A 51,354-nucleotide genomic window follows, 5' to 3' on the forward strand; every position below is an offset into this window, starting at 1 on the left:
ACTTCCTCCGGAGTACTCATCCGCAAGCTTAATCAGCATGTCCATTGTTTCATCCTGAATCTTTGCTCCTGAGTGAGTATTTGTCACCTGAAATGTGACAGGTGAATCTCCCGAAGCGTCCGGCAGATCTCCCTTGTCTGCTGTCGCAGCAGCGGTGCTGCTCTCTGACACGGCCGATGCCGTCGTCTCGGGGGCGCTGCTACCGGCAGAGCTTCCTCCACAAGCTGTCATAGCTGCTGTTGTTACCACTGCCGTTGCTACTGCCAACAAACGTCTCGCAAAACTTTTTTTCATATTCTTTCTCTCCTGTCATTAATATTCCCCAGCGTTTCATCAGCAGCTCTGCAGCGGGGATCCGCGGGCTGCTTAAAAACTCAGATTTGAAATGAATATCTTTTTCAGCAGATGCAACTATGTAAACTCCTATCTACATGTAAATTGGCTCCACTGTAATTCCCTTCGATTTCTACATATTCCTTTTTGGCCAACGTAACAATTTTATCAAAATCAATTCCCGTGTCATATCCCATTTCATTTAACATCAGGACCAGATCTTCTGTCGCCGTATTTCCCGAGGCGCCCGGTGCAAATGGGCACCCCCCCAGTCCGCCCAGCGTGGACTGCACTCCGTCTGCTCCCGCTTCTATACCTGCCAGCGTATTGACTACCCCCATTCCACGGGTATCATGAATGTGGATCTCAAAACGTACATCCGGGAAAGTTTCTTTGGAGGCTGTAACAAATTCTCTCACCTGTCTGGGGTCTGCCATACCAACGGTATCGCAGAGAGTCATAGTCCGGATGCCAAGATCATAAGCTCTCTTTTCAAAGGCAAGCAGCGGTTTGACATCATAATATTTTCCTTCAAAGGGACAGCCAAACGCAGTTGCAACATCTAGGCAGACCTCCAGCATGGGAAACTCTTTTTTTATTTTCTCCAGCTCGTCGAAACTCTCATCATGTGTGCGGTTGATGTTTGCCTTATTGTGACTCGTACTCAAAGAAATCACATTGGTCACCTTCTTCATTCCAACCTCCACCGCTGTCTGCGCACCGCGATAGTTTGGAATCAATGCAAACAGATCCAGATCCGGATATTTTTTTAAAATAACAGATGCAATCTCTTTTGCATCCTTCATCTGTGGAATTGCCTTCGGACTGACAAAGCTGGTGATTTGCATATGACGCACACCAGCGTCGATTAATCCCTCAATCACTTCTATTTTTTTCTCTGCCGGAAGATATTCTTTCAAATTTTGAAATCCGTCGCGTGGTCCCACTTCAATCAGTTCAATTTTTTTATCCATTTATATCACCTTCTTTTCCATAAGTTCTGCTAATCTCTCCGGACTATAACCCAAAAACTCACAGTAGACTTTTTTATTGTCCTGCCCCAAGGTCGGAGCCGGAGTGCGTGGATCGGCCGGATGATTTGTAAATCTCAGCTGATTGTTTGTAAGCTTCATTCTGCCGGCAATCGGATGATCCATCTCCACAAACATATTTCTTGCGCCCGCGATCTGCGGGTCTGCAACGACTCTGTCCAGAGTATTAATCGGTGTTGAGGGGCAGCCGCAGCTATTAAGTTTGTCCACCACTTCATCAAGTGTCAACTTCTTCGTCCACTTTTCAACCTCTGCCTTCATTGCCTCGTGATTGGCCACTCTGTCTTTGACATGAAGGAATCTCTCATCCTCTATCAGATCCGGCCGCCCCATCTCTCTGCAAAGCAATCCATAGAGCTTATCATTTCCGGCGGCAATAATGACATCGCCATCCTTGCAGGTAAAGGAATCGTAGGGATATGTAGATTCATATCTATTTCCGATTCTCTGTGGAACTCTGCCCTCTGCCAGATAGATCATATTAATATTGGTCATCGAAGAGACTACCGAATCCACCAGAGCCACATCCACCTTGTCTCCAAACCCTGTTCTCTGCTTATTGTGCAATGCCGCCAGCACGCCGATCGTAACACTCAAGCCGCCAAGGACATCTCCCATAGGTGTTCCGGTTCTGGTCGGTGCCCCTCCCGGCCAACCTGTAGTGCTCATAAGACCACCGGCAGCCTGCCCCACGATATCATAGCCTGCACGCCTGGAATAAGGTCCTGTATGACCAAAGCCCGAAACCGCTCCATATACTATCCCCGGATTGATTTCGCGCAAGGTATCATAACCCAGACCAAGTTTTTCCATTGTCCCCGGTCGATAATTTTCGATCACAATATCGGCCTTTTTAACCATTTCCCGAAAGATTTCTTTTCCTTCTTCTGCTTTCAGATTCAGAGTGCAGCCGATCTTATCCCTGTTAAAATTCATATAGTAGACCGACTCTCCATTTTTAAATGGTCCAAATGCCCGGCTATCATCTCCTTTTCCGGGAACTTCAATCTTGTACACTGTAGCGCCCATATCAGCCAGCAGCATGCCGCAGTACGGTCCCGCAAGAACTCTTGTGAGATCTAAAACGACGACTCCGTCCAGCAATCCCTTTGCCATGTTGCACTTCCCTCTCTTTCTCATGCAGAGTTCTCTGAGAACTCCTCTCACTTTACTAATAAGCAATTTCCCTCCTTTTTTTTCAGTTTTTTCGTGTTTTTTCTTTATTCCCCTGTTCTGATATGATTTGCCGTTCTTAATTTCAACAAAAAAAGACCCAGGCTTTATATTTGCATGAGTCCATGTTGCCTTAATTTGTTGCTTATTGTGTTATTGTGTTGCATTTATTTGAAACAGTTGCATTTAATTGCAACAACATGCCGCTTCACTCTTTTGTAATTCCATATTTTTTCATTTTTCTCCAAAGCGTACTCCGATTCATCTCAAGTATCTGTGCGGATTTATTCATTGCAAAATTGTTCTCATTCAGAACTCTCAGAAGTTTATTTCTTTCTCTCTCGTGAAAACTGCTCTTTCCTTCGACCTTCAAAACATTTTGCTCTGTTGCAACATCGTCTTCCATCATTTTTTCCGGCAGATTTTGCGTTGTTTCCATGGAAAATATATTCAAGACATTTCGGATAAACTCCCTGTCTTCTCCCTGAGAACATAAAATATACAGGCGTTCAGCCAGATTGCTCAACTGGCGCACATTTCCCGGCCAGGCATAATTTTTTCGCATATCCAGCACGCTTCGAATCAGCTGACGCTCCTCCTCCCCACATGGCATAAGTTTTTCTAACAAATACTCACAGATAGGGGCAATATCTTCTCTGCGCTCCCGGAGCGGAGGGATTTCTATACTTAAGACATTAATCCGAAAGAACAGATCCTGACGAAAATTCCCTTCTCTTATTTCTTTTAATAAGTCACGATTTGTTGCAGCTATTACGCGAATATTGACCGGAGTCACTCGGTCACTTCCCAGTCGTCGGATTTCTCTCTCCTGCAGCACACGCAGAAGCTGAACCTGTGTCCCCAGAGGCATCTCTCCTATTTCATCAAGAAAAATAGTTCCACCATGCGCCATTTCAAACAGACCCATTTTCCCGCCCTTGCTGGCTCCGGTGAAGGCCCCCTCCTCATATCCAAAAAGTTCTGCTTCCAAAATATCTTTTGGCAGAGATCCACAGTTTACCGCTACAAAGGGCCCCTCCGCTCTCTCACTTGCACTGTGTATACTCTGCGCAAACAGCTCTTTTCCGGTTCCTGTCTCACCATGCAGGAGAATCGTCGCATCTGAGCACGCAAATTTTTCTGCCATGCGCACCGCGCTGCGCATCCTGGTGGAATCTCCGATAATATCGCTGAAATGGTACTTGGCTACCAGGCCCTTCTCTGACAGCTGTATGCGCAATTTTTGCTCGTGCTTTTGCAGCACATGCACATCCTGATATGCCGCTAATGCTCCATGTATCTGGCCATCTACAATAATAGGAACCAGATTTGACAGGAGCGTTGTGTTTCCATGCTTCATAATACTGTTCAGCTGTCTCTTGCCATCCTGTAATACCGTCTTAACGCGTGTATCTGAGATGATCTCCCACAGAGTCTTTCCAACAGCGTTTTCCCGCTTGCACTCCGCTATTTTTTCTGCGGCACCATTCATCACTTCTATCTTACCAGCCTGATCCACCGCAAATATGGCATCGTGCGTGAAGTTTAAGGCAAGATCATATCTCTGCAGCAATATCTTTAACTCTTCCTGTTTTTTTGCCTCCTCCTTCTGTAAATGCAGCATCTGCTCCGCAGACTCAATTGCAGCCAGCAGGGATTGCGGTGAATTCTCTACAATTAAATGCTCCAATCCATACTTTTCTGAGGGAGGTGCTGTATTGGCGCCTCCAATCCCCAGTACAGCACCCTCATGGATCGCTTTTCTGACTATACTATCGCACTGCGAGATCTTGTAAAAAGAATAGAAGAGTGCATCAATCTCCATCAGATAGCACATGCTTCGGACGTCTTCCGGCACCAGTCCATAAGAAAAAAAAGCCACCTTTCCTTTCACTCTCGCAGCCTGTTCCATCAGTGGAACATAGTCGGAAAGATTTAAACCCACATCAATCACAGGAACATGACATTTTTCTTCTATCTTTTTTTTGGTTCCTTTTCGACTGATAAAAATTTTTGCTCCCCGCTGCTGAAGCTTATGCACTACCTGTGCAGCATCCGGCAGAGACGCAATGCAGGCAGTGACCTTCTTCCCATACATCCTACACACCGACTGATTTAATTCAAGCATCTTTTCCGTTGGTGCAATCAGACATATTTCTGAAACCTTTCCTTTGGAATCAACAGATGGCACTTCTTCAATCACTTTCTTCTCTCTCTCCTTCAATCTTTGATTGCTCTCTACAACTGTGGTATTCTCACGGTTGCTGAATAATCCTTTCATAGGGATAATGCCGATCGGAACTTTGATATACTTATCCTTAAGCGCCCGATTGATCGTCGAAGGATGCACGCCCAAGCGCTCTGCTATAGTCTTTTGCTGCAATTTTCGTTTGGCTCCGTTCCCTAAAGCATATTCTTTCTGTTCTTCCAGCGCATAATACAAAAGTGCCTTTATTGTATCTTCTCTCTGCTGCACAGCCGCTGCGAGCTGTCTCGCCCTGTGGATTTTATTCGCGAAATAGTTGATAGTCTCTGTGTCCTCCGCCTCTTTTGCCAGCCGAATATACTCGTGGTTCAGTCGAACCATGACCGCTGCCGGACGCAGAAAACGCAGCACCCACACCTGATTTTCATACTCTGCTATGACATCCGGTACGATATACTGCGTTTCGCTCCCATTAAAATTTTCTGTGGGATGCGGAGACAGACTTTGTATCAATACATAGGCTTCCCGAACTCTGGCTGTACTGATCTTCATGTGACGCGAAATGCCGGAAAACTTTCTTTCTGCCAATTCCTTCAGATAATCATCAATTATTTCATACGGGATCCTGTCCGTAACTCCCCGCCTTTCCAGCTGCAGTTTAAAACAGTCCCGCATATCATAGGCACAGACACCCGCTGGATCTAAAGTGCGAATAAGGCGAATTGCCGATTCCAGCTCTTCAGCGTCCACATTCCATTCGTTTAAGAGCGTTTTTGTCATCTCAGGCAAAAATCCCGTATCTCTGTCCAGATACCGAATAATCTTTTTACAGAGTTTGTACTGCTTTGAGTCCAGTTCATTGACAGGCAGTTGTGCTATGAGATAATCTTCCAGACTTTCCGATTTTTTTTCCGGAATATTTTCCAGCAAAGACGACACGTCTGTTCTTTCTTTATTGTACTGATGTTGCGACAACAGAATAGAAGGAGTATTCTCAGCCATCTCCGCCTCTATGCCATTTTCAGGAAGCTCCAGCATCGGGTTGATCATCTGCTCCTCAGAGATAAACTTTTCCAGATTCTGTGTGCTCATTGCAAGCACTTGAAGACTTTCCACCTGGCGGGAGCTCATATATACCTTCAGCTGTTCCTTCTGTTCCAATCTCGCTCTGTTCATCCGGCATTCCTCTCCTTAACTCAGCTCTCCGTTCACCTTCTCCCCACTTCTTTTAGCCTGGATCTTCCTATTGTCCCTTCCGGCATCCTCACGCCGAAGTTATCGCAGATCGTCGCTCCCAGTACGGCAAAGCTCTCTGCATCCGGAAGTCTCCCACCGCTTCCCTCCGCAAAGGATGGGGAATATGCAATCAGCGGTACCTGCTCTCTCGTGTGATCTGTGCCATGCCAGGTCGGATCATTGCCATGATCCGCGGTGAGAAGCAGGAGATCCGCCTCCCCAAGGAGCGGTATCAGCTGTCCCAGCTTCTCATCAAAGCGCTCTATCTCCCGCGCATAGCCGAGCGGGTCACGTCTGTGTCCCCAGAGGGCATCAAAATCCACGAGATTCACAAAGCACAGCCCCTCAAACTCCCTGCTCCGGCAGAGCTCTGTCGTCTGCTCCATGCCATGGACACTGCTCTCTGAATGCTGCGCCTCTCCAATCCCACTGCCGTCAAAAATATCCCGGATCTTTCCGACAGAGATCGTCGCAAGTCCGGCTTCCTGGAGTGCATTCAGTGCAGTGGGCTTCGGCGGCTTCAACGCATAGTCGTGCCGGTTCGCCGTGCGTCTGAACTCTCCGCGTCTCTTTCCGACATAGGGACGCGCAATCACACGCCCCACCTTCCACTCGTCGCGCATCGTCAGCTCTCGTGCGATCTCGCAGTAGCGATACAGGGTTTCCAGACCCATTGTCTCCTCATTGCCGCAGATCTGCAGTACAGAATCCGCGGAGGTATACACAATGAGCTTTCCCTCCTGAATCTCCTGCTCGCCAAGCTCATCCAGGATCACAGTCCCGCTGGCTGCCTTGTTTCCGATGATCTCTCTGCCGGTGCGTCTGGACAGCTCTGCAATGAGCTCCGGAGGAAAGCCGTGCTCCGTAAAGGTGACAAAGGGCTTCTCCGTGTAAATACCCATCATCTCCCAGTGACCGGTCATCGTATCCTTGCCGCGGCTCTGCTCATTCAGCGCACAGTAACGGCCGAGCGGCCTCTCGCTCGCAGCGATTCCATCAAGCGGCTTCAAGTTCACCATTCCAAGCTTCTGAAGATTCGGAATGTCCAGCACTCCTGCACGCTCCGCAATATGCCCCAGCGTGTCCGCCCCTGCATCTCCAAAATCCGCTGCGTCCTTTGCCCCGCCGATTCCGAGAGAATCCAGTACAATCAGAAATATACGTCTGTATCTCTTCATTTTACCTCCACCTCTGACAGGTGAGCCTGTGCTGCATGCTCCTCCTGTGCTTTTACCATCACAGCCTTTTATCATAATAACAGCGATTTGCCTCTATATCCTGCTCCCTGACGAGCTTCACAATCCGGCTGGTTCCCAGCCGATCCGCCCCCAGTGCCAGAAAAGCCTCCGCATCCCCCAGAGAGCTGATTCCTCCGGCCGCCTTGATCTTCACGTCTTTTCCGACATGATCCCGGAACAGCTTAATGTCCTCTCTCGTCGCACCTCCGGTGGAAAAACCCGTGGAGGTCTTGATATAGTCCGCTCCCGCCGCTGTAACAATGCGGCAGGCTGCAATCTTTTCCTGCTCCGTGAGCAGACAGGTTTCTATGATCACCTTCAGTATCTTACCCATGCAAACCCTGCGGAGCGCCCGGAGCTCCTCCTCAACCTCCGAGAGCTTCCCTGCCTTCAGCGCTCCGATGTGAATCACCATATCAATCTCTTCCGCACCGTTTTGCAGAGCCTCCTCCGCTTCAAACAGCTTCGCCTTTGTTGTCATGGCCCCGCTCGGAAAGCCAACCACAGTGCAGATCCGCATTTGCTCTCCGACATAGGCCCGCGCCTGCTTCACATAACAGGGACTGATACAAACGGACGCCGTTCCATAGCGGATCGCGTCGTCGCAGAGCACCTGTACTTCCTCCCAGCGTGCCTCCGGCTTTAAAAGTGTGTGATCCACATGTGCCAGAATTCTCTGTTCTCTCTCGGTCATTTCTCCCCTCTCTCTACACTCTCTGAATATTTTCTACTTCTCTGGGCGCCGGAATTCCGTCTCCGTTTACTCTCCCTTCAGTGCCGCTCCGAAGCCCAGCGGCAAAAGCTCCTTCAGAAGAAAACTCTTCAGCACACCGTCAGAACGTCCCAGAATAATGCGGAAACGCTCCGGTTCACAAAATTCCTGCATCACCTGGCGGCACACGCCACAGGGCGGGCAGAAATCAAGCCGCTCCTCGCCCGCATGTCCTCCGGCAATCGCAATTGCCAGAAAGCGCCTATCTCCCTCGCTGACTGCCTTAAAAAAAGCGGTGCGCTCAGCACAATTGCTCGGCCCGTAGGCCGCATTTTCCACATTACAGCCAGTATAAAGCTTTCCGCTCTCCGCAAGCAGCGCCGCCCCGACCGCATAAGCGGAATAGGGCGAGTAAGAATGCGCTCTCGCTGCCTCCGCCGCACGATACAGCTCCATATCCGTCATTTACTTCTCCCCTCTGTCTGCCCGGATCAGCCCTCTCAGTGCCTGAACGGCAACTTCAATAGCTCCCTCCGTATCATGCACCTGTGGATTTGGAAGCCCTGCCTTCGCCCGCTCCTGATTTGCGATCACCAGGAAGCAGGAACCGACCCGGACTCTCAGAAAGCTGCCCTCGATAAAGAGCGCTGCGGATTCCATCTCTGAAGCGAGGCAGCCAAGCCTGAGCCATGCCTGCCATTTATTCTCCAGCTCATACGACACCGGCATCTGCTCCGGCTCATGCTGACCAAAGAAAGAATCCTTGCACTGCACAACTCCTACATGGTATCTGCGCTCCAGAGTCTTTGCAGCACAGACCAGTGCTGAGGTGACAGTCCAGTCCGGTACCGCTGGATATTCGATCGGCGCAAATTCCCGGCTCGTTCCCTCCATGCGAACCGCGCCGTTTGCAATCACGATATCGCCTCCGAGCACTTCCTCCTGCATTCCGCCGCAGGTTCCGACGCGGATGAAAGTATCTGCGCCGCTCTTTACGAGCTCATTCAGTGCGATGCTCGCCGAGGGACCTCCGATTCCGGTGGAAGTAACGCTGACCTTTTCTCCCTCCAGCAGCCCTGTCCAGGTGACAAACTCCCGGACATCCGCAATACACTCCGCCTTCTCAAAATGCGCCGCTATTTTCTCGCAACGCTTCGGATCGCCGGGCAATATCACATAGCGTCCCACGTCTCCTCTTCCAATTCCGGTGTGATACTGCTTTCCGGAGCCCTCTGTATAGTCAATCATGCGTTCACCTCCGATTGTTTGATATATGCACAATAGCACTGCTTATCACGTGCTGCTCGCGCTTCGCGCTCTCTCAGCGCTGTTTCAGGCTCGATAACACCAGTTATTACGCGCTGCTCGCGCTTCGCGCTCTCTCAGCGCTGTTTCAGGCTCGATAACATCGGTTATTACGCGCTGCTCGCGCTTCGCGCTCTCTCAGCGCTGCTTCATGCTCGATAACACCAGTTATTACGCGCTGCTCGCGCTTCGCGCTCTCTCAGCGCTGTTTCAGGCTCGATAACATCGGTTATTACGCGCTGCTCGCGCTTCGCGCTCTCTCAGCGCTGCTTCATGCTCGATAACATCGGTTATTACGCGCTGCTCGCGCTTCGCGCTCTCTCAGCGCTGCCACATTCCGCACTCCCGTGTCGCTTCCGCGCCGCTTCGTGCTCCATGTGGGGCGCGTCAAAAGCACTTCCACCCACACGAAAGCAAGCTTTCGTGTGGGTTCAGTGCTCTTGACGCTGTAATAACAGTATACCACCATTCTCTCAGCTGTACTGAAATATATACATTTCAATGGGGCAATCGCCCTTGATTTCAGCATACAAAACAGGCACAATAAAGGAGACCCCATCGTTCTTTTGTGAGAGGAGCCGAGATGACGGACCACAGTTCCTATGAACACTTCATGCAGGAAACGATGCTTCGCGATCAGGTGGCACAGGAAGCCGAGCGCCTTGGCTTTAACCAAACCCTGAACGCGCTTTTTTTTGCAGAGCGCTGTCATGCGGGGCAGCTTAGAAAAGGTCCGGCAAAGCTTCCATACATCATCCACCCCCTCACCATGGCCTGTCACGCACTGGCACTGAATCTCTGCGAGGACGATCTCCTCTCAACCATATTGCTGCACGATACCTGCGAGGACTGCGGTATCCGACCCGAGGATCTTCCGGTGTGTCAGGAGGTGCGCGAGGCCGTCCGTCTTCTCACTTTTTCAAGGCTTCCCGGAGAGAGCCGGATTGCAGCAAAGGATCGCTATTTTTCTCACATTCCCGAAAACCGTCTCGCGGTACTGACCAAACTCCTGGATCGCTGCAACAATCTCTCCTACATGGTTTACGGCTTCTCCCGCGAGAAGCTCCAGGACTACATCGACGAGACACGCCGCTGCGTAATTCCCATTCTTGAACACGCAAAAAGGCACTACCCCGACTGTGGCAGCGCCCTCTTTCTTCTGAACTATCAGATTTTCTCTGTTATGAACTCCATCCAGGTGCTTCTTGAGCGCAAGCTCCCCTGACTGCCCAGCGCAGCTTCGCTGACCGCGCACGCGGATTCCGCACACATTCCTCTGCGGAGGGGCGAGTGAGCTCCTCTGCAATCTCCGCGTATATTCCGGCTCGCCTCAGCTCTTTAAAGCTACGCTTCACCAACCTGTCTTCTCCCGAATGAAAGCTCAGGATTGCCACCCGGCCTCCCGGATTCAAGACTCCGGGCAGCTTTGTGAGCAGCTGCTCCAGAACCTCATACTCATGGTTGATATCAATGCGCAGCGCCTGAAAGCTTCTCTGACAGGATTTCTTTAGCTCTTCCTTCCGCTCTGCTGCGCTCAGAGCCTGCACAGACTTCAGAGCTCCGAGCGTCTGCTCGATCAGCTCTCGCAGTGCCGATGTAGTATCCAGACACTTTCCGGCACGGAAGCAGCGGGTAATCGCCGCCGCCAGCTCGTGCGCATAGGGCTCGTCTGCATTTTCCCGGAGCATCCCCTCGATCTCTTCCCGCGAGAGCTCACGCAGCCGCTCCGCCGCACTCATACCGCGCTCCGGATTCATGCGGAGATCCAGCGGGCCTTCTACCTTATAGGAAAAGCCCCTCGCAGGGTCATCGATCTGCATGGAGGAGACACCGAGATCCGCCAGAACAAAATCAAAACGCCCCTGTTCCTCCGCCACACGGTCTATCTCTGCAAAATTTATCCGCCGCACAGAAAAGATATCCTCTCCATAGCCCAGTGCGCGAAGCCGAGCCTCCGTCTTGACAGATTCGATCGGATCAATGTCGAGAGAGGTAAGATGCCCCTGGCCCGCAAGGCGCTCCAGCAGCCTTCTGCTGTGTCCCCCGTAGCCAAGTGTGCAGTCCAGCCCGCGCTCTCCCGGCTGCACAGCGAGAATCGAGAGTATTTCGTCCACACAGATGGAGATATGCATACCCGCGGGCGTGCTTCCCTTATCAATAATATGTTCCACGGTGTCCGCGTACTTCTCGGGCGCATGCTCCTTGTACTTCTCCTCAAAACGCCGCGGATATCTGCCCGCGTAGTGAACGCGACGTCTGTGTCCGCTCTTTCTCTCCTCTGCCATCCGAACCTCCTCCTCTGTCGCTGATGCTCTCCTCTGAATCGAGGCTTTTCATCCTTCGTCTGCCGGGGCTTATTCCTTCACGAGCTCCGGAGCAATCATTGCAATGCCCTTTCGCAGAGTATCCCGGTCTATGGCTCCCGCTGCCTGTGCCGCAACTTTGCCCTCCGCATCAATAAAATAGGTCGTCGGAATTGAGTATACACTGTAGCTGCGCGCGCCGTCCGAGGCTGTATCAAAATATACCGGCAGCGTGTAGCCCTCCTTCTCTACATAGCGGGAGGCACTGGCCATGCTCTCCCGCTGGCCGTCTGTGAGATTTACCATAAAAAACTGCACGCCGTCACCGAGCTCCTCATGCAGCGCATTGAATTCCGGCATCTCATGCTTACAGGGCCCGCACCAGCTCGCCCAGAAATTCAGCACCACCGGCTTTCCGTAAAAATCAGAGAGTCGGACAGCGTTGCCCTCTGCATCCTGCACTGCAAAATCCGGTGCAATGGCGCGCTCCGCCCCCTCGGAGGAGGCTCCGCTTTCTCCAGCCTCTGACGCAGCATCGCTTTCCGCACTGTCTGCCCCCAGAGCCTGTGCAGCCTCCTGAACGGAGAGATCTCCGCCCGTCTTCACAGCAGAAGCACTCTCTGCCTTCAGCTGCTCCGGTGCTGCTAGGCTGCCGAGGCTCCGATAAAGCACGGACACGGCTCCCAGCAGTACGACAAAAAACAGTGCAATCAGTAGTATCTTCTTATTCTTCATCCTTATCCCATCCTGTCTGTTTGCTTATTTCAGCGTAGAAGCGAGATGCTTCACGCAGCGAACAGCGCCAGCATACGCCCCATGAGCCCGCTCGCCATCAGCACGCCAACCAGTATCAGAAAGCCGCCGCTCACGGCATTCACCGCCGCATAGTGCCGTTTCACCCAGCTGAGCGCCCCCTTCAGGCTGTCTATCAGCACTGCACTTATGAGAAAGGGGATACCCAAGCCGAGCGAGTACAGAAGCAGCATGAGCACCCCCTCCAGCGCATGTCCCTGCTGAGAGGCAAGAACCAGCGCCGAGCCAAGAAAAGCGCCGACGCAGGGCGTCCAGCCGACTGAAAAGATGACGCCGAAGAGCAGGGAGGAGAAAAAGCCCAGCTTTCCGCTGTTCAGCTGAAAACCATTTCCCTGAAACAACCTCAGCTTCAGAAACCCCAGAAAATTCAGTCCGAAGAGAATCACAACTGCTCCTGAGACAAGATTCAGCTCCCGCTGGTGACTTTTCAGAAAGCTCCCCACCGTTCCGGCCAGCGCCCCCATCGTCACAAAGACGACAGTGAATCCCAGCACAAAGCCGAGCGCATTCCGCACTGTCCGCGCACTGTTTTGCTCCTCTCCGCCCGCAAAATAGCTGATATAGATCGGAAGCATGGGAAGCAGGCACGGCGACAAAAAGGTGATGATTCCCTCCAGAAACACTATGACATACTGCATTATAAAAGCTTCCTCCATCTCTCCAGCCTGCGGCAGGAGTTCCCCGCCCGGCTGATCAGGCTTCGCCCTGACATCAGATACATCATTACATCCAATGAACGGGCTCATAGCCCTGACAAAAAAGCATCCATGAGAGAGGTTCTGCGCCATATCCCATGGATGCCCTGTGTTCTTACGTTTCCCTTACTTCAGCATCGCCTCGAGCTGCGCCTTTGGACGAGCTCCCACAGAGGTCTGCACCGGCTGGCCGTCCTTAAAGAGAATCACGGTCGGAATGCTGGCTACGCGGTATTGCATTGCAAGCTCCTGCTGCTCATCGACATTGACCTTGCCGACCTTGACTCTGCCCTCATACTCCTCTGCGAGCTCGGAAATAACCGGGGAGAGCATACGACAGGGGCCGCACCAGGTCGCCCAGAAGTCTACCAGCACCGGCTTGTCCGACTTCAGAACCTCATTTTCAAAATTTACCTCTGTTAATGTAATCTCTGCCATAATTTTTCTCCTTTTCTGAATCCGCTGCCGCGGCTTCGGGTCTTCAACACTTATCTGTATCTCTGCTCCACCTGGCGGAGCTCTGAGGTTTTCCTCTGTAGCTACAGACTACCCGATTTCAGAACAGAAGAATGTAACCAGGTCTCATTCAGCTCTCATTCAGCTCTCATTCAGCGCACGAAGTCCTGCGATATCTGTGAGGCGCAGAACGCCGCGCCTCATTTTGACAAGTCCCTCTCCGGCAAAGCGCTTCAGCATGCGCGCAACCACCTCCCGCGCAGAGCTTGTGTGCTGCGCAATCTGCTCATGCGTGAGGTGAAGCTCTGTCTCCCCGGTTCTGTCGTACTCCTCAATGAGAAAAGCCGCGAGCCGCTGATCAAAGCGCTTGAAGAGTATCTCCTGCAGAGTCCACATCACAGTCGAAAAGCGCTCTGTCGCAAGCTCATAGAGATAGCAGCGCACATGGATATTCTGCTCCGAGAGCTGCGCCGTGAGACTGCTGTTCACAATCATGAGCTCCGTCTCCTCCGCTGCGACCATCTGCGTATCAAAGGTGATCTGCCGCATGACGCAGGAAGCGGACAGCACACAGATATCCCCCGCATGAGAGCGAAACAGCGTGATCTCCCGTCCCTCATCCGACACAAGATAGCTGCGCACGCTTCCCGAGAGCACCAGAACCATGCCAAGGCAGTCACTCTCCGTATCATAGATCAGCTGACCACGCGCATAGTGCCGCTGTACGGCTGCACGCCGCACTCTGTCTTGCTCCTCCGGCCTGAGCTTCGCCCAGTAGGGAAGCTTCTCCAGATAGCGCTCATTTACCGCCATATCAGTCTTCCTTCTTCTCCTTCAGTATGGAAATCACAACCATCACCAGCAGAAGGTAGGGATAGAGGAGCCAGGGCATAATCATGACGCCCGGAATGCCGGAGATGGAGGCCGCAATCAGCACCTGCGCGCCATAGGGAATGATACCCTGCGCAATACAGGAACAGGTATCAAGGAGCGAAGCAGTCTTCTTCGGCGCGATGTGATATTCCTCGCTGATGGTCTTCGCTATAGGACCCGCCACAACAATTGCAACGGTATTATTGGCTGTCGCTATATCCATGAGTATGGTGAGGAGGGAGATGCCGAACAGCCCGCCTCTTCTTCCCCTGAAGCTGCTGCGGATAAAGCTCAGCACCGCCGCAAAGCCGCCGTGCTCCTTCATGAGCGAGCTGATGGAAACAACCAGAATCGTGACCACCATGGTCTCGAACATACCGGAGGTTCCCGCTCCCATCGCAGAAAAAGCAGTTGCCACTGTCAGGCTTCCGCCCGCCAGACCCGCAGCGAAGAAGAGCAACACGCCAATCCCCAGCACCACAAAGACATTGACGCCCATCAGAGCCATGACAAGAACCACAAGATAGGGAAAGGCCAGAATCATGGAATATTCATAGCTTCCGAAAGCTGCGCTCTCTCCCCGGAGAGCGATGACGCAGAGTATCGCCAGAGTCACCAGCGCTGCAGGCAGAGCAATGCCCAGATTTTCGCGAAACTTATCCTTCATATCAACGCCCTGAGTCTTCGTTGCCGCAATGGTCGTATCAGAAATAAAAGAAAGATTATCCCCGAACATGGCGCCGCTGACCACAGTTCCCACGCAGAGCGGCAGAGAAAAACCTGCTGTGCCGGCGATGGAGCTCGCGATCGGGACGAGCACCGTGATGGTCCCCACGCTGGTTCCCATGGACATGGAGATGAGGCAGGCTATGATGAAGAGCCCCGGAATCGCAAGGCGCCCCGGAATAATGCTGAGCAGAAGATTCGAGGTGGACTCCACGCCGCCCGCCTGCTTTGCAATGCCGCCGAAGGCTCCTGCCATCAGAAAGATGAAGAGCATCAGGACGATATTCTCATCGCCGACTCCCTGCGCACACACGTGGATCTTCTGCTCAAAGCTGAGCTCCTTGTTCTGCATGAAAGCCACGATCAGCGCGAGGCCGAAGGCCACCACCACAGACATCACGTAAAACCCCATCTGTCCTTCTGTGGGATGAATATACTCAAAATAAATCCCGCTGCCGAGATAAAACAGCAGAAAGACAAGAATGGGTATCAATGCCAGTGAATTGCCTTTTTCTTTCATAATTCCCCCTGTATGACACAAAAGTCCATGAAACCAAACACCATGCTACAGATATTCTTTTCATTCTAATGCTCTGCGCCCGGTTTTGCAATTGTTATCTGCTGAAACTTAGAAATGACAGTGAGGGCCGAACAGCAAAACCCGCTGCTCATGCCCTCACCTCTCCCGCTGATCCTATGCAATTGTAAGCACAGCTTCAGATATTCTTATACAGCAGACATTCTCACATAAAGAAATTCGTCAGATTCGCAGCCACAATCAGACCGGAGAACACAATGGAGATCGTGGAGCAGAGCTTGATGAGAATATTCAGAGACGGACCGGAGGTATCCTTGAAGGGATCGCCCACGGTGTCGCCCACGACTGCTGCCTTGTGACTCTCGGAGCCCTTGCCCCCGAAATTGCCTTTCTCTATGTATTTCTTCGCGTTGTCCCATGCACCGCCAGCATTGGACATGAATACCGCCATCGCAAAGCCGGTGACAGACACACCGCCCAGAAGTCCGACCACACCCTCGCAGCCGAGCAGCAGCCCGGTGACAATGGGGACGATGACCGCGAGAAGCGCGGGAACTATCATTTCATGCAGCGCTCCTTTGGTGCAGATGGAGACGCAGGTCGCGTAATCCGGATCTGCAGTTCCCTCCATAATACCCTGAATCTCCTTGAACTGACGGCGCACCTCGGCGACGATGTGCTGCGCGGAGGTCTGCACCGCACTCATGGTATAGGAAGCAAAGACAAAGGTCAGCATGGCGCCGATGAAGAGACCGACCAGCACGCCCGGATTCGTGAGAGAGAGATTCATCGCTGCCTTCCCTGCTGCCGCGAGCTTGGCATCTGCGATAGAGACATAGGAAACCAGAAGAGCCAGCGCAGTCAGAGAAGCGGAGCCAATCGCAAAGCCCTTTCCTGTGGCTGCGGTGGTGTTGCCGAGAGAATCCAGCGCATCCGTGCGCTCACGCACCTCCTCCGGGAGTCCGGACATCTCTGCGATGCCGCCGGCATTGTCCGCGACAGGGCCATAGGCGTCTGTAGCGAGGGTGATGCCGAGAGTGGAGAGCATGCCGACAGCGGCGATACCGATGCCGTAGAGGCCCTGATTGTAACTCTGATAGCCGCCCGCGCTGATAAAGGAAATAATAACAGCCGCTGCGACGATCAGGATAGAGGACATCGTAGACTTTAAGCCGAGAGAGATGCCGCCGATGATCAGCGGACCGGTTCCGCTCTGTGAGGACGCGGAGAGCTCCTGCGTGGGCTTATAGGTATCGGAGGTGTAATACTCCGTGAAGTAGCCGATCAGCGTTCCGCCGAGCAGACCGCAGAGGATGGAGACGTAGACTCCCATGTTGCCGAGCAGGAACCAGGTGAGCGGTGCCGCGAGAAGGGCTGCGAGAACCGCAGCGGAGTATGTGCCCTTTCTCAGAGAGGAGAGCAGCGCCTTCTGATCGGTATTTTCCTCCGTCTTCACAAGGAAGGTTCCGAGCACGGAGCAGAGGATGCCGGTCACGGCGAGCGCCACGGGAAGCAGCATGCCCTGATAGCCGTAGCCTGCCAGTGGTCCAAGTGCGAAGGTCGCGAGTATGGAGCCGACATAGGACTCATAGAGGTCCGCGCCCATTCCGGCGACATCGCCCACGTTGTCGCCGACATTATCCGCGATGGTGGCCGGGTTTCTGGGGTCGTCCTCCGGGATACCGACCTCAACCTTGCCGACGAGATCTGCGCCGACGTCTGCGGCCTTGGTATAGATACCGCCGCCGACTCTTGCAAAGAGGGCCATAAAGGAGGCGCCCATTCCGTTCATAACCATGATATTGCCGAGCTCAAGCGGATCCGCAATGCCAAAGACAAAGCGAAGCAGGAAGAACCACACGGAGATATCCAGCATGCCGAGGCCTACCACCGTGAAGCCCATCACAGAGCCGGAGGCAAAGGCGACGCGAAGGCCACGGTTCAGATTCTCAGAGGCCGCATTTGCTGTGCGTGAATTGGCCTGCGTGGAAATCTTCATGCCGATGTAGCCCGCAAGCATGGAGAAGATGCCGCCGCTTAAGAATGCGAAGGGCGTGAAGCGTGACAGCATGCTGCCCCCGGTTCCGAACGCCATGGCCAGAAGCACGAAGAAGACCACGACAAAGATTCTTGCAACGGTAGAGTACTGCTGCTTCAGATACGCATTTGCTCCGTCGCGGATGGCGGAGGCAATCTTCTGCATTCGCTCATTGCCCTCGGAGCAGGACATCACCGCGACTCTGCGGCTCTGAGCGAAGGCCAGCGCAATCAGTGCGCCGATGAAACCAATTGCAAAATAGCTTTCCATTGTTGGGATCCCCCTAAAAATTGGTAGTCAGCTGTCTCAGCTGCCAGCGGAACGGCCAGATGTGAGTCGCTCCGCGCTCTGTACTATAGAGTACACGCCCGCGCCGAAAAAGACAAGAATAGATATATTTTAAACAAAATCGAAAAAATCTCTCTTAACTGCCGAAATACAGAGAGTCTAAATTGCCATGAGAAAGGAGTTGTGATAAGATAATGCTCACGGGAGAGCTGTGCTCCTCTGAATTTTCGGCATTGGGCTGTCGCCAAGCGGTAAGGCAAAGGACTTTGACTCCTTCATTCGACGGTTCGAATCCGGCCAGCCCAGCGAGAGAGCTCCCATCCATGAATGGATGGGAGCTCTCTTTGTTATCCTGTCGGAAATTCCTTCGGGGGATGCGCAGGACATTTTTCACTCAGGCACTGCTTCATCCAGCTCACCGCTGTCCAGCAGCTTCACGCCGCGCGCGGAGAGCGCCTCCGCGAACATGCCGCGCCCCTCTATGAGCTTTCCCGAAAAGCTTCCGTCATAGACCTTCAGTACTCCGCAGCTCGGACTGCGGGACTTAAGAATCGCGAGGTCTATCCTCTCTTTTTCCAGCTCCTTCAGTGTCCTCTCCGTACCTCTTATAAAGTCCTGTGTCCTGTTGACGCCGTCTCTATCTATCACTTCTGCCCCGACGCGCTCCGCCGGAACCCGCGGGATTGGAAGCCCGCCCGCGCACTCCGGACAGACCGGAATCACTCTGTGCCCCTCACAGAAATCGAGCACGGCCTGACTTCTGTTGTTTCCACCGTTGTACTTACAGTTTTCTCCGAGAAGACATGCACTCACCACAATATTCATTCCGACCTCCCGCTGTTTTCCGATCCTCCGGAGAGCTGTATCTCCGACCGCAAATCTCTGCTCTTCTCTCTCAGCAGCTCCTCCAGCTCTTGAAATTCGGCCTGCAGCCGCGCGTCGTGCCAGCGCTCCCGCGCGGTTTTTAAAAGTGCCTCCGCCGTCTCATACTGTCCCTCTGCCATCACAGACAGTATTTCGAGCTCTGCGATATTTCCGCCGTAGCGCCTGTGCTCTCTGAACTTTTCAAACAATTCCCTGTGAGACAGAAAACTCTCCTTTGCCCGCTCATACTGCGCTGTCTTAAAGTACGCGATACAGAGGTTGATGCCATGCACCAGCTTCACTTCTCTTCCTCTGAGCCGCTCAGCGGACAGCTCCTCCAGCATGCGCAGCGCAGTCTCATACTCCTCTGCCTCCAGATATCCGGCTGATAAATTCAGCTTTAAAATACCGCGAAGTGTCTTTCCCTTCGCCTTTTGCAGCAGCGCCTCTGTAGCGGCTATGTATTCCGACGCAGAGCTCTCCTTGAGAAGGAGCTCCAGCCTGTGCATCCGCAACATAAAAAGCAGGTAATACAGAATATTAAACAGCGCAGCCCCTATGACAATGAAGGGTGCGGCTATCCAGTAACCGCGCATGAATACGGACTCATCCATTCCGCTTCCTCTCTGCAACAGGAGCAGGAGTATGCCGGCGCATATTCCGATCATGACTGTTCTGCGTACTCGTCTCATTCCTGCCCACCTCTCCTGTTCCCGGACTATTTTCCTGTCTGCATTATAACAGCTTCAGGAGTTATATCACACTACCATAATCAGGGTTCCGGCAGTCAGGAGCATCGCGCCGAGCAGTGTTTTCAGTGTACAGCTCTCATGCAGAAACAGAAACGCAAGTACAAGTGTGATCACAACACTCAGCTTGTCGACAGAAACCACCTTCGACGCCTCTCCCAGCTGCAGCGCCCTGTAATAGCAGAGCCAGGATGCACCGGTGGCGAGACCCGACAATCCCAGAAACAGCCAGCTCTTTCTGCTGATCTCCATGATGCCGCGCTGACTGCCCGTGAGAAACACCATCCCCCAGGCCATTCCCAGCACCACCAGTGTGCGGATCGCCGTCGCCAGATTGGAGTTTACGCCCTCGATGCCGATCTTTGCCAGAATCGAAGTAAACGCCGCAAAAACAGAAGATAAAACTGCAAATAGTAACCACATCGCGCGCCTCCCTGTTTCGCTGTATTTCCTTTTTTCTATTATAAACTGAAAAAGCCTCCTGTCACAGTGACAGAAGACTTTTCAAACATCTGACGGGAAAACTTATATCATATCTTATACAAATACCCGGTCTTTTTCAGTATCGGACGAAGCGCTGCATAGACGACCACAACAACGACAGTTCCGACCACCGCGTTGAAGGCTGTCGCGCCCGCCGCCCAAGTCGCCATGATCTTCGAGGCCTCCTGCGGGATGCCCAGAAGGTAGGTCTTATAGAGGTAGCCCACCAGTGGATCCATGATAACATTGAAGCCGAGCCCCGCCGCTGAGGCGAGAACGCTCCACTTCATGATGTAGCCTCTGTCGTGCTCCTCTGTGATGTGTGCAATCCTGTGCGCCACAAAGCCCGAAATCAACCCGATCATCAGCTTCAGCACAAAGGTCTTTGGCGCACTCGCAACATAGGCCGGGCTCATGAGATCCGCAATGGTCATTCCCAGCGAACCGGCAACCCCGCCATACCCTCCACCTAGTATCAGCGCGGCCAGCACACAGAAGGCATTGCCGATATGAAGCGCTGTCGCCCCTCCTCCCGGCGTCGGAATCGGAATCTTCAAAAACGTAAATGCCACATAGCAGAGCGCCGCCATCAGTCCGGTCAGCACCAGCTTGTGAAGCCGCTCACTTTCTCTCTCATATGCGGTCTCCCGCGTCGCAGTGCTTTTCTCCTCGTTCATTTTCAGTTCCCCCTTGATCTGCTCCGGCTTGTGTTTTTATGCAAATCCTATTATACTTTCTTTTGATATGTTTGATATTCCCAGTTTTTGCATATTTTATAAGTTCAAAAACCAGTTCAGTTTTGAGTCTGATATCCCTGCCCGGATGCCATTGCGGGAAAGGTAAAAGCCGCAGCAAAGTCCTGCAGACAGAAAGGAGCTTCCCATGCTGACCTACCCTCTCGATGAACGCGGTCACGAGCGAAAATACGAATATCTGTATCGCAGAATCAAGGAGGACATTCTGTCCGGAGCCATCTCCGCGGGAGAGCGTCTCCCCTCAAAGCGCGCTCTCGCGGAGCACCTCGGCATCAGTGTGGTCACAGTGGAAAATGCCTACAACCAGCTGCTGGACGAGGGCTATGTCGAGGTACGGGCGCGCAGCGGCTTCTATGTAAATCATCTGCAGCTCCCCACAGCTTCGTCCGGCACTCTGCAGCCGCCGCACACACACCCGGAAAGTCAAGAGTCATATGGGCCCGCGGCTCAGACTATCCTGCAAGCGCAGCTGCCCGTCCGGGAGACAGAAGCTTCCCTCCCGCAGGATCAGATGCAGATGACGCTTCCATCTGCGCACACACCCCGGTCTGCCTCTGTCTCCGCTCCTGCATATAGTCCGGAGGCCGCTCCCTCTGCACCGGAGCTTGAGCAGTCGCTCCCCGCAAAGAATACTCCGACAGCAGAGCCTGCTGATACAGCGCCGGACTTCCCCTTTGGATCCTTCCTCCGCATTGTACGGGAGGTACTGAATGACTACCGGGAGCAGCTCCCGCTCCGTCCGCCGAATGCAGGCAGCCGGGAGCTCCGCTCTGCACTCTCCAGCTACCTGAAGCACTACCGCGGAATGCAGGCAAAGCCGGAGCAGATTATCATCGGCTCCGGCTCGGAATATCTCTACGGGCTGGTGGCACAGCTCTTCGACCGCAGAGTGGTCTATGCAATTGAGGGGCAGTCCTATGAGAAGATCCGCCTGATCTACAGCGCCTATGCGCGCCCCTACGAGCTGCTTCCGATGGACAGCTGCGGCGTGAGCTCTGAGGGACTTCAGAACTCTCAGGCAGGAGTGCTCCATGTGACCCCTTTTCACAGCTACCCGACCGGAATCACCGCACCAGCCGCAAAGCGCTATGAGTATCTCGCCTGGGCGAAAAAGCGAAGCGCCTTCATCGTGGAGGACGACTACGAGTCCGAATTTGCGGTGCTCCGCAAGCCGCTCGAAACCATGTACGCCATGGATCACAGCGGCTCTGTGATCTACCTGAACACCTTCACCAAGAGTCTTGCCCCCTCCATGCGCGTGGGCTACATGGTACTGCCGGAGCGTCTCCTCCCCGTATATCAGGAGAAGCTGGGCTTCTACTCCTGCACCGTACCCTCACTGGATCAGTACGTGCTCGCAGAATATATCGGCCGGGGATATCTTGAGCGAAGGCTGAACCGCATCCGCAGAAAGCTGCGGCAGGCCGCGGAGAGCTGAGCTATGCCCAGAGCTTTCGCAGCTCCTCCTGCAACAGCGCACCGACGATCTCCGCAAATTAATCTCATGTTGTAAAAGGTCATTTTGCCCTGCTTCTCACTCTTGATGGTCCTCGCAATAAGTGATTCTTACTTCAGCCCTTTGGAAACAGCTGCTCTGAATCAAGAATCACAGTAAACGGTCCATCATTTAAGAGACTTATCTTCATGTCCGCTCCAAAGATGCCGCGCTCCACTTTTATGCCCGGATGCTTCTCTCTGCACAGTTCCATAATATACTCGTACAGCCGCTCCGCGTGCTCCGGCTTTCCTGCCTTTATAAAGGAAGGGCGGTTCCCCTTCCTGCAGTCCGCATAGAGCGTGAACTGAGAGATGAGCAGCAGCTCTCCCCCCACATCGTGCAGGGCGAGGTTCGTCTTTCCCTCGCTGTCCTGAAAAATGCGGAGACCACACATCTTCCGCACCATCTGCTCCGCTGTCTCCTCCGTATCACTGTCGGAGACGCCGATCAGCACCAGAAAGCCCGGGCCGATCGCCCCCGTTACCTCGCCATCCACTGTGCATGCCGCGTGCGTCACGCGCTGAATTACAAATCTCATAAAAGTCTCATGACCTCCTCCTTTAATTCCTCCCGCCTGTCCTTTAAGAGCAGGATGCGATTATAGCGGTAATACGCCTCATTTCCCGTCTCCTGCACGAAACGCAGACTGTAATAACCTGCATCTAGCTCAGAGAGAAAGAGCACCAGCTCCTGCTGCTCCCCGAAGGTCTCCGCAAGAAAACGAAACACATTCGTGAGATGGCGGTCTGTCTCCTGCTCCCGCGCCCGGCGCTCCTCCTCCGAGATGGCAAAGCGCTGCTTTAAAAAGCTATAGTCCGCTCTCCTCTCCCGCAGCATCTCCCCGCAAAGCTCCTGAAGCCGCAGAAGGAGTCCCCGCTCCCGCTGCGCCTCCTCTCTCCCCAGAAGCTGCGCCTCCTCACGCTCTTTCAGCTGCGCTCTCTGCGCGCGCAGGGTTGCCTCGAGCCAGTCCTTCAGATAAATGCACTGCCCGCGAAGCTCCGGAGCTGTGCTCCCGGCTTTCCGCTCCGCATTGCTCCCCTCTCTCAGCTCGCCCCGCGAGAGCATGTCCCGCACCGTCTTCAGTATCTCAAAGAGCTCCCTCTGCACCGAGAGCTCCAGCGCCCAGCGCTGAAATTCCTGTCCGAGCGCAGACACCAGAAGACCGATGAGACTCAGCTTCTCGTCAAAGGGGGCCTCCTTCAGCTGCCCTGTGTTCTCCGGGCGCTCCCCGCGAAGGAGCTCCGGAATACGGTATTGCGTCCGGTACTTCCGGTAGAGCTCATAGTAGATAGAGAAATCCTCCGCGATCTCCGGGTCCTGCAAAAATGAGGCGGCAAATTCGCGCTCCACGGAGAGCCCCAGACGCTCATACACCTTCAGACTGTCCGAGAGATCCTCCCAGCCGCGCGCCGTCACAAAACGCGTTCCGCCCGCCGCAGCGCGGACAGAGTAGAAGCGGTCCTTCTTAATCTCCAGATAGCTCAGCACCGCGCCGTGAATGCCCTGCCGCAGCGCATACTTTTTCCATACGGGGAAATCCTCCCTGACATCAAGCCGGCGCACACGATCCAGCGTCACGATATCGAAGTCCCGCACAGATTTATTGTACTCGGGGGGATTGCCCGCCGTGACGATCACATAGCCTGCGGGCACCTCGTGCGTGCCGAAGCGCTTGTACTGCAAAAATTGCAGCATGGTCGGCGCAAGTGTCTCCGAGACACAGTTGATCTCATCAAGAAACAATATGCCCTCCGCAATTTTAGAGCGCTCTATCTGCTCATAGACCGAGGCTACGATCTCGCTCATGGTGTACTCCGTCACGGAGCAGCGCTTTCCGCCATAGCGCTTCTCGCTGACCACCGGAAGTCCGATGGCGCTCTGACGCGTGTGGTGTGTGATCGTGTAGGAGACGAGGCTGATGCCGAGCTCCTCCGCGATCTGTCTCATCACAGCGGTCTTTCCGATGCCCGGAGCCCCCATCAGCAGCACGGGGCGCTGACGCTCCCGCGGGATAAGATAGCTTCCGTCCTCATCCTTTGCGAGATAGGCGCGCACTGTCCGGATGATTTCTTCCTTTGCTTCCTGTATATTCATGTCTTTATCTCCATTTCTCCCTCTGCGCAGCGCTTCTGTCTCACGCGGGACTGCCCGCTGCTCCGCCAGAATCTTCTCCGCCGCATCTACAGATAGAGCCGCAGCGCCCAGTTCGGAACCTTCTCGTCCGCAAAATCCTGATCCCTTCGGAATACAAAAGCAGTCTCATAATCCGTGGGCCTCTCCGGAAAGCGCCCGAAGCCGTCTGTAAAGTAGATGAGTCCCTTCAGAGAACGCAGCTCACCGCGCTCCCTAAGCCGCTCCACATGCCGGAAGACCGGGCGAAAATCCGTTCCCCCGCCGCCGTGCACGGTATACTGTCCCGCATAGCGCGAGAGCTCCGGGAGCTCTGTGAGTGCCGTGTCCGTCCGCACGCGCTCATCACACTCCAGAATACGTATCCTGAGCTTATGAAAGAAGCTCTCCCGCTCTGAGAGTATTGCCGCCGTCTCGTTCAGAAATTCCTGCACCAGCACCGCCTGACAGGAGGCCGAGGTGTCGATCGCGATCACCAGCTCCTCCACCCTTCTCTGCTCACTGTACTCATTTTCCTCAATGAGCGGCATATTCCCGTAGCGCTCCATCCCATAGTGATAAAAACCGTAGTCAAAAGAATCCGGATCGATCTCCGCGACCTCCCGGAGCACTGCGAAGCGCTCCAGAAATTCGCGATAGAGCGGACGCTCCTTCAGCTCCAGACGCAGGATGTATTCAAGCGCCTCTCCGCCGCTGCCAGCCTCCTTTCCGAAGGTCTCCAGCTCCGTCCGCACGCGCTTTGCCCGCCGCCTCCAGTCCTCCGCCGAGGCGCGAGGAGGCAGAGAGGCGGAGCGCGGCGCCGGGGGCTTCTTCTGTCCCTCCCTGTCCCAGAAGCTGTGATCACAGCGATGAAACTCCCGCATGAGCCTCTCTCGCTGTTCCTCTGTCAGCGGCTCCCGCTCGAAGTACGCATAGATTTTCTCCGCGCTCAGCAGACCGCAGCGCTCTTTCAGCCGACAGTACCACTCCTCCCTGAGCTCCGAGGGCAGACGCTGCACGGCCTCGCTCCGTATCGTGTCCAGCACCGACTCCGCTGCGATATCCGAGGACAGATCCCAGAGCGCTGCATCGCTGTGCGCTGCAGCGGCATAGAGCTGACGAAAGAGACAGTGAAAAAGCATATGCAGATAGCAGCGCCGGAGAGACAGCGGATGCTCGATGAATTCCGTCATGAGGTAGTGCGGATGAAACAGAAGCTCGCTCCCGTCTGTTCCAACAGAGCGCGTCCTGAGATCCATGCGGCAGGGCAGCGCATCCAATACCGGCACCATAAAGGGCAGGGCGAGGCAGAGCTCTGTCCGCGTCTGCGCGAGAATCTTCTGCCCCATCCTGTCGAGCTCTTCCCTGTTTCCCATACCGTCTCTCCTTCTGCTGATTCAGGCTGATCCATCTCTGTCCGCCGGCTTCTCTTCCTCACTCAGCCCTTATTCCTGCAATCATCTCCACTGTCTCTCAGACGACACCGTCCCCTGCTGTCCCATCTCCGCCTGCACTGAAGATCAGCGCCACTGATGGCCGGACAGACACTCTGCTTAATCTACGCAGTGCTCAGAGCTCATCCAGAGAGAAGCGTGTGCCTTTCCCCGCGGAGCTCCGGCCGCGTCCGTACTCCATGAGCAGTCCGCAGAGCTCCGGCTGTCTCTCCTCCGCCGCGGTGCGAAGCCCTGCCGCTGCCGCCGCTGAGGACAATAGCTCCCGCTCTGCAAGCAGGCGGAGCCGTGCTACATCCCGACTGTGAATGAGCTCCGGAACCAGCTCCTCCGCATGATCCCGGAGATGGCTCTGATACTGCGCCTCCGCCTCTCCCGAGAGCTGATACGGATACTGAAGCCTAGAAAACGCGATCTCCACCGCCGGGGCGCACTCTCCGAGCGCGCCTCTCCCGTCCGCGACTGCCCGCGGAAAGAGCCTGTCATAGCCCCGGAAATCGATCCGTCTCCGGGTGACCGTCTCACGATAGCTGTAGCCGCAGCCCTCGATGCGCGGATGTATGGCACGCGCCATGGTATCCTCGTCAAAATCATTCACGAAGGCCGGGAAAAAGAGGCGCGACATACCATCCGGAAACCACAGCTCTGCGCTGATCGCCTGATCCAGATCTGAGAGTATATCCTTAAAACCGGCAAAGCTCCCCTGTTTCACCCGAAGCACAAGAAGGGAGAGCGCTCCGCAGCCGCGAAACGCTCCCGAGCCGATCTCTGTCGTGTAATCTGTAAGTTCCAGTCGCTCAAGCCGCGCACAGTCATAAAAGGCAAATTCTCCGATCTCCGCGACGCTTCCCGGAATCCTGAGCTCCTCTGCCCCGCATCGCCCGGCAAATGCGTTCCGAGCGATGCTCCGCACCGGAAGTCCTCCGACCCTCTCCGGGATACTAAGAATCCGGAAATCTCCCTCCGCTCCGATCAACACTGCACCGCGCGCTTCACCTGCGCCCTCTGTCTCATAACAAAAATTCATTTTTTCTCTCCCCGGCAGCTCCGATGCCGGAGAGCTCCCGCACCACTTCGCCCGCAATGAGGAGCCCCGCTGCTGCCGGAACGAAGGCAGTACTCCCCGGTACCGCCCGGCGCGCCGTGCCGCCTCCATCATCCGCACAATTGCTGTTCTCAGAGTATGCCTCTGCCCGCGGCCTTAATGGCTCCTCCCTCGAGTAAACCACCTTAAGACGCCTCACTCCCCGTTTCTTCAGCTCCCTGCGCATCACGCGCGCAAGCGGACAGACCGAGGTATCATAAATATCCGCAATCTCCAGTGCTGACGCCCGAAGCTTGTTGCCCGTGCCCATCGAGCTGATGATGCGCGTCCCCGCCGCTTCCGCCTGCATCACCAGCTGAAGCTTCCCTGTGACTGTATCAATCGCATCCACCACATAATCATACTGTGTGAAATCAAACTGCTCCGCCGTCTCCGGGAGATAGAAGCAGCGGAAGATGTTGACCTGAGCCTCCGGGTTGATGTCCAGCACGCGCTCCCGCGCGACCTCCACCTTATAGCGCCCGAGCGCACTGTGCGTCGCGATGATCTGACGGTTCAGATTTGAGAGACTCACCCTGTCATTGTCGATGAGATCCAGAGTCCCTATGCCGCTTCTTGACAGCGCCTCCACGACGTAGCTGCCGACGCCGCCGATACCGAACACCGCGACGTGCGAGGCATGAAGCCGCTCCACACCCTCCCGGCCGAGGAGCAGCTCTGTTCTTAAAAATTGATCTGACATTGTTTTTCTCCTGTTCGCTCCATGGTACAGAGATTTTTCCGGGCTGTCAATCCGAGTAAAAAGCTTTTCTTTTTCTGCCGCGGAGGATGGGCGAGGGGGCAAAAATATGCTATACTGATTTGGGAATAATCACCAAAATCTCCAGAAATTTCGGGAAGGTATTATGCAGAATATTGAGACAGATTCAACGACACTCCCCTTTATCCGGGAGCGGCTGAAGCTTCACAGTACGCAGCTTTACCCGGACGACTGCCGCGCCGCGGTGCTGCTTCCTCTTCTTATAAAAAAGGGAGAACTGCATCTCCTCTTTGAGCAGCGGGCGCTGAGCTTAAAGACCCAGCCCGGCGACATCTGCTATCCCGGCGGCGCAATCGAGCTTGGTGAGCGCGCAGAGGCGGCCGCCGTGCGGGAGATGATGGAGGAGCTTCTCGTAAAGCGGGAACAGATTCAGCTGCTCGGCGAGATAGGCCGCATCCCCGGCCCTACCGGCCGTCCGGTTCACGCCTTTGCGGCGCTTCTCACCGACTACGACGGGTGCAGCTCCCCCGATGAGGTGGATCACGTCTTCACTCTGCCGCTCCGCTGGTTTGCAGAGCATCCGCCGCTCCTCTACCGCGGCGTACAGAGCTGCGCCCCCGGGGACGATTTCCCCTTTGAGCTGATTCCGGGCGGGCGTAGCTACCCCTTCGCAGAGCGACACTACACCATACCGCTCTATCTCGGAACCAGCCCGCTGATCTGGGGCATGACTGCCCGCATCACAAGCGCCTTTTGTGATATCCTGAGAGGCGATGCTTCTGTATCTCCTAAAAAGACAACCCCGGCGGAGGTGCCCCATGAAAAAAACTAAAACCTTCCTCCTGCTTGCCGCAGCCTGCACCGCAGCGCTTCTGCTCGCCTCCTGTGGCGGTGCTCCCGCGTCAGAGACAGCCCCGTCCACCGGGAGCAGCACCGCGGAGAGCACTGCGGCAGAAATCTCAGTTGAAGCGCCGACAGAAGTCCCGGAGACTGAGGCAGCTCCGGATATCCCACCGGAGCCGGGTCTCGTCCGAAGCGCGCTGACATACGCGTGGATTCCGGAGGCCGAGGCGGAGAAGCGTCCCATTGCAGTCATGTTCCCGATTGACCGAAAGGCTCAGCCCCAGTACGGCATCAGCCGCGCTGAGATCTTCTATGAGATCATGGAGGAGGGAAGCATGAGCCGCCAGATGGGCATACTCCAGAATTGGGAGGATCTGGCGCGCATCGGCAATATCCGCTCCATCCGCGACTACTTTATCTATGCGGCGCTTGAATGGGATTCCATCATAGTCCACTTCGGAGGACCGGAGATTTTTGTAAAGCCTCTGCTGACCCGCTCCGATGTGGAGAATATCAACGGTGTCGGCGGCGCCATGGGAAGCAGCTACAACGCCTTCTTCCGCATTCCGAAGAACAGCCGCTCCGAGCACACGGCCTACACCGACTGCGAAAGACTTCAGGCTGCCATAGAGAAGGCGGGCTTCTCCCGCACACACCGCCAAGACTGCTGGAAGAAAGAACACTGGAAGTTCACTCCCACGGAACGTCCCTACAGCTTTGAGGATCACCCGGAGGCGGCCCCCGCGGCAGAGATCGACCTAAAGAGCTGCTATCCCGTGACCAGGCCTGCGATGCACTATGACCCGGAGACGCGGCTCTACTACCGCTCCATCTACGGAAAACCGCAGGTCGACGCCGCGACAGGCGAGCAGCTTGCCTTCTCGAATATACTCGTGCAGAGCGCCGTGTTCGGAAGACATCCAAACACGGAGTATCTCTATTTCCACATGCTCGACTCCGTACAGGACGGCTGGTACATGACGGCGGGGAAGATACTCCACGTCCACTGGATCAGGAATTCAGACTATGAGCCGACGAAATTTTACGATGACAACGGAGAGGAGATCACTCTGAACAGCGGAAAAACCATGGTCTTTGTCACGCGGGAGGGCGTGGACAGCTTCATCGCGGACGATGTCGTCTATGGCGTGTGAGCGCTGTGTATTTCCTGAAGGAATTTCCTGTATGACGAAAGAGGATCCCCGATCTGACTCAGAGATCCTCTTTTGCATCGCAACGGGGAAGGAGCGGCCTGTCTGCACAGCTGCTCCTTCCCCCTTCCGATTTTATTCGTACCGCAGCGCAACAATCGGGTCCTCCTGCGCCGCCTTCTTCGCAGGATAAATTCCGAAGAAGACACCCACCGTCGCTGAAAACGCAACTGCGAGCACAATGACAGAGGGCTTCACCACAACAGCCACTCTGAAAATCGCCCCTCCAAGTCCCACGAGCAGCATGGACAGCAGTATTCCTATAATTCCTCCCATGGCGGAGAGCAGCGCGGACTCCGTAAGAAACTGAATCAGTATATCTCTGGTACTGGCTCCCAGCGCCTTTCGTATCCCGATCTCTCTGGTGCGCTCCGTCACAGACACCAGCATGATATTCATAATGCCGATCCCCCCCACCAGGAGGGAGATCGCTGCGATCCCGCCGACTGCCGCGGCGATTCCGGCCATGACGCCATCCACCTGCTTCATCTGCGTCTGCACGGTCTGAATGTTCCAGTCCTCCGGTCTCCGGTTCTTCGTGCGGGAAACAAACGCCTTCAGCTCATTGGTGTACTCTAAAATCTCCTCCTCGCTCGCATCCAGCTTCCAAAAATAGCGCATATAATAGCTTGTATCATCCGCTCCCCGCATTAAGGTCTCCGGAATATACGCCTCGCCGCTGTCGTCGTTATTGCCGGACAAGAGCTTCTGAAACGGGCTCACCTCCTGCCGGTAGACTCCGACCACCCGGAACTCTCTGATCTCCCGGCCGAGCTCGGAGCGAAATGTCTGTCCGACAGCGTGCTCGCTTCCGAACAGCTTCCGGGCAGTCTCGACGTTCACCACGGCATTTTCCCTGCGCTCACGGAGATCCGCCTCATTCAGATAGCGTCCCTCCAGCAGAATGGCAGGCTGAACCTCCCAGTACTTCTCCTTCACGCCGAAAAAGTTCAGCTTTAATTTTTTTCGATTGTTTCTTGCCTCTCCCCGCTCTGAAGCGTAGCTGTCGGTGTAAACCATCCGGTCGCTGAAAAGCTCCTGAATTCTTTCCATCTCTTCCATAGAGAAGTAGTCCGTATCGCGGTACTCACTGTCATCAAGCCAGTAGCCGATACTGATCGCCCCCTGCGTGACACCGACATTTTTTGCAATATCTGCAAACATCTTCCGCATCGTATCCCCGATAGACACGATGGAAATCACGGAGCCTATGCCGATGATGATTCCGAGCATCGTGAGGGCAGAGCGCATTTTATTGGCGCGCAGCGAGGTCAGCGCCATCTTCATATTCTCAACCAGCATCGTCTACCTCTCTTCTTCGATACAGTCCCTCAAACAGGCTGCTGTCTCTGACCTCAGTCGGATGCGGATTCTCAAGGTCAGAGACGAGCTTTCCGTCTGAAAAGCGCAGAATGCGCCGCGTGTATGCCGCGATATTCTCCTCGTGTGTCACAACCACCACCGTCGCCCCGGCCCTGTGAAGCTCTGCAAAGAGCTCCATGATCTCCACAGAGCTCGCCGTGTCCAGATTGCCTGTCGGCTCATCCGCAAGTATCAGCGGAGGCTCATTTGCGAGGGCCCTGGCGATCGCCACGCGCTGCCGCTGTCCGCCCGAGAGCTCATGCGGCTGATGATGGACCCGCTCTCCGAGCCCCACCTTGCAAAGGAGCATTGCCGCCCGCTCCCTGCGCGCTCCCTGCGACTGCTCATGCGCATAAATCATGGGAATCTCTACATTTTTCAGTGCGCTCATGCGACTGATGAGATTGAAGCTCTGGAAGACAAAGCCTATCTTTTTATTTCTCACCAGATTCAGCTTTTCCGGAGGCATCTCTGCGACATCCTCTCCGTCAAGATAGTAGTGCCCCAGCGTCGGGCGATCGAGACAGCCCAGAATATTCATCAAGGTGGACTTGCCGGAGCCGGACTGTCCCATGATGGCGACAAATTCTCCCCTCTGTATTCTGAGATTGACCTTATTCAGTCCCAGCACCCGGAACGCCCCTGTATCATAGATCTTGACAAGATTTTTCAGTTCAATCAGCGGCATTCCCATCACTTTGCACCCGCAGCTGCATCAGAGGCCGTCATCTTCAGCAGGCTCTCTCTGACCGCCACTCCCTCTGCAATCTCTTCTCCGGGTGTCAAAATAAAGTGTCGTCCCTCCGCAAAATGCGGGTCCGCGGCATCCAGCGGCGAGACCTCCACCGCAATGTCGCTCTCCACCCCTGTCCTGACAGGGCTCAGGAACACTGTCCCGCCCTCGACAAAAGCCAGCGCACTTCCTCCCTCCGGGGTCTGAACAAGCGCGGAGAGCGGCACGACAAACACATCCTTCGCCTCATCGAGGAGTATCTCTGCCCTCGCGGTAATGCCGGAGATCAGTCCCGACTCTCTGCTGTCCACCCTGATTTTTGTCGGAATGACACGCTCAGTAGAGCCGTTCCCCTTCATCTCTCCGGTAGGCGAAATCGACAAAACCTCCCCCTCTGCCTGCCTATCTCCCATGATACTGGCAGAAATCATCGCCTTCTGTCCCACGCTGACCTTTCCTATGGAATACTCAGATATCCGTATTTCCAGCTCCAGCTCATCCAGATTTTCAATTGTGAACAGCGGCTTGTGCTCCTCCAGTCTGTCAACAAACTGCCCCGGCTTTGTATTAACCCTCGTGACCGTCCCCGCAATCGGAGAGAGCACTGTGGTCTCTGCCAGTCTGTCCTGTGCCTTCTCCAGCTCCTTCTCCGCAATTTGAATCTGAATACTATAGGAATCGTTGATCTGTACCTTTCCCTTCTTCACAGTGAAGGTCTGCATCGTGGCCCTTGCATTCTGAAGCGCCGCTTCTGCCGCCTCCAGCTCTGCCGCGGAAACCGCGCCTGTCTGAAACAGCGCAAGCTTTCTTGCGTGCTCTGTCTCAGCACTCTGGAGTGCCTGCTGTGCTTTTGCATAATCGGCGCCTGTATTCTTTGCGGCCTCCGCCTGATTCGCCTTCGCGAGAGCGAGCTGATGCTCCGCAAGCTCCAGAGCCTGCTCTGCACTCCGCGAATTCAGGTATGCGAGTACCTGTCCCTTCTCGACATGATCCCCCTCACGCACCAGAATATCGCGCACCTCCGCATGAATGTCCGACATAACATCCGCAGAATTGGTGCCGCTCACCGGTCCGCTCACCTTCAGCTTCTCCTGAACCTCTCCTCTCGTAAGCTCTGCCGTCGAAACGGCAAGGCCGCCTCCGCCCTTTCCCGAAAGCATGCGCATCACCAGTGAAAGGATAAACAGCACTGCGATCACAGCCACCGCCAGCAGCAGGCTCTTCCCTCTGAACTTCCTTTTTTTCCCTATCTTCTCCGCCGTGTGCTCCCCGCCCTGCATCAGTTTCTGAATTTCTGCATCTATGATTTGCTCTTCATTCTGCTCCATATCCAGTTCGCCCACACTCCTTTACATTCCTTCCATAAAAGCTGCACGGATTCTATCAGTTTTCCGTCTGATTGTGTCAATTTTACACCAAACTGCGTATTCTATGCAAGTTATAAGACATAGAGAAGAGGATCTCCGAACAAAATCAGAGATCCTCTTCCTGCTTTCTACTCAGATATAATAGAATTCGTTTTTCTTCAGCGGCTTTGCAAAATTCTGCTCCAGCATTGCGACATGAGAGAGGAAGGCCACATCGTCAAAATATTTTGCTCCCGCACTGCATCCGCGGACGCAGGCCTGACACTTGATACAGATGCCCGGAACGTTTGCGACATCCTCCGGATCGATCGAAGCCACGGGACAGAGCCTCACGCAGTCGCCGCAGTTTGTACACTTCTCCATATCCGTGAGCGGCTTTGCCTTCAGAAACTTTGCGGGCTGTCCGTCCGTTCCCCTCGGTATGTAGTAGGGCGCAGCCGCATCTCCCGGAACATCCAGCGCTCTGTCCGCATGCCCTGCATGCAGCTCCTCTGCCAGAGCTCCGACTCTCTCTGCAAATTTTGCCGCATCCCGCATATCCTCTGCATCCGGTCTTCCACCCGCAAGCAGATCTGTAAAGGCATGGCGGCAGGCAAAGGCTGCTCCCGCCACCGGGACAAAGCCACCCGCCCGAAGTGTCTCCGTGAGCTCCGCAAGAGAATTGTCATAGCTTCGGTTTCCATAGGTCACGACCGCCGCGGCGAGAGCCCCATGTCCCGCAAGCTTCGTCTGAAAGTCAGGTAGTATCTTGTTTGGGAGCTTCCCGGCATAGGTCGGCGAGCCGACCACCACAAAATCACCTGTGCCAAAGCTCTGCACATCCTCCCGCGCTTTCTGCAATGTAAAATCATACACCTCCATGGGACAGGCAAGCCTATGTGCGAGCTCCTGCCCAATCCGCTTCACCACCGAAGCTGTGTTGCCGGTCGCACTCCAGTAGAGCGCGACAACACACTGTATCTTCATCACTCTTCCTCCTCTCCGGAGATTGCATCACGGCACTCCAGACTGTATACTTAGTACAAATTTACCATAGGAACAAGGGAGAGACAAGCCATGTGGTTTGAAGAAAGTGTATTCTACCAGATCTACCCGCTGACGCTCTGCGGCGCTCCCGCGGATCATGAACTCCTGCCCGCTGCTGCCCCGGGCGCGCTGCCTCCGGACGGCGTCCCCGCCCCCGCACACTGCATCCTGCGCCTCACGGACTTTGCCCCTTATCTCAGGACGCTCGGCATACGCTCAGTCTACTTAAATCCGCTCATGGAGAGCGATACGCACGGCTACGACACCCGCGACTACCGGCTGCCGGACCGCCGTCTCGGGAGCGCAGAGGATGTAAAAGCTGTCGTCGCAGCCTTTCATGAAAACGGCATACGCGTGGTGTTCGACGGCGTGTTCAACCACGCGGGGCGCGGCTTCTTCGCCTTTCAGGATGTAAAGCGCTACGGCCGGGAGAGCCGCTACCGCGACTGGTTTCACCTCGATTTCAACGGCGACTCCCCCTATGGCGACGGCTTCTGGTACGAGGGCTGGGAGGGACATTACGAGTTGGTGCGCCTTAAGCTTGAAAACCCGGAGCTGCAGCAGTATCTGCTTGAGAGCGTGCGCCTCTGGTTCCATGAATTTGATATTGACGGGCTGCGCCTCGACGTCGCCTACCTCCTGCCGCTGTGGTTCATCTCCATGCTGAAACAAGAGATGCGCGCGCTGAAGCCGGACGCCTTTCTTCTCGCGGAGATACTCGGGGACAACGCCGGGCGCTTCTACAGCGAGGGACAGGCAGATGCAATCACGGACTACCCCGGCTACAAGGCGCTCTGGTCCTCCTTCAATTCTCTGAATCTCTTTGAGCTCGCACACACGGTGCGTCGAAACTACCTGGAGATGTACCGCGGACAGCGTCTCTTTTCATTTGCGGACAATCACGACGTGGAGCGCATCGCATCCAGGCTCACTGATCCGGAGAAGCTGCCGCTGATCTATGCACTGCTCCTGACTCTTCCCGGCATTCCCTGCATCTACTACGGCAGCGAGTGGGGCACGGAGGGCCGGAAGGAGGCAGGAAGCGACGCCTCTCTGCGTCCCGCCTTTGCTGCGCCGCAGCCAAACGCACTGACAGAGCAGATTTCCGCGCTGATCCACCTTCGGAACGACACGCCGGAGCTCTCCTCCGGAAGCTACCGGGAGCTTCTGCTGACAAACCGCAGCTTTGCTTTTGCAAGGGAATACGAGGGTAATGTCAGCACCGTCGCAGTGAATCTCGACAGTGAGACGGCAGAGCTCCACCTCCCGGACGGGCGCACGCTCACTCTGCCGCCGAAGCGCGCGGCAATCAGCCGGAGAGACGATACATTTCGACTGCTCTGATTCATACCGCGCTTCGTCTGCATTTTCCGCACCCTGTCCTTGACTTTACTGCTGCCCCGGCTTATAATGGCGCCAATAAAGGGGAGTAGCTGGCAGTGCATCTGCACAGGCAACCGGATCCGACATACCCGATGAGCACCGCTCATCCGAGTCCGGTTTAGGAAAATGACCGACAGCGAGACTTTTATCAGGCTCAATCGCCATGATAAGAGTCCCGCTGTTTTTCATTCCCTGACTTTCTAAATTTAAAGGAGACAGTATATGAGCTTTTTACTGGAAGGACTGCTGTCCGTGACCTGGCAGCAGCTTGTGATGTATCTGGTCGGAATCGCGCTGATCTGGCTCGCCGTTGAGAAGGAATACGAGCCCTCGCTGCTGCTTCCCATGGGCTTTGGCGCCATCCTCGTCAATCTGCCGCTCTCCGGTGTTCTGGATCAGCTCGTGCAGGGAAAGGTTCCGGCTGCCGGCATCATCGAGTGGCTGTACAAGGTCGGCATCGAGTCCTCCGAGATGATGCCCCTGCTGCTCTTTATCGGCATCGGTGCGATGATTGATTTCGGTCCGCTCCTCTCACAGCCCTTTTATTTTCTCTTCGGAGCGGCGGCACAGTTCGGCATCTTTGCGGCCATCCTCATTGCCTGTCTCATGGGCTTTGACTTAAAGGACGCGGCCTCCATCGGTATCATCGGCGCGGCGGACGGCCCCACCTCCATACTGGTATCGCAGGTGCTGGGCTCCAACTACATCGGACCGATCGCAGTCGCAGCCTACTCCTATATGGCTCTGGTCCCGATCATCCAGCCCTTTGCAATCAAGCTGGTGACAACCGAGAAGGAACGCCGCATTCATATGAGCTACAACCCGAAAAGCATTTCCCGCACTACGCGCATTGCCTTTCCGATCGCCGTGACGATCATCGTGGGCTTTGTGTCACCGCAGTCTGTGGCGCTGGTCGGCTTTCTGATGTTCGGAAATCTGCTCCGGGAATGCGGTGTTCTGAACAGTCTCAGCAAGACCGCGCAGGATGATCTCGTCAATCTCATCACCCTGCTCCTCGGCCTCACGATCTCCTTCAGCATGCGCGCCGAGCAGTTCGTAAATCCGCAGACCATCATGATCATGGCACTGGGACTGGTCGCCTTCATCTTTGACACCGTGGCCGGCGTGCTCTTTGCAAAGCTGGTCAATGTCGTGCTTCGGATCTTCAGAAGGCCCCCCGTGAATCCGATGATCGGCGGCTGCGGCATCTCCGCCTTCCCCATGTCCTCACGCGTTGTGCAGCGTCTCGCGACGGAGGCTGAGAAGGGCAATATCATACTCATGCAGGCGGCTGGCACCAATGTCGCGGGTCAGGTCGCTTCCGTTATTGCGGGTGGGCTGGTAATCAGCATCGTCTCTCAGTACCTGTAAGGCTCTGCACATTTCCAAAGGAGGAAAGCTATGAATACACCCCAGATTGCCCTGGAAATCATGGCAAAGGGCATGGGCGGCATCTTCGCCGCCGCGATTATCATCATGTTTGCAATTATGATTCTCCAGAAAATCACAGCAAAGAAATGAGTCCCTGAAGATAGAAAACAGCCCCCGGATGAGACTCCTGAAACGGAGCACTCCGGGGGCTGACTATTGTTTTTCAGGGAAGCGCGGTTCTGCTCTGCCTTTCAACGACCATTCCGTTTAAAAAATGCGGGCACCATTTATAATCACAGCATCACCGCCGCGAGCTCTTTGTAGGACCACTCTATATGTGCCCTCAGCAGCTCTCTTGCCTCATCCAGATTCCTCTCCTCAATTTTCTGCAGGATGCCCAGATGCTGCCCGGCGCTCTCCTCAAAGGTATCCGTCAGGCTGTAGGCCACAGCCTGATATCTCCGAATCTGAGCTGCCAGTACGCGAACCAGATTTTTGATATAATTATTGTTGCTCTTATCTACAATCAGCTGATGAAATCTGGCATCTATCTCTGCAATTCTCTGATCAGAAATCCCCCCGGCTCTCCTGTAAGCTTCCAGCTCTCTCTGGAAATCTCCGCGGAGCTCTGCAATTTCAGCCGGCCTGATATTATGGATAGAGGTCTTTAAAGCCAGCAGCTCCATGCTGATGCGCACATCATAAATATCTCTCAGATCCGAGAGGGACAGCCCTACGACCACAGTTCCGATTCCATCCAGACAGCGCACATAGTTTTCGCTCTCCAGCTGTGTCAATGCCTTTTTGACCGGTGTTCTGCTCATACCCAAAGCGCGACCTATATTATTCTCTGTGATGACATCACCTTCCCGAATGACCCCCGATATGATTTGCTCCTTTAAATACCGGTAGGCGACTTCCGATAATGTCTCTTTTTCAGTTCTTATTAGATCGCTCCTCATATGCTGCTCCCCTTACCGTAGTCTTATAATTCTTTTATCTCAGTTTACAAGATCTCTCGGTTTTTTTCCATCCAGCATGGCAAAAAGATTTTGTAGCGCATATTCCTTCAGCGCGCGGAAGGACTCCACGGAGATGTAGGATACATGCGGCGTCACATAGATACCGGGCGTATTCAGAATCGCCTCATCCCCTCTGGGAGGCTCGTTTTTGATCACGTCAAGGACCGCGCCTTCAATCTCGCGCCCCTTTACTGCCTCTATGAGCTCCCGCTCATTCACCACCCGACCGCGCGAGGTGTTGATCAGCCATGCGGTATTTTTCATCATTTCAAACTCATGCTTCCCGATTCTGTCCTCATTTTCAACACAACCCTTCAGATTAATGCTGACATAGTCTGCGCACCGGAAGCCCTCCTCCCAGCTCAGCTTCTCCACATTCAATGCCTTCATCTCTGCCGCTGAGACATATTCATCATATGCAGCGACACGCATGCCGAGCTGATTGGCTCTCTCTGCTACAGCCTTTCCAATGACTCCCAGTCCTACAATGAGCAAGGTCTCTTTTCTGAGCCTGTGCCGGTTCTCGGCTGCCGCCATGGCTCCCCAGCAACCGTTTCTCACATTTTCCACAGCACAGCTGCTGTAGGCCGCGATCCGCTTGTTCACAAAAAACATTGCCGCGAGCACGTAATCGGCCAGATCCTCCGCACAGTATCCGCTGATATTTGTGACGCTGATGCCTCTGGCTCTCGCTGCCTCTGTGTCAATGCGGTCATAGCCGCCGCCATAGACAGCGATTCCCTTACAGCGCTCCAGCCGCCCCATGACGGATGCCGGAATATTGGCGTAGACCTGAGCCAGGATGCCATCTGCCCGATATCCGAATGCCTCAAGATCCTTTTCATAATTGTAGCCTGAAGTACGTATTTCAACTCCCGGATACTTTTTCTGCAGCTCCTCCATCTCCAGGTCATAGTCCTTCCATTCCTCATCAATAATCCAGATAAGCATACGACACCTCCTCTTAAGTTATAAGAATATCATGGTCATAGGGGCAAAATAAGTGACCAGAAGCAACACGACAAGCAGCGCAGCAATCATTTTTACAATCTCTCTGGAGAGCGCCTCCATCTTTACCTTTGAGATAGCTGTGGCAACAAACAGGTTGATCCCATACGGCGGGGTGCAGAAGCCTATTGCCAGATTCATAGTCAGCATAATACCAAAAGTAATAGGACTCATTCCGAACCCTTTTGCAATTGGAAGAAGAATTGGTGTAAGTATAATGGTCGCCGGTATATTGTCAATGAACATTCCGACCAGGAGCAGCAGAATATTGATCATCAAAAGCACCAGAATCCCATTATTACTCAGACCTGTGATCACAGCCGCGATTTTCAGAGGGATCTGCTCCATTGTAAGCAGAGCGGCAAAGGCAGTAGAGAGCCCCACCATAAACGTAGTGGCCCCATTGATTACAACTGCATCCCTGACGGCCTTATAAGCCCCCGCAAGATTCAATTCCTTATAAACGAAAACACCGATCACAAAAGAATACACCACTGAAATAACAGCTGCCTCAGTTGGAGTGAACTTTCCGGAATAGATTCCCCCCAGAATAATAACAGGCGAAAGTATCGCCCAGAAGGCTTCCTTAAAGGACTGTACGATCTCTTTTAGGCTTGCCCGCCTTTCATTCCCTTTGTAACCCTTTTTCTTTGATACCAGATAGCAGACGATCATCAGTGCAATTCCCATCATAATGCCAGGCAAAAAACCAGCAGTGAACATATCTGTGATAGAAGAGCCGGATACAACGCCATATATAACAAAGGGAACTGACGGAGGTATAATAACCCCTATTGTTCCGGCCGCTGCGGTGAGAGCAGCAGAAAACGACTTGCTATATCCATGCTCTACCATCTGAGGGATCATAAATGCACCGACGGCTGAAACGGTCGCAACAGCTGAGCCGGAAATGGCTGCAAAGAACATACATACCACAATCGTAACCATGCCGAGGCCACCTGTGATATGGCCGATGAAGCTCTCGAAAAAATTGACCAGCCGTCGGGCAATCCCACCGCTGCTCATCAGGTTTCCAGCCAGCATAAAAAACGGAATCGCCAGAAGCGGAAATGAATCAACACCGGCAATCGCATTCTGAGATATCAGCAGTGTCGGCATATCCGTAAAGTTCAGCATCGTAATCAGCGTCACAATGCCAATTGCATATCCAATCGGCACGCTGAGAAACAGCAGTACAAAGAATAAACCAAATAAAAATAAAGCTTCCATATGTTACTCCTCCCACTGTATTCCCTTAATCGCACACCTCACTTGCTCCGCTAGAGTTTCCAGAAGCTTAACGCTCAGCACAAATGCACTCAGCGGCAGCACGGAATATACACAGGTCAAAGGGATTCTCATACCGGAGGAGAGCGCCTTCCTCGCCGCCATGGAGCTACACACCTCACTGCCCTTAATAACTAAAAACACATTGAAGCTAAACCACATCAGATTAATCAGAATTTTTAATATCTCCCTTGCTCTGGGCCTCTTCAGAAGAGAAAATATCATTTCAACCCTGATGTGCTCTTTTGCGCTGTAAGCCAGGCTGGCCCCAATCCAGATCTGCCAGATGAAAATATACCGTGCAAGCTCCTCTGACCAGGACAATGAGGCATTAAAAACAGAGCGCATGATAATTTGAAAGAATATAAGCAAGGTATTGAAGACCAGACTTGCAACCAAGACTCTTTCCTCAAACAGGGAGAGCGCAGCTACTATTTTTTTCATGAATTTACCCCTTCAGGAAATACTGCTGTGAAGCTTTGAAACAACCAGGCCTCACAGCAGCATAAACTCAGTTACTGATTGTACTTTTCACACATATCGAAGAGCTCTTTCCCAAATTGGCTTTCATACTTCTCATACATCGGAACCAATGCCTCTTTAAATGCCTTTTTCTGATCTTCACTTAAAATATTGGTCTGGAGTCCTCCCTCCGTCTCCAGATCCTTAATCGCCTTTTCATTGTCCTCCAGTTCCATATTGCGCTGTTCATCGACATAGTTCTTTGCCTCCTCCTTCAGAATCGTCTTCTGATCTTCACTCAGGCTCTGGAACTTCGCATCGTTTATGATAAAGGCAAGGAAGTTGTGCACGTGCTCATCAATTGTAGAGTACTTCTGAACCTCATAAAACTTATTTGCAAAGGTAAGGGACGGCGGATTCTCCTGTGCCTCAACCGTTCCCTGCTGAAGTCCGGTATACAGCTCTGTAAAGCTCATCGGTGTCGGATTGGCTCCCAGTGTTTTATAAAAATCTATAAAAATGGGACTCTCCATAACCCTCATCTTGACTCCTTTTAAATCCTCCGGTTTTTCTATTGCGCCTGTATTTGTAGTTGTACTTCTGGGACCATTGTAGCTGTAGCCCAGGATATCTATTCCGTTTTGTACAACCTTCTCCGAGAGATAGGCCCCAACCTCATTATCCAGTGCATCAAATGCCGCCTTCGAGCTTGTAAACAGATAGGGCATATCCAGCACACCAAATTCTTCTGAATAGGCAGTTAAAACTGAGGTAGAGGGCAGTGCCATATCCAGTGATCCCATCGCAACTGATTCTGTAAGCTGCACATCACCTCCCAGCGCGCCGTTGGGAAAGATATCTATTTTCAGGCTCCCTCCACTTCTTTCTTCCACATTCTTTTTAAAATTCAGCAACGCTTTATGTGTAGATCTGTCCTCGGGCTCTACATGTCCGATCTTCAGCACGACCGCATCCTCAGCAGCAGCTCCCTGCTGCGCTTCCCCCGCTGTTTCATTCTGTGCAGCACCTGCATCAGTTCCCTGTGTCTTCCCTCCGCACGCAGCCAGGGTAACTGCAAAAAGTCCCACTGCTAATAATGTAACCAGATTTTTTTTCATAAGTTCCTCCTCTTCCATTTCTATTTGTATGTTTGTGTACCTTTGCTTCCAGTGTTTCCTGAGCTATTACTCTATAATCACCTCTTCATGATCCGCGTCTACCGTCACAATATCACCCTCTCTGACATCCTGATAGAACTGAGGGTCCACCTGATCCACCATCGGAATTTCAAACAGAATCGCGCTTGTCACCAGAACGGTCTCCGGTCTCTCTACGATCATGGCATAGGGCTGATTCTCATGCTTCATCAGCTGAAACAGACCGTCCGCCTGTACCACTGAGCTTCCCTTGCCGCTCGGAAACGCAAGCACCTTGTTTGCAATGATCTTCCCGCAGAGATCATGTGCCTGTTCGATCACCTCTCCGGTCTCTGGCCGAATCAGATAAAACATTACATCATCCTTCGACAGCACAATTTCTGCTTTTGCACATCCATCCGATATCTTATGGCAATGATATTTTTTCATTATCGAACCTCCCCGCTAACTGCCGCCTCAATACAGGTGTCCAGATCTCTGATTACAAAGTGAATATCTCTTCTCTGTGGGTAATATGCACACTTGGGAGACTCTGTCACTCCGACCTTTCCTTTCAGAAAGTGCCAGCAGGGCTGATCCGGACAGCTGTCCGGAACGATATGCGCGCCAACAGCCTCAAGCGCATCATATATCCCCATCCTCTGCGCCATCTGCTCCACATGGCTCGAGGTCAGAATCCACATATCCTTCTTCAGTTTTCTGTCTCCTATTCTGCTGAGAATATGCCGGCACTCCTCCAGCGTGAAGTGCGGACATCCAAACATTGCGAAATCAATCTCCCTGTTTCCCTTAAGAGATATTTCCTCCAGCACCTCCTCGAAATCCTGATCCGTTATTGTGACAACTCTCTCCGGCTCTTTTCCGCCAAACGCAGTCTCAAGATCCGGTGCTTCCGGTGTAAAGCCTGCAATGTGGTACATGTCATAGGCACCCGAGGTATTCAGCTCTGCGCCGAGATTTCTGAGAGCCTCCTTGCTGATGTTCTCCGGCAGGCCGGTGAAAACCGGAATGCCATGGCCTATCTTCTTCCCGCACATACCCAGAATGTGATAGCAGTAATCGTTCTTCATCTCCGCTTCCACATTCACCAGTATAGTTCCTCTGCGATTTTCATCAAAGAGCAGACCATACTCCGGTACATAGCCGGTAATTGCCGCAAACAGAGCGGAGTTTGCTCCCTCTCTGTTGGATCGGGCTCCCCAGACTGCATTTACAAAGGGAGTTGCACTGGACTCAGAAAACGCACAGACCTCTCCAAAGGTTGGGACATTGGTGTCAATATAAGGTGTACAATTATAACTGAGCTGGGCTCCCAGAGCCCGATACGCCTTTTCTGTTCTTTCCATCATCCTGTAATCTTCATCGCTGACCTTCTGAATCCTCTTAAAGTAAGAGAGACAAAATCCCGGGTTTACCGTGGGCGTCACACGACATTTTGCTCCGAGCCCGACCATTTTTTCAGCCAGCCACAGATCCGCATCCTGATTGCTCAGCGCTACATGAGCCCTTGTAATCGGAACCATGCGCTCAGCACCGAAAGATTCTCCAATCGCCACCTGAATTTTCATGGCAAGTTGTGCGCCCTCGCCATATCTTCCCTCCAGCAGATCCCGTTGATCCTGTGTCAGTTTCATGATTACCTCCCGCAAATTATTTCCTCTTTAAGGATGTATACTTCTTGTATTCTTTAAGTATGCTTCTCTTCTCTCCCTTTGTCAATATCGCTATTATTATCATTTTTTCTTCAGATTTTTGTGCATATTTTTATTACAGGCGTTTTACTCCACAAAAAAGAAGAGACCGAATTATTCGATCTCTTCTGCCATCGCTATTCTTCTATCTCTTATCTCTTCTTCTGCACGTACTTCACAAAGCTCTCCGCTTCCTCAAAGGAAGCAAATCTTGCTGTGTACATCCGGTTTCCCATCGTCGGAGCCATGATCTCCGGCATTTCCTCCGCCATGACAATCTGACGTCCGAACTTCGCCTGTATGTCCTGCGTGCTGTGCAGGTAGTTGTAGCGGTCTCTCTGCCCGGCATAGACGCAGTAGTGGTCGTGCCGCGGATCAGAGAGCACATTTGCATCCAGTGCAATCATGTCCGCCCAGATCTGGTACACATCTGTTGCATGAGCATAGTTCATCATGTCTGTGGTGTAACCGCCCGCCGGTCGCATATTGACCTCGAGCCCCACATAATCTCCCAGCTCACCGAGTCCCGGCTTCGCCTCCGTCAGCCGAAAAAACTCCAGATGGACAAAGCGGCTCCGGACACCAAAGGCCTCCACCGTAGCCCGCCCGATCTCTCGAAACTTCTCCGGCATCTCGGCCATAACGCAGTAAGAAAGATCCCTCTGCTCATTCACAATATCTGCAATGGACGGCGGCCACACGGTCTCCGATTCAAAAAGCGGCTCCCCATAGGAATCAATGATTGCATCGTAGCAGCAGATATCGCCCTCGACGAACTCCTCCATCACGTAGCGCTCCTCCGGGAGCTCCTCGAAGAAGTGCGCAAGCATCTTCTTATTCTCCAGCTTCCAGGTATGGCGGGAGCCCAGGCCCTCGTCCGGCTTTATAATGACCGGATATCCCACCTCTCGGATAAAGTCCTCCGCGGCCTTCCTATCACTCACAATGATATGTTTCGGTACGGGCACACCGGCTTTTTTATAAAACTGCTTCATCTCCGACTTGCTGCGGAAACGACTCACATCCGAGGCCTGAACACCGGTCTTGATATTGAAATCCGTGCGGAGACGTGCGTCCTGACGCAGCCAATACTCATTATTTGATTCAATCCAGTCGATCTTTCCATACTTGAAGGAAAAAAAGGCAACGGCGCGGAACATCTGATCATAATCCTGCATGGAATCCACACGGTAGTACTCCGTCAGCACAGAGGTGAGCTCCGGATCCAGAGACGCATAGGGTATATCTCCGATGCCGAGTACATTTACCCCATCCTTGTGCAGACGGTCACAGTATTTCCAGTGATTGCTGGGAAAATGGGGGGATATGAAGATAAAGTTCATGCGCTTACCTCCAGTGCCTGAGTGATATCTGCGATCAGATCCTCCTTGTCCTCCAAGCCGCAGGAGAGACGAATGAGCCCTGCCGGAATGCCCGCCTCCTTAAGCTGCTCCTCCGTGAGCTGTCTGTGCGTGGTGCTCGCCGGATTCAGGCAGCAGCTCCGCGCATCTGCGACATGTGTCTCGATCGCAATCAGCTGTAAGGCCCGCATGAAGCGCTCCGCTGCACCGCGTCCGCCCTTCAGCTCAAAGGCCACAACCCCGCAGCCGCCGTTCGGCATATATTTCCTCGCGAGCTCTGTGTAGGGATTGCCCGGCAGTCCGGGGTAGTTTACAAACTCCACCTCCGGCCGCGTCCGAAGAAATTCTGCGACCGCTCTTCCATTCTCTACATGGCGCGGCATACGCACATGCAGGGACTCCAGTCCCAGATTCAGGTAGAAGGCATTCTGCGGGGACTGAATGCTGCCGAGGTCACGCATCAGCTGTGTCGTTGCCTTGGTGATAAAAGCGCCCTCCTGTCCGAAGCGCTCCGCGTAAATGATGCCATGATAGGAGTCGTCCGGCTCACAGAGTCCCGGATATTTGTCGGCGTGTGCCATCCAGTCAAAGTTTCCGCTGTCCACGATGGCGCCGCCGACTGCCACGCCGTGCCCGTCCATGTACTTCGTCGTGGAATGCGTCACAATATCTGCTCCCCACTCGATCGGCCTCAGATTTACCGGAGTCGGGAAAGTATTGTCTACAATAAGAGGAACCCCATGCGCATGCGCCACCTGTGCAAATTTCTCGATGTCCAGCACGGTGAGCGCCGGATTTGCAATGCTCTCGCCGAACACAGCCCGCGTATTCTCGCGGAACGCGGCGTTCAGCTCCTCTTCTCCCGCATCCGGAGAGACAAAAGTCACATCAATCCCCATCTTTTTCATCGTGACTGCGATCAGATTAAAGGTACCACCATAGATTGAGGAGGACGCCACAATATGGCTGCCGGTCTCACAGATATTGAAGAGTGCAAAGAAATTGGCCGCCTGTCCGGAGGAAGTCAGCATCGCCGCCGTGCCTCCCTCCAGCGCCGCAATCTTCGCTGCTACATAGTCGTTCGTCGGGTTCTGAAGCCGGGTGTAGAAGTAGCCGGACGCCTCCAGATCAAAGAGCCTTCCCATATCCTCCCCGGTGTCGTACTTAAAGGTTGTGGACTGGACGATCGGAATCTGTCGCGGCCCTCCGTTCTCCGGGCGGTATCCCGCCTGAACACATTTTGTGCTGATTTTATACTCTTTCTCGTCCATTACACACCTCCGATTTTTGATTTTTCTGTATTCTACTATATCTACCCTCTCCGCGCAAACAGTTTTCCCTTACTTTTCTGCGCGTTTTCGGCTACACTGATTACAGCGCCCGCATGGAGCCCAAAGTGGGATTCAACTCACACGGGAGTATGGAATATAATAGCGTTGTGAAAGCGCGCAGTCAGTTTTACTTCCCTAAAAAGGAGACGAAGCATGAAAAAGCTCTGCTACTTCCCTCGATTTCTCTGCATACTCTCTCTCTGCACAGCAGTGCTGTTCTCCGCCTGCGATCCTAAGACAGCGACAGCTCCCGAAGACAGCACGGCCAGCATGGCAGCCCCGTCCCCGACAGCCGAGATCAGAGTAGATGCACCGGTTCCTTCCATGGACGCGGATCATGAAAGCCAGCCCGCCACGTCGCAGGCCACTGTCTCCGGCAACGCGACAGGAGCTGCGGAAACTGTAGAGGACAGCGGTACAGATGTCTCCGCCATACAGCTTGCCTTCTGCGGCGATATCTACCTCTCCGAGCACGTCCTCTCCGCCTATGACCGCGCGGGCTCTGTCTCTGGAATTCTGGATGATACCCTGCTCTCTGCCGGACGGGACGCCGATCTCTTCATCGCAAATCAGGAGTTTCCCTTCGGGACCGGAGGCACGCCCGCAGCGGACAAGCAGTTTACCTTCCGCGTCGCACCGGAACGCTGCGCCATCTTTAATGAGCTCGGCATAGACCTCGTGACTCTCGCAAACAACCACACGCTTGATTACGGACGGGACTGCCTCACAGAGAGCTTTGAGACTCTGGAGCGCTACGGAATTCCCTACATCGGCGCCGGAGCGAACCTAAAGCGCGCCTCCTCCCTGCACCGTGTGGAGCTGAAGGGACGGAGCATCGGCTTTCTCGCCGCCTCCCGCGTCATTCCGGATTACAGCTGGAATGCCGGAGAATCGCAGTCCGGGCTCTTCACAACCTACGATCCGGCCGCTCTCATCGCAGAGATCCGTGCAGCGGAGCAGAGCTGCGACTTCACCGTCGTCTATGTCCACTGGGGACTTGAGCGGCACAGCGAGCCGGAAGCCTACCAGACCGAGCTTGCAAAACAGTATATCGACGCGGGCGCGGATCTCGTGATTGGCTCACACCCGCACGTGCTTCAGCCCATACGCAGCTACCGTAGCGTTCCCATCGTATACAGCCTCGGAAATTACCTCTTCGGCTCCTCCATCCCGGAGACAGAACTGCTGCTCGCAGAGCTCGACGCGGACAACCATCTGACTCTCTCCGTGATTCCCGCAAGCGGAAGTGCCGGAAAAACCGTCTCCACCGCAGAGCTGCGTCAGATCACGCCGGAAGAAATACCGTGATTGTGAAATGAGACACCCGTGCATCAAGAGAGCGCTTGCAGTCTCCGGCGAAATCGTGTATATTAGTAGTCGCACTGTGTCTGTAGCGCAGCTGGATAGCGCGTCAGACTCCGACTCTGAAGGTCGCGGGTTCGAATCCCGCCAGACACATGAATATTTTATGAAGCGGAAGTCCTGTTTACCGGGCTTCCGCTTGATTTATTTCACCGCTCTTTTTCCGGTTTTTGTACCTGACTGCGTGCAGATACTCCGAAACACACTGCCGGGAATTTACTCCTGCTTCCCAAAAACCTGCTCGCGCAGTCTCCGGCCGGTCGGCGTGGCGGCAAGCCCTCCTCCGGCAGTCTCCTTCAGCGACTCCGGAAGGCTCTCCCCGACCTCCCGCATCGCGTCGATGCACTCGTCCGCAGGAATCTTCAGATCTATCCCCGACAGAGCCATATCCGCGGAGGAAAAGGCAATCATAACTCCCGCGACATTTCTCTTGATGCAGGGAATCTCCACAAGCCCCGCGACCGGATCGCACACCAGCCCCAGCTGATTGGCAATCGCCATGCCAAAGGCCGCAGCACACCGCTCCGGATTTCCTCCCATGAGCTCCACCAGCGCAGCGGCAGCCATGCCTGCGGCGCTTCCGCACTCCGCCTGACATCCGCCCTGTGCTCCGGCGACAGAGGCCTTCTCCGCGACCACCATGCCGAAGGCACCTGCAGTGAAGAGCGAAAGCACGATATCACGCTTCTCTGCGCGCTTCTCCTCGTACATGCTCACGAGACAGCCAGGCAGTATCCCGCAGCTCCCCGCAGTTGGTGCGGCGACGATCCGCCCCATCGCGGCGTTGCAGTTGGAGACCGCCATGGCCCGGGACATAGCCCGTGTCATAAAACCGCCGCTTAAGCCCCCGCTCCGCTCTGTGGCGTAGCGCATCATCTTATACCCCTCTCCTCCGGTAAGACCGGAGGTGGAGCGCATATCGGGATCCTGTCCCCGCACAGTGGACTCGACCATGACGTCGAAGCTCTCCTCCATGTGCCGGAAGACCTCCTCCTCTGTGTGACCAAGCTCTTCCGCCTGATCCGCAAGACAGAGCTCACTGATTTTCATTCCCCGCGCCCCGGCCTCCCTGACAAGCGCAGCGATACTGTCATACTTTATCATCCCTCACCTCTGTTCAGACCGCACGGATCAGAATCGCCTTTTCGACATTTCCCAGCTTCTCGATGTCCTCCGTCATACCGCGCGGCGGCAGCTCATCCAGCTCCATCATCATGAGCGCAAGTCCGCCCCTCTCCTGACGACTCAGGCGGAAATTTCCGATATTCACATCGCTGTACTTCTCGTGCATCAGATTTGTGACATCCGCAATCACGCCCGGTCTGTCGTGATGCAGCACCAGTATGGTCGTGTGCTCCCCGGTGAAGTCCACCCGGAGACCGTTCACATAATCCACGCGGATATTTCCTCCGCCGATGCTCGCCCCCTGCACCACGCCGCTGCTCCCATCCTCACAGCGGAAATGGATGCGCGCAGTGTTGGGATGCGCTCCCGCTATGCTCACCGGGATAAATTCATAGCGTATGCCCCTCTCCTCCGCAATGCGAAGCGCATCCCGTATCTCCTCCGAGTAGCTGTGAAAACCCATGATACCAGCCAGAAGTGCGCGGTCTGTGCCGTGTCCCTGATAGGTCTTTGCAAAGGATCCGGAGAGCTCTATCCTGAGCTCCGCGGGTCTGGACCCATCCATGATTTTATTTGCGACTCTTCCGAGCCGCACAGCTCCTGCTGTGTGGGAGCTGGAGGGGCCTATCATCACCGGGCCTATCATCTGGAATATATTCACGTCGCACCTGCCTCGTCCTGTAAGATTTCGCCGACCGCCTCAAAAAACACTGCCGTAATACACAGATTCCGGGCTTTCGCCCGGAATGTGCGCTTTTTTATATTATAACTCCCATACCCGCTTTGTGAAAGCGGCGTTTTCTGAGGCCTCTGCCCGCCGCGCCGCTCTTCTCATGCCAATTACTTCCAGCAGTCAACCTTGCCCTCCAGTCCGACTGTGGAGGCCTTGAACACCGGATTTTTGCCCTCCTGCTTCTGCTTCGTGTAGTCTGAAAGCGCTCCCAGCGTGACAGAGTGCAGAATCAGAATGACAGGAATATTGATGATCGCCATAATGCCCATCAGTACGTCAGAGATATCCCAGAGCAGCCCCATCTTGGAGATCGCGCCGACAAATACGATGATGGAGCAGACGATGCGAAAACCAAACATAAAGCTCTTGCTGGGAACCTTCTTCATCATATAGGCCAAAAGATTGTCCGTGTAATAGATATTTCCGATCAGTGTCGTAAATGCAAAGAGTATCATTGCGACCGTAATGAAGATCGGACCGGCATCTCCCAGAGTGGTTCTGAGCGCCTCCTGCACATAGGGTGCACCTGCGATCTCTGCATTCGGCTCAATGCCGGAGCAGAGGCACATCAGAGCAGTTGCAGAGCAGAGCAGCAGCGTATCAATAAATACAGAGAGCATCTGCACAAGACCCTGCTTGACCGGATGGCTGACATCTGCCGCTGCCGCCGCGTTCGGCGCAGAGCCGACACCCGCCTCATTGGAGTACAGACCGCGCTTGATTCCGAACATCACACAGGAACCTGCGAAACCGCCAAAGATTGCCTGAAAATCAAAGGCCTCTGCAAAAATGCGTGCAAACACCTCCGGAATCAGATTCGCGTGTGTCAGCAGAACAAAGAGGGATACCAGCACATAGAGGATACCCATGATCGGAACCAGAGTAGAGGTCGTCTTCACGATTCGCTTTCCGCCGCCGAGCAGGCAGTAGCCGAATATAATCGCCAGAATCGCGCCGATTATAATCGGGGAGACCTTCGGATCGTAGAAGCTGTACGCACTGAAGGTGGACTGCAGATTATATGCACAGAGCATATTGAAGCCGCCCGCATAGGTCAGCAGCATACTGAATGCAAAGAGAAAAGCAAGCGCACGGCTGTGCAGCGCCGCCTCGATGTAATAAGCCGGTCCGCCGTAATAATTGCCCTCGTCGTCCTTCTTCTTATAGATCTGCGCGAGCGTGCTCTCCACAAAAGCAGAGGCGCCGCCCACAATGGCGATGAGCCACATCCAGAATACCGCGCCGTAGCCGCCGAGGCCGATCGCCGATGCGACACCGACAATATTTCCGGTTCCGACTCGGGATGCTGTCAAGACCATAAGCGCCTGGAAGGAGGAGACCGCTCCCTCCTTGGTCGGCTTCTCGCCGATTACGCTGATTGCCTCCTTAAACATGCGTCCCTGAATAAACTTCGTCGCAACTGTGAAGTAGATTCCTCCGCCCAGCAGCAGAATGATGAGAAGCTTACTGTACATGAATCCGCTGATCGCTCCTATGATGTTACTGAACACTTCCATATGTCCCCCCGTCCTTTCTCATAAACATTTTCCAGTAATTCCGAAACAAAATATCCTGCAGCCTGTAATGATTACCTCCTTTTGAACATTTTCCTTTTTTATATTGTCTATATTATACACATAATATGATAAACTCGCAGCTTCTTTTTTAAAAGTTTGCCTGTCCGATAGCTGCTATTTACGATATCGATAGGCGATTATTTTTTCCGCTGAGTTGTAATCTGAGGCGCCAGTTTGTAAGGCGAGATGCTTGTTTGTAAATTGAAAACTGCATATTTGAAAGCGAAACGCCAGTTTTGTATG

General features: G+C 53.9%; 47 protein-coding genes and 2 tRNA genes (1 of these 49 only partly in view). 9 read left to right on the forward strand and 40 right to left on the reverse strand.

Going from position 1 to position 51,354, the window contains the following annotated elements:
- The 8 genes from J2S20_RS01075 to udp form a co-directional block, all read right to left on the reverse strand.
- On the reverse strand, positions 1 to 294 hold the 5' portion of the coding sequence (locus tag J2S20_RS01075) for a TRAP transporter substrate-binding protein (protein WP_307252119.1). Its footprint begins 816 nt before the window's first position; only the first 294 of its 1,110 coding nucleotides appear in the window; it begins with the start codon at positions 292 to 294; its stop codon lies beyond the left edge, outside the window.
- A 104-nt stretch (positions 295 to 398) separates the two neighbouring features.
- Complete coding sequence (locus tag J2S20_RS01080) at positions 399 to 1,307, reverse strand: hydroxymethylglutaryl-CoA lyase (RefSeq protein WP_307252121.1); 909 nt, start codon at positions 1,305 to 1,307, stop codon at positions 399 to 401.
- Positions 1,308 to 2,501 carry a CaiB/BaiF CoA transferase family protein gene (locus tag J2S20_RS01085; protein ID WP_307252123.1) on the reverse strand — a complete coding sequence of 398 codons (1,194 nt, stop codon included), beginning with the start codon at positions 2,499 to 2,501 and terminating at the stop codon, positions 1,308 to 1,310.
- Between the two features lie 265 nt (positions 2,502 to 2,766).
- Entirely contained in the window at positions 2,767 to 5,940 is a 3,174-nt protein-coding gene (locus tag J2S20_RS01090) for a sigma 54-interacting transcriptional regulator (protein ID WP_307252125.1), read from the reverse strand.
- A gap of 32 nt (positions 5,941 to 5,972) precedes the next feature.
- The gene (locus tag J2S20_RS01095) at positions 5,973 to 7,178 is read right to left on the reverse strand and encodes a phosphopentomutase (protein WP_307252127.1); all 1,206 of its coding nucleotides are present in this window, start codon (positions 7,176 to 7,178) and stop codon (positions 5,973 to 5,975) included.
- A gap of 58 nt (positions 7,179 to 7,236) precedes the next feature.
- A complete protein-coding gene (gene deoC / locus J2S20_RS01100) occupies positions 7,237 to 7,932 on the reverse strand; it encodes a deoxyribose-phosphate aldolase (RefSeq protein WP_307252129.1) in 696 nt (231 codons plus the stop codon).
- A gap of 66 nt (positions 7,933 to 7,998) precedes the next feature.
- Positions 7,999 to 8,415, reverse strand: coding sequence for a cytidine deaminase (gene cdd, locus J2S20_RS01105; protein WP_307252131.1), 417 nt, complete (start codon positions 8,413 to 8,415; stop codon positions 7,999 to 8,001).
- A complete protein-coding gene (gene udp, locus J2S20_RS01110; protein WP_106612009.1) occupies positions 8,416 to 9,198 on the reverse strand; it encodes a uridine phosphorylase in 783 nt (260 codons plus the stop codon).
- A 640-nt stretch (positions 9,199 to 9,838) separates the two neighbouring features.
- Between udp and J2S20_RS01115 the strand changes: the two genes are divergently transcribed.
- Positions 9,839 to 10,480 (forward strand): hypothetical protein, encoded by a 642-nt coding sequence (locus tag J2S20_RS01115; protein WP_307252135.1) that lies wholly within the window; start codon positions 9,839 to 9,841, stop codon positions 10,478 to 10,480.
- On the opposite strand, the gene rsmH is transcribed toward J2S20_RS01115, so the two are convergent.
- The 7 genes from rsmH to J2S20_RS01150 form a co-directional block, all read right to left on the reverse strand.
- A complete protein-coding gene (rsmH, locus tag J2S20_RS01120) occupies positions 10,437 to 11,540 on the reverse strand; it encodes a 16S rRNA (cytosine(1402)-N(4))-methyltransferase RsmH (protein ID WP_307252138.1) in 1,104 nt (367 codons plus the stop codon). The genes J2S20_RS01115 and rsmH overlap by 44 nt on opposite strands.
- Positions 11,541 to 11,609: 69 nt before the next feature.
- Complete coding sequence (locus J2S20_RS01125) at positions 11,610 to 12,293, reverse strand: TlpA family protein disulfide reductase (protein ID WP_307252140.1); 684 nt, start codon at positions 12,291 to 12,293, stop codon at positions 11,610 to 11,612.
- A 50-nt stretch (positions 12,294 to 12,343) separates the two neighbouring features.
- Positions 12,344 to 13,009: a cytochrome c biogenesis CcdA family protein gene (locus J2S20_RS01130; RefSeq protein WP_307252143.1), complete on the reverse strand. Its 666-nt coding sequence runs from the start codon at positions 13,007 to 13,009 to the stop codon at positions 12,344 to 12,346.
- Positions 13,010 to 13,192: 183 nt separating this feature from the next.
- Positions 13,193 to 13,525, reverse strand: coding sequence for a thioredoxin (gene trxA, locus J2S20_RS01135; protein WP_307252221.1), 333 nt, complete (start codon positions 13,523 to 13,525; stop codon positions 13,193 to 13,195).
- Between the two features lie 138 nt (positions 13,526 to 13,663).
- Positions 13,664 to 14,335, reverse strand: a complete 672-nt coding sequence (locus J2S20_RS01140) for a Crp/Fnr family transcriptional regulator (protein WP_307252145.1) — start codon at positions 14,333 to 14,335, stop codon at positions 13,664 to 13,666.
- 1 nt (position 14,336) lies between these two features.
- Positions 14,337 to 15,641 carry a Na+/H+ antiporter NhaC family protein gene (locus J2S20_RS01145; protein WP_307252147.1) on the reverse strand — a complete coding sequence of 435 codons (1,305 nt, stop codon included), beginning with the start codon at positions 15,639 to 15,641 and terminating at the stop codon, positions 14,337 to 14,339.
- A gap of 223 nt (positions 15,642 to 15,864) precedes the next feature.
- Positions 15,865 to 17,967 (reverse strand): sodium-translocating pyrophosphatase, encoded by a 2,103-nt coding sequence (locus J2S20_RS01150; RefSeq protein ID WP_307252149.1) that lies wholly within the window; start codon positions 17,965 to 17,967, stop codon positions 15,865 to 15,867.
- 252 nt (positions 17,968 to 18,219) lie between these two features.
- Between J2S20_RS01150 and J2S20_RS01155 the strand changes: the two genes are divergently transcribed.
- Positions 18,220 to 18,291: transfer RNA gene (locus J2S20_RS01155), tRNA-Gln, on the forward strand.
- 84 nt (positions 18,292 to 18,375) lie between these two features.
- Here the strand turns inward: J2S20_RS01155 and J2S20_RS01160 are convergent.
- The 4 genes from J2S20_RS01160 to J2S20_RS01175 all read right to left on the reverse strand — a co-directional run bounded on the left by J2S20_RS01160 (position 18,376) and on the right by J2S20_RS01175 (position 20,758).
- Positions 18,376 to 18,810 (reverse strand): 2-thiouracil desulfurase family protein, encoded by a 435-nt coding sequence (locus tag J2S20_RS01160; RefSeq protein WP_307252152.1) that lies wholly within the window; start codon positions 18,808 to 18,810, stop codon positions 18,376 to 18,378.
- Complete coding sequence (locus tag J2S20_RS01165; RefSeq protein WP_106612019.1) at positions 18,807 to 19,541, reverse strand: hypothetical protein; 735 nt, start codon at positions 19,539 to 19,541, stop codon at positions 18,807 to 18,809. Before J2S20_RS01165 ends, J2S20_RS01160 begins: the two co-directional genes overlap by 4 nt.
- Positions 19,542 to 19,607: 66 nt before the next feature.
- Positions 19,608 to 20,021: an EamA family transporter gene (locus tag J2S20_RS01170; RefSeq protein WP_106612020.1), complete on the reverse strand. Its 414-nt coding sequence runs from the start codon at positions 20,019 to 20,021 to the stop codon at positions 19,608 to 19,610.
- 107 nt (positions 20,022 to 20,128) lie between these two features.
- Entirely contained in the window at positions 20,129 to 20,758 is a 630-nt protein-coding gene (locus J2S20_RS01175; protein WP_106612021.1) for an ECF transporter S component, read from the reverse strand.
- A gap of 205 nt (positions 20,759 to 20,963) precedes the next feature.
- Here J2S20_RS01175 and J2S20_RS01180 point away from each other — a divergent pair, with 205 nt between their 5' ends.
- A complete protein-coding gene (locus tag J2S20_RS01180; RefSeq protein ID WP_106612022.1) occupies positions 20,964 to 22,274 on the forward strand; it encodes an aminotransferase-like domain-containing protein in 1,311 nt (436 codons plus the stop codon).
- A gap of 133 nt (positions 22,275 to 22,407) precedes the next feature.
- On the opposite strand, the gene dtd is transcribed toward J2S20_RS01180, so the two are convergent.
- From dtd to J2S20_RS01205, 5 genes are all read right to left on the reverse strand, one after another.
- Positions 22,408 to 22,872 carry a D-aminoacyl-tRNA deacylase gene (dtd, locus tag J2S20_RS01185; RefSeq protein ID WP_106612023.1) on the reverse strand — a complete coding sequence of 155 codons (465 nt, stop codon included), beginning with the start codon at positions 22,870 to 22,872 and terminating at the stop codon, positions 22,408 to 22,410.
- On the reverse strand, positions 22,869 to 24,428 hold the full coding sequence (locus tag J2S20_RS01190; protein ID WP_106612024.1) for an ATP-binding protein: 1,560 nt from the start codon (positions 24,426 to 24,428) through the stop codon (positions 22,869 to 22,871). Before J2S20_RS01190 ends, dtd begins: the two co-directional genes overlap by 4 nt.
- 86 nt (positions 24,429 to 24,514) lie before the next feature.
- Entirely contained in the window at positions 24,515 to 25,819 is a 1,305-nt protein-coding gene (locus J2S20_RS01195) for a vWA domain-containing protein (protein WP_106612025.1), read from the reverse strand.
- A gap of 193 nt (positions 25,820 to 26,012) precedes the next feature.
- The gene (locus tag J2S20_RS01200; RefSeq protein WP_106612026.1) at positions 26,013 to 26,921 is read right to left on the reverse strand and encodes a leucine-rich repeat protein; all 909 of its coding nucleotides are present in this window, start codon (positions 26,919 to 26,921) and stop codon (positions 26,013 to 26,015) included.
- On the reverse strand, positions 26,905 to 27,681 hold the full coding sequence (locus J2S20_RS01205; protein WP_307252163.1) for a tRNA threonylcarbamoyladenosine dehydratase: 777 nt from the start codon (positions 27,679 to 27,681) through the stop codon (positions 26,905 to 26,907). The genes J2S20_RS01200 and J2S20_RS01205 overlap by 17 nt, the downstream gene beginning before the upstream one ends.
- A gap of 163 nt (positions 27,682 to 27,844) precedes the next feature.
- Here J2S20_RS01205 and J2S20_RS01210 point away from each other — a divergent pair, with 163 nt between their 5' ends.
- Together J2S20_RS01210 and J2S20_RS01215 are read left to right on the forward strand one after the other, a co-directional pair.
- Positions 27,845 to 28,531 carry an NUDIX hydrolase gene (locus tag J2S20_RS01210; protein ID WP_106612028.1) on the forward strand — a complete coding sequence of 229 codons (687 nt, stop codon included), beginning with the start codon at positions 27,845 to 27,847 and terminating at the stop codon, positions 28,529 to 28,531.
- Positions 28,518 to 29,696 (forward strand): DUF3048 domain-containing protein, encoded by a 1,179-nt coding sequence (locus J2S20_RS01215; protein ID WP_170065374.1) that lies wholly within the window; start codon positions 28,518 to 28,520, stop codon positions 29,694 to 29,696. The genes J2S20_RS01210 and J2S20_RS01215 overlap by 14 nt, the downstream gene beginning before the upstream one ends.
- A 132-nt stretch (positions 29,697 to 29,828) precedes the next feature.
- Here J2S20_RS01215 and J2S20_RS01220 read toward each other — a convergent pair whose 3' ends face one another.
- The 4 genes from J2S20_RS01220 to J2S20_RS01235 form a co-directional block, all read right to left on the reverse strand.
- Positions 29,829 to 31,055: an ABC transporter permease gene (locus tag J2S20_RS01220; RefSeq protein WP_106612030.1), complete on the reverse strand. Its 1,227-nt coding sequence runs from the start codon at positions 31,053 to 31,055 to the stop codon at positions 29,829 to 29,831.
- On the reverse strand, positions 31,045 to 31,809 hold the full coding sequence (locus J2S20_RS01225) for an ABC transporter ATP-binding protein (RefSeq protein ID WP_106612031.1): 765 nt from the start codon (positions 31,807 to 31,809) through the stop codon (positions 31,045 to 31,047). Before J2S20_RS01225 ends, J2S20_RS01220 begins: the two co-directional genes overlap by 11 nt.
- A complete protein-coding gene (locus J2S20_RS01230) occupies positions 31,809 to 33,176 on the reverse strand; it encodes an efflux RND transporter periplasmic adaptor subunit (protein WP_106612032.1) in 1,368 nt (455 codons plus the stop codon). Before J2S20_RS01230 ends, J2S20_RS01225 begins: the two co-directional genes overlap by 1 nt.
- Before the next feature lie 171 nt (positions 33,177 to 33,347).
- On the reverse strand, positions 33,348 to 34,181 hold the full coding sequence (locus J2S20_RS01235) for a 4Fe-4S binding protein (protein ID WP_307252168.1): 834 nt from the start codon (positions 34,179 to 34,181) through the stop codon (positions 33,348 to 33,350).
- 90 nt (positions 34,182 to 34,271) lie between these two features.
- Between J2S20_RS01235 and J2S20_RS01240 the strand changes: the two genes are divergently transcribed.
- Together J2S20_RS01240 and J2S20_RS01245 are read left to right on the forward strand one after the other, a co-directional pair.
- Positions 34,272 to 35,585, forward strand: coding sequence for an alpha-amylase family glycosyl hydrolase (locus tag J2S20_RS01240; RefSeq protein WP_307252170.1), 1,314 nt, complete (start codon positions 34,272 to 34,274; stop codon positions 35,583 to 35,585).
- A gap of 261 nt (positions 35,586 to 35,846) precedes the next feature.
- Positions 35,847 to 36,995 carry a sodium ion-translocating decarboxylase subunit beta gene (locus J2S20_RS01245; RefSeq protein WP_307252172.1) on the forward strand — a complete coding sequence of 383 codons (1,149 nt, stop codon included), beginning with the start codon at positions 35,847 to 35,849 and terminating at the stop codon, positions 36,993 to 36,995.
- Positions 36,996 to 37,288: 293 nt separating this feature from the next.
- Here the strand turns inward: J2S20_RS01245 and J2S20_RS01250 are convergent, their stop codons facing one another.
- From J2S20_RS01250 to J2S20_RS01290, 9 genes are all read right to left on the reverse strand, one after another.
- The gene (locus J2S20_RS01250; protein ID WP_106612036.1) at positions 37,289 to 37,957 is read right to left on the reverse strand and encodes a GntR family transcriptional regulator; all 669 of its coding nucleotides are present in this window, start codon (positions 37,955 to 37,957) and stop codon (positions 37,289 to 37,291) included.
- Between the two features lie 39 nt (positions 37,958 to 37,996).
- Positions 37,997 to 38,968, reverse strand: coding sequence for an NAD(P)-dependent oxidoreductase (locus tag J2S20_RS01255; RefSeq protein WP_307252174.1), 972 nt, complete (start codon positions 38,966 to 38,968; stop codon positions 37,997 to 37,999).
- A gap of 18 nt (positions 38,969 to 38,986) precedes the next feature.
- Positions 38,987 to 40,255: a TRAP transporter large permease gene (locus tag J2S20_RS01260; protein WP_307252176.1), complete on the reverse strand. Its 1,269-nt coding sequence runs from the start codon at positions 40,253 to 40,255 to the stop codon at positions 38,987 to 38,989.
- A gap of 3 nt (positions 40,256 to 40,258) precedes the next feature.
- On the reverse strand, positions 40,259 to 40,756 hold the full coding sequence (locus J2S20_RS01265) for a TRAP transporter small permease (RefSeq protein WP_307252178.1): 498 nt from the start codon (positions 40,754 to 40,756) through the stop codon (positions 40,259 to 40,261).
- Positions 40,757 to 40,827: 71 nt separating this feature from the next.
- Positions 40,828 to 41,892, reverse strand: coding sequence for a TRAP transporter substrate-binding protein (locus J2S20_RS01270; protein WP_307252181.1), 1,065 nt, complete (start codon positions 41,890 to 41,892; stop codon positions 40,828 to 40,830).
- A gap of 66 nt (positions 41,893 to 41,958) precedes the next feature.
- The gene (locus tag J2S20_RS01275; protein ID WP_106612041.1) at positions 41,959 to 42,360 is read right to left on the reverse strand and encodes an aconitase X swivel domain-containing protein; all 402 of its coding nucleotides are present in this window, start codon (positions 42,358 to 42,360) and stop codon (positions 41,959 to 41,961) included.
- Positions 42,360 to 43,565 (reverse strand): aconitase X catalytic domain-containing protein, encoded by a 1,206-nt coding sequence (locus tag J2S20_RS01280; protein WP_106612042.1) that lies wholly within the window; start codon positions 43,563 to 43,565, stop codon positions 42,360 to 42,362. The genes J2S20_RS01275 and J2S20_RS01280 overlap by 1 nt, the downstream gene beginning before the upstream one ends.
- 209 nt (positions 43,566 to 43,774) lie before the next feature.
- On the reverse strand, positions 43,775 to 44,965 hold the full coding sequence (locus J2S20_RS01285) for an ATP-grasp domain-containing protein (RefSeq protein WP_307252186.1): 1,191 nt from the start codon (positions 44,963 to 44,965) through the stop codon (positions 43,775 to 43,777).
- Positions 44,962 to 46,254: an O-acetylhomoserine aminocarboxypropyltransferase/cysteine synthase family protein gene (locus tag J2S20_RS01290; RefSeq protein ID WP_307252189.1), complete on the reverse strand. Its 1,293-nt coding sequence runs from the start codon at positions 46,252 to 46,254 to the stop codon at positions 44,962 to 44,964. The genes J2S20_RS01285 and J2S20_RS01290 overlap by 4 nt, the downstream gene beginning before the upstream one ends.
- A gap of 213 nt (positions 46,255 to 46,467) precedes the next feature.
- Between J2S20_RS01290 and J2S20_RS01295 the strand changes: the two genes are divergently transcribed.
- Complete coding sequence (locus J2S20_RS01295; RefSeq protein ID WP_307252192.1) at positions 46,468 to 47,622, forward strand: CapA family protein; 1,155 nt, start codon at positions 46,468 to 46,470, stop codon at positions 47,620 to 47,622.
- Between the two features lie 76 nt (positions 47,623 to 47,698).
- A tRNA-Arg gene (locus tag J2S20_RS01300) sits at positions 47,699 to 47,772 on the forward strand.
- Positions 47,773 to 47,892: 120 nt separating this feature from the next.
- Here J2S20_RS01300 and sdaAA read toward each other — a convergent pair.
- From sdaAA to J2S20_RS01315, 3 genes are all read right to left on the reverse strand, one after another.
- Positions 47,893 to 48,780, reverse strand: coding sequence for an L-serine ammonia-lyase, iron-sulfur-dependent, subunit alpha (sdaAA, locus tag J2S20_RS01305; protein WP_307252194.1), 888 nt, complete (start codon positions 48,778 to 48,780; stop codon positions 47,893 to 47,895).
- Between the two features lie 13 nt (positions 48,781 to 48,793).
- A complete protein-coding gene (sdaAB, locus tag J2S20_RS01310; protein WP_307252197.1) occupies positions 48,794 to 49,462 on the reverse strand; it encodes an L-serine ammonia-lyase, iron-sulfur-dependent subunit beta in 669 nt (222 codons plus the stop codon).
- A gap of 179 nt (positions 49,463 to 49,641) precedes the next feature.
- Positions 49,642 to 51,045, reverse strand: coding sequence for an alanine/glycine:cation symporter family protein (locus J2S20_RS01315; protein ID WP_307252226.1), 1,404 nt, complete (start codon positions 51,043 to 51,045; stop codon positions 49,642 to 49,644).
- Positions 51,046 to 51,354 lie beyond the last annotated feature (309 nt).

The sequence above is a fragment of the Moryella indoligenes genome, assembly GCF_030812885.1.
GTDB classification, from domain to species: Bacteria; Bacillota; Clostridia; order Lachnospirales; family Lachnospiraceae; genus Moryella; species Moryella indoligenes.

What these genes read in the sequence shown, in the direction of transcription:
- J2S20_RS01080 (WP_307252121.1), bottom strand. Translation starts at nt 1,307, where the DNA reads ATGGATAAAAAAATTGAACTGATTGAAGTGGGACCACGCGACGGATTT.
- J2S20_RS01085 (WP_307252123.1), bottom strand. Translation starts at nt 2,501, where the DNA reads ATGGCAAAGGGATTGCTGGACGGAGTCGTCGTTTTAGATCTCACAAGA.
- J2S20_RS01090 (WP_307252125.1), bottom strand. Translation starts at nt 5,940, where the DNA reads ATGAACAGAGCGAGATTGGAACAGAAGGAACAGCTGAAGGTATATATG.
- J2S20_RS01095 (WP_307252127.1), bottom strand. Translation starts at nt 7,178, where the DNA reads ATGAAGAGATACAGACGTATATTTCTGATTGTACTGGATTCTCTCGGA.
- deoC (WP_307252129.1), bottom strand. Translation starts at nt 7,932, where the DNA reads ATGACCGAGAGAGAACAGAGAATTCTGGCACATGTGGATCACACACTT.
- cdd (WP_307252131.1), bottom strand. Translation starts at nt 8,415, where the DNA reads ATGACGGATATGGAGCTGTATCGTGCGGCGGAGGCAGCGAGAGCGCAT.
- udp (WP_106612009.1), bottom strand. Translation starts at nt 9,198, where the DNA reads ATGATTGACTATACAGAGGGCTCCGGAAAGCAGTATCACACCGGAATT.
- J2S20_RS01115 (WP_307252135.1), top strand. Translation starts at nt 9,839, where the DNA reads ATGACGGACCACAGTTCCTATGAACACTTCATGCAGGAAACGATGCTT.
- rsmH (WP_307252138.1), bottom strand. Translation starts at nt 11,540, where the DNA reads ATGGCAGAGGAGAGAAAGAGCGGACACAGACGTCGCGTTCACTACGCG.
- J2S20_RS01125 (WP_307252140.1), bottom strand. Translation starts at nt 12,293, where the DNA reads ATGAAGAATAAGAAGATACTACTGATTGCACTGTTTTTTGTCGTACTG.
- J2S20_RS01130 (WP_307252143.1), bottom strand. Translation starts at nt 13,009, where the DNA reads ATGCAGTATGTCATAGTGTTTCTGGAGGGAATCATCACCTTTTTGTCG.
- J2S20_RS01140 (WP_307252145.1), bottom strand. Translation starts at nt 14,335, where the DNA reads ATGGCGGTAAATGAGCGCTATCTGGAGAAGCTTCCCTACTGGGCGAAG.
- J2S20_RS01145 (WP_307252147.1), bottom strand. Translation starts at nt 15,641, where the DNA reads ATGAAAGAAAAAGGCAATTCACTGGCATTGATACCCATTCTTGTCTTT.
- J2S20_RS01150 (WP_307252149.1), bottom strand. Translation starts at nt 17,967, where the DNA reads ATGGAAAGCTATTTTGCAATTGGTTTCATCGGCGCACTGATTGCGCTG.
- J2S20_RS01160 (WP_307252152.1), bottom strand. Translation starts at nt 18,810, where the DNA reads ATGAATATTGTGGTGAGTGCATGTCTTCTCGGAGAAAACTGTAAGTAC.
- J2S20_RS01165 (WP_106612019.1), bottom strand. Translation starts at nt 19,541, where the DNA reads ATGAGACGAGTACGCAGAACAGTCATGATCGGAATATGCGCCGGCATA.
- J2S20_RS01170 (WP_106612020.1), bottom strand. Translation starts at nt 20,021, where the DNA reads ATGTGGTTACTATTTGCAGTTTTATCTTCTGTTTTTGCGGCGTTTACT.
- J2S20_RS01175 (WP_106612021.1), bottom strand. Translation starts at nt 20,758, where the DNA reads ATGAACGAGGAGAAAAGCACTGCGACGCGGGAGACCGCATATGAGAGA.
- J2S20_RS01180 (WP_106612022.1), top strand. Translation starts at nt 20,964, where the DNA reads ATGCTGACCTACCCTCTCGATGAACGCGGTCACGAGCGAAAATACGAA.
- dtd (WP_106612023.1), bottom strand. Translation starts at nt 22,872, where the DNA reads ATGAGATTTGTAATTCAGCGCGTGACGCACGCGGCATGCACAGTGGAT.
- J2S20_RS01190 (WP_106612024.1), bottom strand. Translation starts at nt 24,428, where the DNA reads ATGAATATACAGGAAGCAAAGGAAGAAATCATCCGGACAGTGCGCGCC.
- J2S20_RS01195 (WP_106612025.1), bottom strand. Translation starts at nt 25,819, where the DNA reads ATGGGAAACAGGGAAGAGCTCGACAGGATGGGGCAGAAGATTCTCGCG.
- J2S20_RS01200 (WP_106612026.1), bottom strand. Translation starts at nt 26,921, where the DNA reads ATGAATTTTTGTTATGAGACAGAGGGCGCAGGTGAAGCGCGCGGTGCA.
- J2S20_RS01205 (WP_307252163.1), bottom strand. Translation starts at nt 27,681, where the DNA reads ATGTCAGATCAATTTTTAAGAACAGAGCTGCTCCTCGGCCGGGAGGGT.
- J2S20_RS01210 (WP_106612028.1), top strand. Translation starts at nt 27,845, where the DNA reads ATGCAGAATATTGAGACAGATTCAACGACACTCCCCTTTATCCGGGAG.
- J2S20_RS01215 (WP_170065374.1), top strand. Translation starts at nt 28,518, where the DNA reads ATGAAAAAAACTAAAACCTTCCTCCTGCTTGCCGCAGCCTGCACCGCA.
- J2S20_RS01220 (WP_106612030.1), bottom strand. Translation starts at nt 31,055, where the DNA reads ATGCTGGTTGAGAATATGAAGATGGCGCTGACCTCGCTGCGCGCCAAT.
- J2S20_RS01225 (WP_106612031.1), bottom strand. Translation starts at nt 31,809, where the DNA reads ATGGGAATGCCGCTGATTGAACTGAAAAATCTTGTCAAGATCTATGAT.
- J2S20_RS01230 (WP_106612032.1), bottom strand. Translation starts at nt 33,176, where the DNA reads ATGGAGCAGAATGAAGAGCAAATCATAGATGCAGAAATTCAGAAACTG.
- J2S20_RS01235 (WP_307252168.1), bottom strand. Translation starts at nt 34,181, where the DNA reads ATGAAGATACAGTGTGTTGTCGCGCTCTACTGGAGTGCGACCGGCAAC.
- J2S20_RS01240 (WP_307252170.1), top strand. Translation starts at nt 34,272, where the DNA reads ATGTGGTTTGAAGAAAGTGTATTCTACCAGATCTACCCGCTGACGCTC.
- J2S20_RS01245 (WP_307252172.1), top strand. Translation starts at nt 35,847, where the DNA reads ATGAGCTTTTTACTGGAAGGACTGCTGTCCGTGACCTGGCAGCAGCTT.
- J2S20_RS01250 (WP_106612036.1), bottom strand. Translation starts at nt 37,957, where the DNA reads ATGAGGAGCGATCTAATAAGAACTGAAAAAGAGACATTATCGGAAGTC.
- J2S20_RS01255 (WP_307252174.1), bottom strand. Translation starts at nt 38,968, where the DNA reads ATGCTTATCTGGATTATTGATGAGGAATGGAAGGACTATGACCTGGAG.
- J2S20_RS01260 (WP_307252176.1), bottom strand. Translation starts at nt 40,255, where the DNA reads ATGGAAGCTTTATTTTTATTTGGTTTATTCTTTGTACTGCTGTTTCTC.
- J2S20_RS01265 (WP_307252178.1), bottom strand. Translation starts at nt 40,756, where the DNA reads ATGAAAAAAATAGTAGCTGCGCTCTCCCTGTTTGAGGAAAGAGTCTTG.
- J2S20_RS01270 (WP_307252181.1), bottom strand. Translation starts at nt 41,892, where the DNA reads ATGAAAAAAAATCTGGTTACATTATTAGCAGTGGGACTTTTTGCAGTT.
- J2S20_RS01275 (WP_106612041.1), bottom strand. Translation starts at nt 42,360, where the DNA reads ATGAAAAAATATCATTGCCATAAGATATCGGATGGATGTGCAAAAGCA.
- J2S20_RS01280 (WP_106612042.1), bottom strand. Translation starts at nt 43,565, where the DNA reads ATGAAACTGACACAGGATCAACGGGATCTGCTGGAGGGAAGATATGGC.
- J2S20_RS01285 (WP_307252186.1), bottom strand. Translation starts at nt 44,965, where the DNA reads ATGAACTTTATCTTCATATCCCCCCATTTTCCCAGCAATCACTGGAAA.
- J2S20_RS01290 (WP_307252189.1), bottom strand. Translation starts at nt 46,254, where the DNA reads ATGGACGAGAAAGAGTATAAAATCAGCACAAAATGTGTTCAGGCGGGA.
- J2S20_RS01295 (WP_307252192.1), top strand. Translation starts at nt 46,468, where the DNA reads ATGAAAAAGCTCTGCTACTTCCCTCGATTTCTCTGCATACTCTCTCTC.
- sdaAA (WP_307252194.1), bottom strand. Translation starts at nt 48,780, where the DNA reads ATGATAAAGTATGACAGTATCGCTGCGCTTGTCAGGGAGGCCGGGGCG.